Origin of the sequence: Pseudomonas nicosulfuronedens, from assembly GCF_005877905.1 — a bacterium.
GTDB classification, from domain to species: domain Bacteria; phylum Pseudomonadota; class Gammaproteobacteria; order Pseudomonadales; family Pseudomonadaceae; genus Pseudomonas; species Pseudomonas nicosulfuronedens.
This window is the reverse complement of sequence record NZ_SWDV01000010.1, coordinates 1-56,117: the sequence shown is the minus strand read 5'-3', so window position 1 is coordinate 56,117 and position 56,117 is coordinate 1. Positions and strand designations below refer to the sequence as shown.

Below are 56,117 nucleotides of genomic sequence, written 5' to 3'. Positions count from 1 at the left end.
ATACCCTGACCGTTCAGGCCGTCCGCGTGGATTCGCGTGCCGGGTTCGACTATCAGGGCGTTGCCCTGGCCATCGATGCGGACACCGACGGCGCCTGCTCCACGGGTGAGCAGGTCGGCCTGCTGGTAGATCAGGTTGTCGCTGCCGTAGACATGCAGGCCGATGCCGAGGGGCGTTTCGTTGTAGGCGCCCGTGAGGTACGCGGTGCCAGTCTCGTTGCGCTTGAAATAGCCGTTCTGGTTGTACAGCATCTGGCCGTTGCCGTAGACCGAATAGCCGAAGAAGTTGCGCCGATCGATCTGGTAGCCCATGTCCTGCAGCGCTGCCAGTTCGGCCTCCATGAAGGTGGTGTAGTTGCGGTAGTTCTGGTGGCTCATCAGGCTGTTCTTCAACTCGCTGTGAGACATGTAGTTGTCATCTACGTCGCCTTCCACGCCCAGGATTTTCACAGGAACGCCCGGCATGGCCCCGTCCAGTACTTCCGTCACATTGTCGCCGGTGAAGTAGCCCTGATCCTTGCGCAAATCGAATCCGTCTGGGTCATAGTCGTTATTGCAGCCGGTGCAGAGCACAACCTGGTTCGGGTGCGCCGGATTGCCGTTGTCGTCGCGAAGGTGCTGTTCCCAGCCAATGAGGGCTTCGTTGAAATAGGGTGTATCGCTGTTATCGCCTTTCTTGTTCGTGACATTGGTGTTGATGCCAAGCCCGTGGGCCAGCTCGTGCAGGGCCGTGGCATTGATATCAAATCCTTTGGAACCCAGGGGTTGTTGAGTTGGAGAGTAGGGCAAGGTGTCGTAGGTGAGTCCACTACCCATCTGGAACTGCGCGTGGGATCCGAAGGTGAGTGAGTCGATCAAGCTTCCCTGCCCGGTCAGGAAAGCCTGTAGTACAGTGGTGGCGGTTTTATCAGGCAATTCGATGGTGTCGCTGATGCCTCCAGCATTATCACCCTTATAGGTACCCACGTTCACAATGGCGGGGCTGGTTCCGGGGTTCGGCTGGATGACGGTCGCCCAGTAGTCGATCGCCTTCTGAATCTTGTTCTTCTGTTCGCTATCCAGGTTCCACGTCGAATATTCCGGCGCCTTCGGATCTCCCATGTAGGGACCGTCACCGATATCGAAGAAGTGGGTTTCGAATACGGCGGTTCCTTGCTGGTTATAGGAAGTGCGAATGTCCTGGGCATACAGAGAGGTGCTGGCGACCGCGAACGATATGGCCAGCGATATTTTGTTACGGCTGAATGCTTTTGATTGATGCATTTTTAAGATCCTGTCAGCAGATGTCTGCCGAAATGCGTTTCGGCAGGATTCCCATGGGTATCCATTTGCTAATCATTGATTTAAAAGGAATTTTCAAATGGTGGGCTGCAGGATTTTTTGGGGCAGTGAGTTTGAGGGCAATTGCGACTTTATGACTGGGTAAGTAGGTATTTTCCCGTAGGGCGAGAAGTGTGAATGGCGTCGGCTGAATGAAAGATGAGCTTGGGATTTATGCCTATTGTTTAGTAATGGAATGATGGGGCTTGTTGTTGTCGGCTGGTTCAGTTGTTATTCAATAGTCATCACGGTTTCTGAAAATAAATTGCCCGGCAACATGAGGCGTGCCGGGCAATATAGTGGTTTCCAGAAAAGCAACTACAGCAAAAGACTTCGAATCTCCCCCAGTACTTCACCCAGCCTTTTGGTAAAGCGAGCCGCCGCCGCGCCGTTGATTACGCGATGGTCGTAGGACAGTGACAGCGGCAGCATCAACCTCGGCTGGAACGCCTTGCCATCCCACACTGGCTGAATCGCTGCCTTGCTCACGCCCAGGATGGCCACCTCCGGTGCGTTGACGATGGGGGTGAAGCCGGTGCCGCCGATATGCCCCAGGCTGGAGATGGTGAAACAGGCGCCCTGCATGGCGTCGGCGCTGAGCTTCTTGGCGCGGGCTTTCTCCGCCAACTCAGCGGCTTCGGCGGCAAGTTGCAGCAGGCCTTTCTTGTCCACGTCGCGGATCACCGGTACCAGCAGACCGTCCGGTGTATCCACGGCGAAGCCGATGTGCACGTATTGCTTGCGGATCAGCGCCTTGCCACTGGAGGCCAGTGAGCTGTTGAAGTCGGGCAGTTCGCGCAGCAGGTGGGCACAGGCCTTGAGCAGAATCGGCAGGATGGTCAGCTTGGTCCCGGCTTTCTCCGCCACCGCCTTCTGCGCCACGCGGAAGGCTTCCACCTCGGTGATGTCGGCGGACTCGAACTGGGTCACGTGAGGCACGTTCAGCCAGCTGCGATGCAGGTTGGCAGCGCCGACTTGCATAAGGCGGGTCATCGCCACTTCTTCCACTTGGCCGAACTTGCTGAAGTCGACTTCCGGAATCGGCGGAATGCCCGTGCCTCCGCTGGCGCCTGTTGCCGCGCTGGACTTGCCGCGTTGCAACTGCTCCTTCACGAACAGCTGCACGTCCTCCTTGAGGATGCGGCCCTTGGGCCCGGTGCCGGTGACCTGCGCCAGGTCGACGCCGAACTCGCGGGCAACCATGCGCACGGCGGGCCCGGCGTGCACCCGGGTGCCGTCGCGGCTGGGCGCGCCCACGGGCGTGGCTTCCGAGCCCCTGGCAGGTTCGGCTTGCGCCACCGGGGCGGCTGCGGGTTTCTCGGCCGTGGCCTGCGGCGCAGCAGCACCACCGACGACCTCCAGCTCGAGGATGTCATCGCCTTCCTTGAGCGTGTCGCCGATCTTCACCTTGATGGCCTTCACCACGCCGGCCTTGGGCGCGGGAATCTCCATGCTGGCCTTGTCGGACTCGAGCGTCAGCAGGCTCTGGTCGGCTTCGATGCGGTCGCCCACCTTGACCATCAGCTCGATGATCTCACCCTGGCCGTTGCCAATGTCCGGCACCTTGATGGTTTCCACTCCGCCACTGCTTGGCGGTGCAGGTTGTGGCGCAGGCGCAGCGACCGGTGCGGGTTCTGCTGCGGCGGTCTTGGCAGGCGACTCGGCCTTTGCCTCAGTCTTGGTTTGCTCGGCGCCGCCTTCGGCCTCCAGTTCGAGGATGTCATCACCCTCCTTGAGGGTGTCGCCGACCTTCACCTTGATAGCCTTCACCACGCCGGCCCTGGGCGCAGGTATTTCCATGCTGGCCTTGTCGGACTCCAGCGTCAGCAGGCTCTGCTCGGCTTCGATGCGGTCGCCGACCTGCACCATCAGTTCGATGACTTCTCCCTGGCCGTTGCCGATGTCGGGTACGCGAATGGTTTCGCTCACGGTGCCTCTCCTCAGCAGTCCAGCGGGTTGGGTTTTTCCGGGTCGAGGCCGAACCGGGCGATGGCCTCGGCCACCACTTTCGGCTCGATGTCACCGCGATCGGCCAAAGCCTCCAGCGCGGCGAGCACCACCCACTGATGGTCCACCTCGAAGAAGTGGCGCAGTTTGGCGCGGGTATCGCTGCGGCCGAATCCATCGGTGCCCAGTACCTTGTATTCCTTGGTCGGCACCCACTGGCGAATCTGCTCGGCATAGACCTTCATGTAGTCGGTCGAGGCGATCACCGGCCCTTTGCGGCCGGACAGGCATTCCTCGACGTAACTTTGCCGGGGTTTCTGCCCCGGATGCAGGCGGTTCCAGCGCTCCACCGCCAGGCCGTCGCGGCGCAGTTCGTTGAAGCTGGGCACCGACCAGACGTCGGCGCCGATACCGAAGTCCTCGCGCAGGATCTTCGCCGCGGCCTCGACTTCGCGCAGGATGGTGCCCGAGCCGAGCAGCTGTACGTGGTGCGAGGCAGCGCGGCGGTCCTCGAAGAGCAGGTACATGCCCTTGATGATGCCGGCTTCGACACCCTGGGGCAGAGCAGGGTGCGGGTAGTTCTCGTTCATCACGGTGATGTAGTAGAAGACGTCCTGCTGCTCCTGCATCATCTGCCGGACACCCTCCTGGATGATCACCGCCAGCTCATAAGAGTAGGTGGGGTCGTAGGTGCGGCAATTGGGGATGACCGAGGCCAGCACATGGCTCTGGCCGTCCTCGTGTTGCAGGCCTTCGCCGTTGAGGGTGGTGCGCCCGGCGGTGCCGCCGAGCAGGAAGCCGCGGGTCAGGCTGTCGCCGGCCGCCCAGGCGAGGTCGCCGATGCGCTGGAAGCCGAACATCGAATAAAAGATGTAGAACGGCAGCATCGGCTGGCGGTAGTTGCTGTAGGCGGTACCGGCGGCGATGAAGGAGGACATCGCGCCCGCCTCGGTGATGCCTTCCTCGAGGATCTGGCCCTTCTTGTCCTCGCGATAGAACATCAGCTGTTCCTTGTCGACCGGCTCGTACAGCTGGCCCACCGAGGAGTAGATGCCGAGCTGGCGGAACATCCCCTCCATGCCGAAGGTGCGGGCCTCGTCGGGAATGATCGGCACGATGCGCTGGCCCAGTTCCTTGTCCTTCACCAGTTGCGAGATGATCCGCACGAAGGCCATGGTGGTGGAAATCTCGCGGTCTCCCGAGCCGTCCAGCAAGGCCTTCAGCGTCTCCAGCGGCGGAGCGGGAATGGCCTGGCTGTTGCCGTGGCGATGGGGCATGAAGCCGCCCAGGGAGGTGCGCCGCTCTTTCAGGTAGCGTGCCTCGGCGCTGCCTTCGTCAGGGCGGTAGAAGGGCAGTTTGGGCAGGTCCGCGTCCTTGATCGGGATGTCGAAGCGATCGCGGAAGGCGCGCAGGCTTTCGACGTCGATCTCGTGGATGTTGTGGGCGATGTTCTTCGCCTCGCCGGTGCCGGTGCCGTAGCCCTTGATGGTCTTGGCCAGCACCACGCTGGGCTGGCCCTTGTGGTTCACCGCTTCGTGGTAGGCGGCATAGACCTTGTACGGGTCATGCCCGCCTCGGTTGAGCTTCCAGATTTCTTCGTCGGAGAGGTCCTTGACCATCTCCAGCAACTCCGGTCGCGCGCCGAAGAAGTGCTCGCGGACGAAGGCGCCGTCCTTGGCCTTGTAGTTCTGGTAGTCGCCGTCCACCGCTTCGTCCATGCGCGCCTGCAGCAGGCCGGCGTGGTCCTTGGCGAACAGCGGGTCCCAGAAGCGCCCCCAGATCACCTTGATGACGTTCCAGTTGGCGCCGCGGAACACGCCTTCCAGCTCCTGGATGATCTTGCCGTTGCCGCGCACCGGACCGTCCAGGCGCTGCAGGTTGCAGTTGACCACGAAGATCAGGTTGTCGAGCTTCTCGCGCCCGGCCAGGGAGATGGCGCCGAGGGATTCGGGCTCATCGGTCTCGCCATCGCCGAGGAAGCACCAGACCTTCTGCTTGCCGGCGGGGATGAACCCACGGCTTTCCAGGTACTTCATGAAGCGCGCCTGGTAGATCGCCTGGATCGGCCCCAGGCCCATGGACACCGTGGGGAACTGCCAGAAGTGCGGCATCAGCCGTGGATGCGGGTAGGAGGAGATGCCCTTGCCATCCACCTCCTGGCGGAAGTTCTCCAGCTGCTGATCCGTGAGCAGCCCCTCGATGTAGGCGCGGGCGTAGATGCCGGGCGAGGCGTGGCCCTGGAAGTAGATCAGGTCCCCGGCGTGTTCCTCGGTGGGGCCGTTGAAGAAGTAGTTGAAGCCGATGTCATAGAGGGTTGCCGAGGAGGCGAAGGTGGAGATGTGCCCGCCCAGCGACGGGTCCTTGTGATTGGCGCGCATCACCATGGCCAGCGCATTCCAGCGCACCAGTGAGCGGATGCGTCGCTCCATGAACAGATCGCCCGGCATGCGGGCCTCGTGGCCTACCGGAATAGTGTTGCGGTAGGGCGTGGTGATGGCGTAGGGCAGCTGCGTGCCGGTACGACTGGCCAGCTCGCCGAGGCGAGTCATCAGGTAGTGGGCGCGCTCTTCGCCTTCTTTCTCCAGTACGGATTCCAGCGCGTCCAGCCATTCCTGGGTTTCGACGGGGTCGATATCGTGCATGGTCAGGGGTCCTGGTTACGGGGTCGGCTCTACGCAATGCCGGCTCCGGGCCAGGGGTTTCATGGAGTTGGCGCAGTGGGCGGCGACCCTCGTGAGGCCGCCGCGCTGCCGCCGGCACGCGCGTGTGGCTATAGAGCTTAGACAGCTCTGGCGCCGGTGCCCGTCGGGATATCGAGTCAGGACGTCGCAGTCGCCTCAGCGCACCGCATCACGCCGCAGGTCGTCACCACGGTTCCACTGTGCGGCCACCAGGCGGTCGCGCCCGGCCTGCTTGGCCTGGTAGAGCAGGCGGTCCACCGCCGCGACGAAGTCCAGCGGACGGTCGCTGGAGGAGGGCACGGCAGTGCCGACGCCCAGGCTGATGGTCAGCAACGACGAGACATTGGACTTTTCGTGGCTGATCTGTTGCTCGCGCAGCACGCTGCGGCAACGCTCGGCGATCTGCCGCGCGGCCTCGCTGTCGGTCTCCGGTAGCACCAGCACGAACTCCTCGCCACCGAAGCGGGCGATGAAGTCCCGCGGTCGGTGCAGCGCGCCGGCCAGCGCCTTGCCGACGGTGCGCAGGCAGTCGTCGCCCTGGATGTGCCCGTAGTGATCGTTGAATTGCTTGAAGTAGTCGATATCCAGCAGCACCAGGGACAACGGTTGGCCGCTGCGCTGGGCGCTGCCCCACTCGGTGTCCAGCACCGAGTCGAACATGCGCCGGTTGGCCACGCCGGTCAGGCCGTCCTTGTACGAGTACTCCTCCAGCTGGCGCTGCAGCATGATCAGCTGCTCTTCGGCGCGCTTGCGTTCGCTGATGTCGAACATGAAGCCGACCAGCGAGTCCACTTCGCCGTTCTCGTCACGCATCACGTGCACCACATCGCGGATCCACACGTAGTCACCGGAGGAGGTGAGGGCGCGGTAGTCCGCCTCGTGGTCGGTGCCCTCGCGCGACTGCGACACGCAGAAGTTCACCACGCGGTCGCGATCTTCCGGGTGCATGCGTTCGGCCCAGTCGTTGGCGCTGACCCAGCTGGCCTGGCTCCAGCCTAGAAGGTCTTCGATCTGCGGGCCGATGTAGGCGAAGGTCATGGATCGCCAGTCGATTTTCCACGGGATGGCGCGGGTGGATTCGAGGAGGGTCTGGTAGACGGGATTTTCCGGGGAGGCGTCGTACGGCATGGCGGCGGCTCTCTGATGGCACTGTGCCTTGTTCTACCACAGTGCGATGACCGAAAGCGGGCCAATCGCGCCAGTTAGCACCTCGAAGGCTGCGGGGCGACAGACGGTCGTTTCTGACGGATACGGTTTCTTCAGCAATTCATAACGGGTTCTTCACGAATGCGGCGATAGGGTTTGCCTGCCCGCCATCTGACAACCCGCAGTGCGATGGTCACCCCAGGGATGGGTCGGGCTTTCCCTTCTACCAGCAGTACGGCCGAGCCCATGCCCACCCCAAAGTTCTTCCGTTCCCTGTCTCGCGGCTGGCTGTCGTTGCTGGCGATCCTCCCTCTCATAGCCTTGCTCAGTGGCTTCCTGCCGCTGGACTTCTCTCGTCCCGCACCGCTGGTCGGTGATGCCAAGCGCCAGGCCGAGCTGCGTGAGCACTGGCAGAACGGCGACCTGATCGTGTTGGTGCGCCATGCCGAACGGTGTGACCGTTCCAGCGCCCCCTGCCTGGGCAACGTCGACGGCATCACCGTGCGTGGCGGACTGAGTGCCCACGCCATCGGGCAGGACTTCGCCGCCCTCGGCCTGGCCAATGCCGACATCCTCAGCAGTGAGCAGGTGCGTGCGGTACAGACCGCCACTTCGATGTTCGGGCAGGCGCCGCAAGAGCAGGAGTGGCTGTACAACTGTGAAGGATCGATGTTGCGCCAGGCGCTGCAACACAAGATCGCGCACCGCAACCTGATCCTGGTGACCCACAGCGAATGCATCGAGGACCTGGAGCACTCGGTGAGCGTGGACGACCCGGCGACCCCGGACTACGCCTCGACGCTGTTCGTGCTCAGCGAAACGGACAAGAGCCCGCGCCTGCTCGGCTACATCGATGCCGACCAGTGGCCGCTGAACGTCAGCGGGCGCTGATCTGGCTGGGCGTTGCGCCCAGGCGGTAGCGCTGCAGCTCCTCCGGCGTCAGCACACGCATGCGCTGCGGGTCGATGCTCTGCATGGTGTCGGCCAGTTCCAGCGGAATGTCCATGTCGCGGAAATAGGTGCGGGCGTTGTAGCTGCCCGCCGCCTGGGACGAATCGCCGGCGGGGTAGTAGGGGCGATGCAGGCCCACGTAGCCACGCACCGTACGGTGCTTGCCGGCAGCCAGCAGATAGACGCAGGAACCCTGGCAGACGCTGTTGGTCGGCACCAGCGTCTCGAAGCCGGACTCGCGCAGCAGACGACCCATCTTGATCGATTCGGCGGCGCTACCGCCGATGCTGTCCAGCAAGGCCACCTTGCGGGCGAACTTCCCCGGGTTGGCCAGCAGCCCCTTGAACAGGCGCTCGTAGTCGCCCGGAGCGATCTCCTCGCTGATCCGCACCGCCAGCACTTCGCCGACCTTGGAGTGCTGCACAGGCTTCACCTCGACCTGAGCAAGGGCCAGGCCGGAACTCATTGCCGTGGTGAACAGCGCGGTGGTGCAGAGCAGGGCAGCGCGAAGCATGGGGGAACGAATCCTGGAAGGGTGTTGTAGGAAGGCGCTGAAGATACCTTGATACGCGCCGTCCGTCAGCCCATCAACCAGCCTTCAGGCAGGTGCGCAGCAAGCGGCGAGCCGACTTGTTGACCCGGCGGCGCTCCAGCTCTTCGGGAGCGAACCAGCGGCAGTCGGCGATCTCGTTCAGCGGGGTGGGCTGTTGCGTCGGGTCGATCGGCGTCTCGAACACGTAGTGCAGCGTCTGGTATAGCTCCAGCGGCGCCACGTAGTTCATCTGCTCGATGGCCAGCCCGGTTTCCTCGATCAGCTCGCGGGTGGCCGCCTGGCCGGGGCGTTCGTCGGCCTCGATGCGGCCGCCGGGGAGGTTCCACTTCGACTTGGATTTGCGCACGAAGAGAATCTTGTCGTCGAGGCGGCAGATGACCGTTGCACGCTCTTTCAGGTTCTTAGCCATACCGGCTGCTCCTCGACATTCTTCCAACAGTTTTCAGCGTAGACATTAATCAAAGATTCCCAACCAGATGAACTGGTTACGGCGTTTTTGTCGACAAATGGTAAGGAATGGTCGCTGGAAAGGTATGTCAGAGCTTTCTGAAGAAAAGCTCGCCATATTCCCGAGCAGTATTTCCTTCAGGGTGGACCGGCGTCCGGGATTGAAGTGCGAACTTTCTCTCGGGCTTGCGGGACGCTTACTCAGGACATATCGCTCTTCTCAAATTCCTCACCGAGGAAATCAAGCAAGGTGCGTACCGACGGCAACAGCCCGCGCCGCGAAGGGAACACCGCGTGGACCACGCCGGTACGCGGCGCCCAGTCCGGCAGAAGGTTCACCAATCGGCCTTCGTTCAGATCCTCGCACACCACCACGGCCGGTATGTGCACGGCACCGGCGCCCGCCAGCGCGGCCTGGCGCAGCGCAACCAGGTCGTCGGTGACCATTCGCGGCCGGTAGCGCACCTGCGCGCTGGCCCCTTCGGGGCCGTCCAGTTGCCAGTGGTACTCCCGCTGTACCGCGCCCCAGTGCAGCGTCGGCAGGGCAGCCACATCGACGGGCGTCGGCCTGGCCGGCAGGCGCTCGCGCAGTGCCGGGGCGCCCACCACCCGCTGGCGGCTTTCGCCCAGCACTTTCATCACCAGGTCACTGCTTTCCAGCGGCGGGAAGCGCACCCGCAAGGCAATGTCGATGCCCTCCTGGATCAGGTCCACCTGCCGGTTGGTGCTCTGTACATGCAGCTCCACCAGTGGGTACTGCACCATGAAGCGCGCCAGCATCGGGCCGACCCAGAAGTTCAGCAGCGCCGTGGGACAGCTCAGGTTCACCACCCCGCGCGGTTCGGAACGGTGCTGTTCGACGGCCTCGGTGGCAGCCGCCGCTTCCACCAGCATCGCCAGGCAATGTCGGTAGAACACCTGGCCAATCTCGGTCACCGAGAAATGCCGCGTCGAACGCTGGATCAGCCGCACGCCCAGGCGTTCCTCCAGCGCGGCGATACGCCGGCTCAGCTTCGACTTGGGCTCGTCCAGGGCGCGGCCGGCAGGGGTGAATCCGCCGTGCTCCACCACTTGGGCGAAGTAGTAGAGGTCGTTGAGATCGTCCATTTCAGTGTTCCTGTGATGGAACACTGATAGTAGTTTTTGCCGTCTACTGGGGCAATTGTCCTGTCCGTATCGTGGCCTCCATGCACAACAGGAGGCACCCCATGAAACAGATTCTTGGCATCTACAGCGCCGCCCGCCCGCACTGGGTCGGCGACGGCTTCCCGGTTCGCACGCTGTTTTCCTACGACAGCCTCGGCGAGCACCTCAGTCCCTTCCTGCTGCTCGACCATGCCGGCCCTCACGCTTTCGGCCCCAGCGCGGTGCGCCGTGGCGTCGGCCAGCACCCACACCGAGGGTTCGAGACCGTGACCCTGGTCTACGAAGGTGAACTGGAACACCGCGACTCCAGCGGCGGTGGCGGCCGCATCGGCCCCGGCGACGTGCAGTGGATGACGGCGGGCGACGGCATCCTCCACGAGGAATATCACTCGCCGGACTTCACCCGCAGCGGCGGCAACCTGCACATGGTCCAGCTCTGGGTGAATTTACCGGCCCGCCACAAGCGCACCGCCCCGGCCTACCAGACGCTGCTGGCCAGCGACATCCCGCGCATGGACCTGGCTGATGGCGCCGGCAGCCTGCGGGTGATCGCGGGCGACTACGCCGGCCATGCGGGCCCGGCCCACACCTTCAGCCCGCTGGATGTCTGGGACCTGCGTCTGCAGCCCGGCTACCCGTTGGAACTGGCCGTCAAGGCCGGGCGCAACACGGCCGTGGTGGTGTTGCGCGGCAGCGTCCGCTTGGGCGGCGGCGAAGCGCTGCACGAAGGCCAGTTGGCGCTGCTTGACCGGCGCGGTGAGTACCTGCAACTGGAGGCCGAGAGCGATGCCCTGGTCCTGCTGCTCAGCGGCGAGCCGCTGGATGAGCCCATCGTCGGCTACGGCCCCTTCGTGATGAACAGCGAAAGCGAGATTCAGCAGGCTATTGCCGATGTCCAGAGCGGGCGTTTCGGACAGATGACCCGCTGATGTCATACCCCGGACTCAGGCGTCGCCTAGTCTGGATGAGCGCCCGCGCAGGATGCGCGGGCTTTATGGGCCGGATGCCCTTTGTGGAGACCCCGAAATGAGCCACTTCAACCAGATTGCCAACTTCAATGGCCAGCGCCCGGTGATCGACTCCGACGACACCGCCATGCTGCTCATCGATCACCAGAGCGGCCTGTTCCAGACGGTCAAGGACATGCCCATGACCGAGCTGCGCAACAACGCCATCACCCTGGCCCGCATCGCGACGCTGGCGAAGATTCCGGTGATCACCACCGCCTCGGTTCCGCAGGGCCCCAACGGCCCGCTGATCCCCGAGATCCATGAAGCCGCGCCCCATGCGCAGTACGTGGCACGCAAGGGCGAGATCAACGCCTGGGACAACCCCGAGTTCGTCGCCGCGGTGGCGGCCACCGGCAGGAAAACCCTGGTCATTGCCGGCACCATCACCAGCGTTTGCATGGCCTTCCCGGCAATCGCCGCCGTCAACGCCGGCTACAAGGTATTTGCCGTGATCGATGCCTCCGGCACCTATTCCAAGGCGGCGCAGGAAATCACCCTGTCCCGTGTCGTCCAGGCTGGTGTGGTGCCCATGGACACCGCCGCGGTGGCCTCGGAAATCCAGCGTACCTGGAACCGCCCGGATGCCGCGCAGTGGGCCGAGGCCTACAGCCTGATCTTCCCGCATTACCGCCTGCTGATCGAAAGCTACACCAAGGCCCAGCAGGTCGTGACCGAACACGAAGTGCTGGACTCCCAGCGCTGATTCAACCCTTGCCCGGCTCCGACCGGGTATCCACCGCAAAGAGGAAACGCCATGAGCAAGCCCTACGTCCGTCTCGACAAGACCCAGGCCGCCGTATTGCTGGTCGATCACCAGGCCGGTCTGCTTTCGCTGGTGCGAGACATCGAACCGGACAAGTTCAAGAACAACGTCCTCGCCCTGGCCGACCTGGCCAAGTACTTCAAGCTGCCGACCATCCTCACCACCAGCTTCGAGAGTGGCCCCAACGGCCCGCTGGTGCCCGAGCTGAAGGACCTGTTCCCTGACGCGCCCTACATCGCCCGCCCCGGCAACATCAACGCCTGGGACAACGAGGACTTCGTGAAAGCGGTGAAGGCCACCGGCAAGAAGCAGCTGATCATCGCCGGCGTTGTGACCGAGGTCTGCGTGGCCTTCCCGGCGTTGTCGGCGCTGGAAGAGGGATTCGACGTCTTCGTCGTCGCCGACGCCTCCGGCACCTTCAACGAAGTCACCCGTGACGCCGCCTGGCGCCGCATGGAAGCCGCCGGCGCGCAGATGATGACCTGGTTCGGCGTGGCCTGTGAGCTGCACCGCGACTGGCGCAACGATATCGAGGGCCTGGCTGCGCTGTTCTCCAACCACATCCCTGATTACCGCAACCTGATCACTGCCTACAGCACGCTGACTTCCAAGAAGTAAGTGGGTGCTCGCCGGGCCGGCGCTTCGGGGCCGGCCCGGTGGCGGTATTCAGCGCTCCATCGGCCCCGCCTGGTAGTCGGGGCGTTCCAGGGCCAGCTCGTAGAGCTGGCGGGCTTCGCTGACCAGCGGGGCCAAGGCGGAGGCGAAGCGGGCGGTGGCGCGGATGAGGCCACAGTCGCTGTCGTCTTCCATCAACTGCAGCAGGTCTTCGACCGCCGTGATGCGGCGCAGGGCGGCTTCGCGCAGGTGTTCGACCGGGGCGAGGGCGTTGATGAAGAGGACTTCTTCGCCGAACTGGCCGGTCAAGGCAACGGGGAGAAATTCACGCATGGGGCACCTCCGGGGGGAGGGCTGGGGTCTGGCGTGATGAGAGGTGGTGCACGAGGAAGAAAGGGGGATAGTGCATTAATGTCGCTCCTCAATGGATAGGGAGCCGCCAGTCAACCGTCCTACGGGTATGGAGGCGGCCCGTGTGGAGGTAGGAACCCGGGTCTGAGGAGCGAGAACCGGCTGGCCGAAGCCACACCACACGGACCGCCATAGAGCTCCGCATACAAGGGGCGGATTGCTCCCTTATTTGCAGCCACAGCGACACCGTATCTCGCTCGTTTTCCGGGGTCCTACACCCGACCGCGATGACGCTGCGGCGAACCAGAGGCTAGAGATGGCGCTTGTAGGCCCGCAAGGCTAATGGTTCGTGGGACTTTTCGGTTGATGACCACGATCCCGAGGCAGGACATTGCCGACAGAATGAATCGGCTCTCATTCCTTTCCCTAATACCCAGGACTGCAGCCGGTGAGTAGCAGGGCAGAGAACTGCTGTAGGGATATTCCTTTAATGCCGTGAGTGAACGACTGCCTCCCCTTCGCTTCGGTGAATGCCGCTGTATCTTTCCTGCCTTTTTCGAAGGGGCCGATGGCCTGGAAGAAACGAGGTGAGGCGTGGCGGGGACAGAGTTCCAGTGGATTGCGGTGGTAATAGGCATGTTGACGGGCCTGGGAGTCACCCGATTGCTGACCAGTGTGGTGGCGACCCTTAGATCGAGGGCGGTGGCTGCCATCGACTGGCTGCCAATGCTCTGGGCGGCTTCGATATTCCTGGCGCAGCTCGACTACTGGTGGGTTGTGCACGATCTCAAAAGCTTGGTGCCGCAATGGACCTATCCGCAGTTCCTGAAACTGCTGGTCTCGCCACTGCTGCTGTTCTTTGCTGCTGCGCTGATCCTGCCCCTCGGTGAGCTGAAACCGGGTGAGTCTCATCACGAGATATTCAATTCGCATGGGCACTGGGCTCTGATGGCCTTGGGCGCCTACCAGTTGCAGACGATCTGGGAGGAGGTCGATTACTGGCAGGTTTCACTTTTGAGCCGGACGAACCTGGTTCTCCTGGCGTTTGCTGTCGCGCCGATCCTCGCGTTCTTTGGCTCCCGTCGGTACAACTGGGTCATTGCAGGCACATTTCTGGCAGGCAGCGTGTACTTCATCTTCGTGAACGTGAACACTCTGGATTGACTGCAAACCGATCCGGCTCAATGCGCGCCGAAACGGCGCCGTTGCGGGTCTTCAGAACACCGAGAAGTTGTAGCTCGCGATCAACCGCACCTCATCCACGTCGCGCGCTGACTGTTCGTAGTTGGTGCGGTAGGTGGCATTGCGCAGGCGCAGGTTCAGGTCCTTGAAGGTGCCGGCCTGGACCACGTACTTGAACTCCACGTCGCGTTCCCATTCCTTGCCTTCGTCGCCGTTGGCCAGGGCGATGTGGTCGCCGTTGACGTAGCGGGTCATGAAGCTGAGGCCCGGCACCCCGACGCTGCGCAGGTCGAAGTCGTAGCGCAGTTGCCAGGAGCGCTCCTGGGCGTTGGCGAAGTCGTTTACCTGCACGTAGTTGGCGAGGTAGGGATTGCTGCCGTCGAGGTAGGGCATGGAGGTGTCGCCATTCATGCGCTGCCAGCCGGCGCTGAACACGTGGCCACCCTGGGCGTAGGACAACAACAGGCTCAAGGCGCGGTTGTCGATCTCGCCGGCACGGGCCGAACCGGCGTCGTCGCTGTCGAACCAGCGCAGGTCGGCAGTGACCTTGCCGGCGCCGACCGCCTGCTTGCCGACAATGCCGACGTAGCGCTGCCGGTAGACATTCTCCAGTCCGCCCTGGGCGTATTGCAGCAGGAGCTGATCATTGACCTGGTAGTCGGCCTGGTAGGAGTCGAAGCGGTTGCCAGTGGTGTCGCAGGCGTAGCGCTTGTTCTTGCAGTTCAGGCGCACGTCCTGGGCGTCGGTGGAGTCGCGGGCGGTGTAGCGCTCCAGGCGCGTGGCAGTGAGCTTGAGATGGGCGATTTCCTCGCTGGTCAGCTGCGCGCCATGGAACATGTTCGGCAGCAGGCGGCCGTCGTTGTACTTGAGCAGCGGCATGTCCGGCAGCATCGCGCCGTACTTGAACTGGGTATGGGAGACGCGCAGCTTGCCGGTGACGCCGGCCTTGGCGTACTGGTCTTCGGAGTGGCGCGGGTCGTGACCGCTGGAGGGCAGCAGGCCGCTGTTGCTGTCGGCGGGGCTGGAGTCGAGCTTCACGCCGAGCATGGCCAGGGCGTCGACGCCGATACCGACGGTGCCTTCGGTGTAGCCCGACTGCAGATTGAGGATGAAGCCCTGGGCGGTTTCCTCACGCTTGGATGCACCCTGCGGGTTGGACGAGCTGCCGTCGCGGAAGTCGCGGTTGAAGTAGAAGGTGCGCGATTCCAGGCGCGCGCTGCTGTCCTCCAGGAAGTCGGCGCTGGCCGGGGCGGCGATGCCACCGAGCAAGGCGAGGGCGCCCAGGCGGGTGAGCGGGCTGGAGGAGAGGGGCGAGGGCATGCGGTGACTCCGGGGGCACTAAAAAAGCGCGCGAAGGTGTCACAGATGGGCGGCGGGGTCTTTGCGACCATGGTCTAGATCGCGGGTTTCCCTGCTGCGGCGAGTGAGACCGGCCGGTTGTCGGCGCGGGGGGAACCCCGGGTGATCGCTGCGCGTAAACTGCCTTGTCACTACCAGAGACGCAGGAGGAGATCATGAAACGTCATGTCCCCCCGAGCGAGCATCCCGTGACCGCCAGCGAACGCTGGCTGTTCGCGTCGGGCCAGGCGCCCGGCGATGGCTCGCATCACGTAGACCCCGACCTGGGGTTCGATCCGGATTCGCCGGACCTGTCCGATCCGCAGGTCGACCCACCGCACCCGGCCCATGCTCCCGAGGAAGGGCCGGACCCAGGCCGCCAGCGGCGCGTGCCGGATGATCGTTATCCGCCGTATTCGGGGCAGTCTCAGGGCGGCTGAAGTGACCGCTTGCGGCAGATGGTGAGGCGTAGCCTCGCGCAAGGATGAGGCTTGCTCTGCGGGGCGGGGCGCGGGTTATCCTGCGGCCCCGTCGTTGTCACGAGGCTGTCATGTCGTCCGCTTACACGCCTGCCCTGCAGCGAGCCGACCGAGATTCGCGCAACTCCGCCCAGGTGCTCGGTCTGTGCCTGCCCGCCGACGTGCTGCTGTACCTGCTGCTGCCGATGTACGCGGCGGACTTTGGCGTGACCCTGGTGGAAGCGGGCATCCTGCTGGCGGCTAATCGTCTTGTGCGCATCGTGGGTTACGGCTGGGTGGTTCGTTTCTACGCCCGCCATGGCGATCGAGCTGCCTGCAGCCTCGCCGCGCTGGCGACGGCAGCCTGCGCGCTGGCCTCGGCGACGCTCTCCGGATTTGCCGTACTGCTGGTGTTCCGGCTGGTCTGGGGCCTGTGCTTCGCCACGTTCAACCTCAGTACCCAGACCCTCGCTACCGCCGAGGCGCAAGGCGCCGCGCGCCGCGCCGGGCGCTCGCGGGCGACCCTCTCCATCGGGCCGATGCTGGCGCTGCCGCTGGGGGCGGCGATGGCCCAGGCGTTCGGGCCGCGCAGCGTGTTCTTCGTGCTCTGTGTGGCGGCCCTTTGCGGCCTGTGGCGCGCCCGCGCTTTACCCGCAACGGGCCATGACATTCCGGTCAGCAGCGGCCGTCGCCTGCGCCTGCCGGACAGCATTGCTACCTGGTCCTTCATCGAAGGCGTGACCCTCGACGGGTTGTTCGTCTTCGGCCTTTCGCTCTACGCGCAGACCCACCTGGGTGCTACCGGCGTACTGGTGGCGGGCATCCTGATGGCGGTGCGTTATCTCAGCGAGATGCTCTTCAGCCCGTTCGGCGGGCGCCTGGCGGACCGCTTCGGCGCGCTGCGCATGCTGGTCGTGCTGTCGCTGGCCACCTCGCTGGCGCTGCTGATGTTCGGCAGCTACTGGCTGTTCATCGGCGCCTTCTTCGTGTTGGTGCTGCGCGCGCTGCAACTGCCGCTGGTGGTGACGCTGGTGGCGCAGCGCAACCCGCAGGCGCGCATCCAGGCACTGGCCGGCAATGCCGTGTGGCGCGATATCGGGGCAGGGCTCGGGCCTATTCTGGCCGGTGTGCTGCTGCCGCAGGTGCCGGCGCTCTGGGCTTATGCGGGGGCGGCGGCGATACTGGCGCTCAGCGCACTGGGGTGTGCCTGGCGGCGCTGACTGAATCAGGATTGATAGGCACGGCAAGGAAGCAGGAAAGTGAAAGCATTGTTCATCGCTCTGACCGGGGGGCTTTCGCTCGCACAGATGGCGCCAGCCCTGGCGGATAACCTTAACGGCAAGAACCTCTTTACCCAGCGCTGCGCGGTCTGCCACGGCGCGGACATCAAGGCGAGCGGGCCTCTGGCCCACAAGAGCAGCCCGCCCACGCCCGACCTCACGACGGCCGCTTTCAGGAAGCGCCTAAGCGATTATCCGGGCGTCATCGTGTCTTCGGTGGTGCTGCGCCCCAACGGCAGCCTGATCCCCCGGACCTTGCGCGAGAACGGCGTGAAAATCCCGCCGCACGCCTGGAGCATCGATGATCTGCGCGATCTGAACCAGTACATGGTCGGGGTGATTTCGAAGAGTCGCTGAGGCTGCCCTTGGGGCGCGGAAATCCGCACGCGATGGCGGCGCCGAATGCGCGGATTGTTCAAGCGCGGCTGACGGCCTGGCAGGAAAACTGGCGGCTCATCCTGAATTGGAGCTGCCCCATGCGCTATGTCTACGCCCCCGCGTTCTTCCTCGGCTTCATCGGCCTGGCCCTGTACCTGGTCGGTGAAGGCGTATCGCTGTTGTGCCTGCCGGCGCTGTTGCCGCTGGCGATCCTGCTGGCCTTCCTCGCCGAGCGACTCTGGCCCTATCGCGCGGGTTGGAACGAGAGCCATGGCGATGGCGTTCGCGACTTCACCCATGCGTTGGTCAACGAGTCGTTGAATGCCCTGGGCATTGCCGCGATTCCGTTGATGGCCCTGTGGCTGCCGCATTTCGACCTCTGGCCAATGGATTGGCCGCTGGCGCTGCAACTGCTGGTTGCGCTGCTGATCGCCGACTTCGGTATCACCCTGGTGCACTACGCCAGCCACCGGTCGCCGCTGTTGTGGCGCCTGCATGCGGTGCACCACAGCGTCACGCGCCTGTACGGTTTCAACGGGCTGATGAAGCACCCGCTGCACCAGATGCTCGAAGCCCTCGGCGGCACGCTGCCCTTGCTGTTGCTGGGTATTCCCGCGGAGGTTGCGGCGCTGCTGGCGTTCGCCATTGCCATCCAGTTGCTGCTGCAGCACAGCAATGTGGACATGCGCATCGGTGCGCTGCGCCATATCTTCGCCTGGGCACCGCTGCATCGCCTGCACCACCTGAAATACGGTACGGCGGGGGACGTGAATTTCGCGCTGTTCTTCAGCTTCTGGGATCGCCTGCTGGGCACCGCGCTGCACTTGCCGGACTACGCGCTGGCGGAAGATGACCTGGGCATAGGTGACCGCCCCGACTACCCGGTGGAGTACCTCGCGCAACTCGCCGAGCCGTTCCGTCGAGTTGATGTGGCGCATCCTCCGGCACCGTTGCCGGCTGAGCTGCGGCGTGCGGGAGTGAATGTGCGCTGAGAGAAAGGTTCGTGAGCAAGGCTCTGCGCTTGTGCGTCAGCAGAACGCCAGACGCAGGCTGTAGGAGCGAGCTTGCTCGCGAAAGCATTGCACCCTGAGTATCCGGTGTGAGGCGGGTTCGCGAGCAAGCTCGCTCCTACGAAAGCTCCCGCAACCTGCCAGTCGCTGACGTCCAGCCTCATCTGTTGGAACGCCCCTTGTCCGCGATATTCAGCTCAGCACGCGAAACTTCAATTGGCGCAGCGTCAGGTCGGCGCGAATGCCGAACTGGCTGCGCACGCTGCGGGAGAAATGCGCGGAATCGGCGAATCCTGCGGCGATGGCCGCGGTGGTCAGGCTGTCGCCGGCCATGGCAAGGCGCAGCGCCCGGCGCAGCCGTTGCCAGAGCACCAGGCGGCGCACTGAGAGGCCCAGCGTGCCGCTGAACAGCCGTTCCAGTTGGCTCAGCGAAAGCGACGCTTCCTCGGCCAGCGCCTGGGCGGGCAGGGCGTTGTCGTCCAGCGCACGGATGCGCTGCAGGGCTTTCTCCAGGCGCGGGTCGAGCTGTCGGCGCGGCAGTTCGCGCAGGCCTGATGCGAGCTCTCGCAGGTCTGGCCCGACCTGCCGGCAGAGGTGTTCGAGACCGGCCAGCTCGAAGGCCAGCGGCTCGGCGAACAGGGTGACGGCGCGCTGATCGCTGTCGAGGATCGCATGACGCTGGTTGGAGGCGATGACCAGCAGCGGAGCCTGCTGCGGCTGATCGTCGATCAGTGCGTTCACCTTGCCCTCGCGAGCCATCAGCAGCTGGTGCGCGTAGTGAGCGTGGGCGCGCGCGTGGCCGGTGGTACCGGCGACGAGGCAGTAGTCTGCTCCCAGCCAGAGTTCACCGTGCCAGGCCTGCTCAGTCGTCTGCATGGCGTGCCAGCCACTCTTCCCGCGTCAGCTCCCAGGTTTCCCGCGGCAGCACGCCGCTGACGAAGTGTCCTTCGTCGCGGCCCACCAGACGCATTCCCTCGCGTTCGGAGATGCGCCGCGAACCTTCGTTGGGGATCGCCTTGGGCACCTGCATCAGCGGCCGGCCCAGCGTCAGGAACCAGAAGCGGCTGATCGCTTCGCAGGCCTCGCTCATGTAGCCCTGGCCCTGCCAGGCGGGCGCCAGCCAGAAACCTCGGTGATTGCCCGGCTGATCGAACAGCGAGATGTTGCCGATGGCGTCGTCCGGCTGGGTGGCGAGGCGGATCATCCAGTGCCATTCCTCGCCACGGGCCATGGCCGGCAGCACCACGTCGCGTACATAGACCAGTGCGCCATCGGCCGGGTAGGGCCAGGGTACGCGACGGTCCAGGTAGCGCACGACTTCCCAGTGCGGGAACAGGCGCTGGATGGTCGGTGCGTCGGTCAGTTGCACCGGCGTGAGCAGCAGGCGTTCGGTGCGCAGGATGGGTGGGCTTTGGCTATCCATGGTGGCTCCTGATTCTTCAGGGACAGTCTGCCGTTTCCCGGCGGCCGCTGGCCAGCTTTGCGCAAGGCTGACCTGCACTCATTGGCCGATCTCAGGCCGGGCGACCGAAGGCGGCGATGGCGAAGTCGAGGAAGCTGCGCAGCTTGGGCGTGAGGCGTCGGTCTGGGGCGTAGAGCATGTGCATGGGCGAGGTCGGCACCGGGTATTGCGGCAGCAGTTGCACCAGGGTGCCGTTACGCAACGCATCGCCGACCAGCTCCTGCGGCTGCAGCACCACGCCCAGCCCGGCCACGGCAGCCGCCAGCAGCGGGTCGCCCTGATTGATCGTCAAACGGCTTGTAATCGGCACCTCGATGCGCCCGTCCGGACCGTCGAAGGTCCAGCTGGAACGACCATCGGAAAAGGTGAAGCCCAGGCATTCGTGCTGGCTCAGTTCTTCGGGCGTACGGATCGCGGGTCGTCGCGCGAGGTAGGCCGGCGCGGCGCACAGTACGAGCCGGTAGGGCGTCAGCGGCACGGCCTTCAGACCGCTGTCGGCCAGTTCGCCGATGCGGAACACCACGTCATAGCCGTCGTTGACCAGGTCCACCAGTTCGTTGGACAGCGTCAGGTCCACCGACACCTGCGGGTAGCGCACCATGTACTCCAGCAGGCGTGGCGACAGGGTGCGTATGCCGAAGGTTACCGGCGCGTTGATCCGCAGCCGGCCGCTGGGTGTGCCGCGGGTGACGGCAGCCAGGTTTTCCGCCGCCTCCATGTCCGCGAGGATCAGCTTGGCGCGCTGGTAGAACGCCTGGCCGAAGTCGGTGAGGCTCTGCCGCCGTGTGGTGCGGTTGAGCAGCGACAGGCCCAGGTGCTGCTCCAGCAGTTTTACCTGCTTGCCCAGCAACTGGGAGGACAGCTGCAGGTCCTCCGCCGCCGCGCTGAAGGAGCCCAGCTCCACGGCCCTGACGAAGCAGGTCATCTGTTCGAGGCGGTCCATTGAAAACCCTGTGTTTCAAGTGTGTGGCCATCCTAGGCCTTTATCCGGCCCCGGCCAACGCCTAGATTCTCCCCATGTCGCGGACGGTCGAGCACCGTCGCGGGGACTTTCTACACTCCCATTCCGGCCGGCGCTTTCGTCCCGGCCCCGATCGAGAAGAGGTTTGCCATGGCTCGCATTGTCAGAATCCACCAATACGGTGACGCCAGCGTCCTGAAGCTGGAGGCGGTGGACGTACCCGCCCCGGCGGCGGCGGAGGTGCAGATCGCCGTCAAGGCCATCGGCCTGAACCGCGCCGAAATGATGTTCCGCAACCACGCTTACCTGCAGGAAGCCGAGTTCCCCAGCCGCCTGGGCTACGAGGCTGCCGGCGTGGTGAGCGCGGTGGGCAGTACGGTGAAGGACGTCGCGGTGGGCGATGCGGTGAGCCTGATCCCACCGCTGGATATCGCCCGCTGGGGCACCTATGGCGAAGTGGCCAACGTGCCGGCGCACCTGGTGGTGAAGCACCCGCGGACCCTCAGCTTCGAGCAGGCCGCCGCGTCCTGGATGCAGTACGTCACCGCCTGGGGCGCGCTGGTGGAACAGGCGAAGCTGTCGAAGGGCGAATTCGTGCTGGTCACGGCGGCGTCCAGCAGCGTGGGGCTCGCGGCCTTCCAGATTGCCCGGATGGTCGGCGCCACGTCCATCGCCGTAACCCGCACCCAGGCGAAGAAACAGGCGTTGCTGGAGGCCGGTGCCGATCACGTGATTGTCAGCGACGATGAAGACATCGTCGAGAAGGTGATGGCGCTGACCGGTGGACAGGGCGCCCGCGTGGTGTTCGATCCCATCGGTGGCCCAGGATTCGAGGTGCTGACACAGGCCATGGCGCGGGGCGGCATCCTGCTGGAGTACGGTGCGCTGAGCCCTGAGCCGACGCCTTTCCCGCTGTTCACCGTGCTGGGCAAGAGCCTGACGCTGAAGGGGTATCTCTACGCCGAGATCGTCGCCGACCCGGCGGCGCTGGAGCGCGCCAAGGCGTTCATCGTCAAGGGGCTGGAGTCCGGCGCGCTGAGCCCGGTCATCGCGCGGACCTTCCCGCTGGAGCAGATCCAGGACGCGCACCGTTTCCTTGAAGCCAACCAGCAGGTCGGCAAGATAGTCGTCACGGTCTGAGGCCAAGATAATGGGCGCCCGGTATTTCGCTGCCGTGCGCCCGTTCTTGCGTCCGGCCGTTCAGATTGGTGGCTGCTCCCAAGGCGCGCCGCCGGCGAACTGCTCCTCGATCCAGGTCTTGAACACTTCGCTGGTGGCCGAGCTGTAGCGCGCCGAAGGGCGCACGAAGTAGATGCCGGCGGAAGCGTCCAGTTGCCAACCCGGCAGCACCTGCACCAGGCGGCCGGCGTCGAGGTCGTGCTTCATCAGCCATTCGCCGCCCGCGAGGATGCCCACGCCCAGGCGTGCCGCCGAAAGCAGGGCCTCATTGTCGTTGCTGTGCAGGTTGCCGCTGACGCGGACGGTCTGCTGGCGGTTGCCGTTGGCCAGCTTCCAGTCCGGCCAGGAGTGCAGGCCGGTGAAGCCCAGGCAGTTGTGGCTGGCCAGTTCCGCCGGGGCTCGTGGCGTGCCGTGGCTCTCCAGATAGTCGGGTGCCGCGCAGAGGATGCGCCGCAGGTCGCAGAGCCGGCGGGCCAGCAAGCGGCTGTCGGCCAGCTCGCCGATGCGTATGGCGGCGTCGAAGCCTTCGGCGACGATGTCGACGAAGCGTTCCGAGTACTCCACTTCCAGTGTCACCTGCGGGTGATCGAGGACGAAGCGCGAGAGAATCGGGCTCAGCCACAGCCGGCCCATGGCGGCAGGCACGGCGATCTTCAGGCGGCCCTGGACCCGGGCCGCGCTGCGACTGGCCTGGTCCTGGGCCTCGGCGATCAGGCTGGCGGCCTGGCGCAGGCGCTCCACCAGGCGCAGGCCTTCGTCGGTGAAGCGCAGTTGCCGGGTGGTGCGCTCCACCAGCCGCACGCCCAGGCGCTGCTCCAGCGCGCCGAGGCGCTTCGACAGCACCGATGGGTGGCGTTGCAGGGCGCGGCCGGCGGCGGCGAAGGAGCCGTGCTCGGCCAGCGCCAGCAGGGTGGCGAGCTCGTCGGCCTGGCGACTATCGAACAGATCCATAAGGCTCCCAATTCGGCGAATCCACTCGCCCGGCGGTGGTTCATGGTGTGAGGATGATGGCCCCTTCAGAGCGGCCTTCCTGCAGGTCGGCGTGGGCTTGGGCAACTTCCGCCAGGGGATAGCGACGCCATACCCGCGGCAGGATGATACCGTCCGTGACGGCCTGCAGGACGTCCTTCGCGCGCTGCTGGTATTCCTCGGCCGTGGCGGTGTGCGCGGCGAGCGAGGGCCGGGTTAGGAACAGCGAGCCCTTGGCGTTCAGCGTGGCGACCTCCACCGCTGGTGGTGCGCCGGAGGCCATGCCGAAGCTCACCAGCAGGCCGCGCGGGCGCAGGCAGTCCAGTGAGGCTTCGAAGGTGGCGCGACCGATGGGGTCGTAGACCACATCGGCCTTGTGCCCGCCGGTGATCTCGCGGACCTGATCGGCCAGCGTCGCAGCATCGAATACCAGCACTTCGTTACAGCCGGCGGCGCGGGCGCGTTCGACGCTCTGTGGCTTCGACACCACGCCGATGACGAAGGCGCCCAGGTGCCTGGCCCAGGGCACCATCAGTTGCCCCAGCGCGCCGGCGGCGCCATAGATCAGCACGCGCGAGCCGGGACCGACCGGCCAGGTGGACTTGAGCAGGTAGTGCGCGGTGATGCCCTTGAACAGTATAGCGGCAGCATCTTCAAAGCTGACGGAGTCCGGCAGCTTCACCAGGCGCTCTGCCGGGTACAGGCGGCCGCTGGCGTAAGCGCCGAGCGGCCCGGTGGCGTAGGCGACACGGTCGCCAACCTGAACGCTGCTCACGCCTTCGCCGATGACGGCCACGGTGCCCGCGCCCTCCAGGCCGAGCGAGGAGGGCAGCGGCACCTTCACCGCACCGGAGCGCTGGCTCAGGTCCAGCGGGTTGACGCCGATGGCGGCCTGTTCCAGCCACACTTCTCCGGGGCCGGGTTGTTGTGCCTGGGTTTGTACGAGACGGAGGACTTCCGGGCCGCCGAAGGCTTGCAGTACTGCGCGGGTGAGCATGTTCTTCCCCTGACTGGTGATGGTGCTCGCCAGTCTAGGGATGTGACGCTAATGCACCAGACAGGGCTGGTGCAGGACATGGCTGCACGCCGTGCAGCAATCCGAATGACCTGCTCAGGCCCTGGTGTGCTGAGCGAAGGCCAGGTGGTAGCCGTTGCAATCGCGCACGCCGAACTCCCGCGAGCCATAGGGCATGTCCTGCAGGGGCCAGGCGATCTGCGCCCGGTCCTTTACGGCGGCGAAGTAGCGCGCGACGTCGGCGAGCTGCAGGTAGACCGTGCCCGAGCAACCCACCTCGCGGCCCCACAGGTCCTGGGCCGTGAACAGCAGGCGGCAATCCTCCAGTTGCACGGTGAGCGTTCCCTCGGCGGAATCGGTCACGGCAAAACCCAGCGTGTCGCGGTAGTGCTCGCGGGTGAGGTCGAGGTCGTGGCAGCGCAGCAGCAGGGACAGCGGCATGGGAGCTCCGGAGATAGATGCGGAGCCTCGATCATGTCACAGGCTTCAGCGCAGAATCACCCGCAAGAGCGAAACCAGCGCCGCGCCGAACACCGGCGAAATCCAGATGCCGAAGGTCTGCAGAACGAATTGCCGGGCGTACGGCAGCAGCTCCATGTCGGGCGACGGGATGCCGAGGCTGTGCCGGCAATAGCCCAGGACGGCCACGATGAAGCAGGTGCCAGCCAGTACCCCGAGCGCTCGCCACGCCGGCCCTCGCTCACTGGTATAGGACAGCAGGGCGCCGCAGAGCGCGCCGCTGAGTGCCACCAGAATCTCGAAGGTGAACTCGGGCTCGGCAAACCATCGGTTGCCGTTCAATCCGATTACATTGCCGATCTGCCAGCCGGCGAGACTGCCTACGAGCAGTGCCATGGCGATCCATGGGAAATCGCGTAATACCGTGCTGTTCTGCATTGGGGTGGCCCCCTTGAGAAACTTCGGTGGTGGCAAAGTAGCAGTATAGTGACCACCCGGCCGTTCGCTGGCTCGGCGACGGGCGGTGAAAACGATTATTTACGCAGGATGTAGACCCGCACCCCGTCCACGCCGGGGATCACGTTGTAATGGCGAATCTGCGAAAAGCCCAGGCGCCGGAACTCACGCTCCAGGGCCTGGGTGCTGCCGAAGCCCGGGCCGCTGGGATGGGGATCGGAGCCGCAAGGGCAGGAGACAGGGGCTTCAGGCGCGGGGCTCGAATGGTCCACGCGGGTGAAGAGAATCACACTGTCGCGGGTCACCGGAATCCATTGGTTCAGCAGGTTGATGTTCTTCCGGTTGCAGGCAGTGCGCGGGATTTCCGGTAGTAGCAGGCAATCGACCGCACCTTTGCGCAGTTCTGCGAGCTCCTGTGGTGCGGGAAGGTCCCTGATCCGTCGCTGCATCGCTTCGGGCAGCTTGCGATGGGCTTCGGCCAGCGAGTCGGCGGATGGGCAGGTCGCTACGATGATGCGGTTGCTGTGTTCCAGCAGGACCGGCCAGGCGTCACCGGGAGACTGCGAAACCTCCAGCATCAGGATCGGCTCTTCGGCCATGCGCAGGGCCAGGCGCAGCAGACGCTTCTGCCGCCACTGCCGAAGCCGCTGGCAAAGACCCGCGCCGAGCGAGCGGCCAGGGTGGGCGGCGCGGTCGTGGTGGGCGGCGGAGGCGAACAGTCGTTGGGGGTCGTTCATGGGCGCGGACTCGTCAGTTACCGCCATTGTCGAGTCTCGCGATCAAGGTCTCGTCAAGGACATGTGAAAAAGACGTGGAGCCCGGTGCTTCGTGCGTGGATGTATGGGCAGTAACGTGATCGGTTCCGAATCATGGGCAATTCACGAATACAGCAGCCTATTTTGACGATTTCTTTTCCTTTCACCTTGTAGTTTCCCGCCCCTGCTGCCGGCAACGGCATTGAGCTGCGCTGCACCGTGCCGCGCAGGAAGGACTTCTACAAGGGACACCCCATGCAATTTTTCCGCTCGGCTCCAACGCGCTTCCTGGCGCTGGTCGCCTTGCTTTGGCTGATCGTCTTCTTCCTGACCCGCCTGGTCCTTCTGGTGAGCCACCTGCCCGAGGTGGGCGCGGGCCACGTGGGCGTCTTTGCCATCGGCCTGTTGTATGACCTGAGCTTCCTGGTCTATGCCCTGCTGCCGATGGGCGTGGTCCTGTTGCTGATGCCGGCGCGGGTCTGGCGCAGTGCGACCTGGCGCTGGTTGCTGGCGGCAACGCTGTTCGTCAGCGTCTACGTGATGCTCTTCACCGCGGTGGCCGAATGGCTGTTCTGGGACGAGTTCGGCGTGCGCTTCAACTTCATCGCGGTCGACTACCTGGTCTACTCGGACGAGGTGCTGAACAACATCCTCGAGTCTTACCCGATCGGCTTGCTGCTGAGCAGCCTGGCGGCCATTTCGCTGGTCGTGACCCTGGCACTGTCCAAGGTTGTTGGCCGCCTGCGCGACGCCGAGGTGGCGCCCCTGCCTCGCCGTCTGCTGGGCTGCGTGGGTCTGCTGGCGCTGGCACTGCTGGCCGGGTTGCTGGTGGATCAGGACTCCCCGCGCGGCCAGGACGGCAACACCTATGCCCGCGAGCTGGCAAGCAATGGGCCCTACCAGTTCTTCGCAGCCTTCCGAAACAACGAACTGGACTACCCGCAGTTCTACGTCACCCTGCCGGCGCAACAGGTGACTCGGCAGATTCGTGCCGAACTGGCCGAACCCGGCGCCCGCTTCACCAGTGATGATCCGATGGACATTCGCCGCAGCATCGCCAGCGAAGGGACGCCCAAGCGCTACAACATCGTCCTGGTGACCATCGAGAGCCTGAGCGCCAAGTACCTGGGCAGCAATGGCGACGGCCGCAACCTCACCCCCAACCTCGATGAGCTGCGCCGCAACAGCCTCTACTTCAACAACTTCTACGCCACCGGCACCCGCACCGACCGTGGCCTGGAAGCCATCACCCTGTCGATCCCGCCGACGCCGGGCCGCTCCATCGTCAAGCGTGTTGGCCGCGAGAGCGGTTTCGCCAGCCTCGGCCAGCAACTGAAGAACGTCGGCTACGATGCCGTGTTCCTGTACGGCGGCCGCGGCTACTTCGACAACATGAACGCCTTCTTCGGCGGCAACGGCTACCGCATCGTCGACCAGTCCAGCGTCCAGGAGTCGGATATCCACTTCAAGAACGCCTGGGGCATGAGCGACGAAGACCTCTACGCCCAGGCCATCAAGCTGGCGGACGAAGACCATGCACGCCAGCAGCCGTTCCTGTTGCAGCTGATGACGACTTCGAACCACCGCCCGTACACCTACCCGGACGGCCGCATCGACATTCCCTCCGGCGAGGGGCGCGATGGCGCGGTGAAGTACACCGACTACGCCATCGGTCAGTTCCTCAAGGCAGCGAAGGGCAAGCCCTGGTTCGACAACACCCTGTTCGTGTTCGTCGCCGACCACACGGCAGGCAGCGCCGGCAAGGAAGACCTGCCGGTGGCGAACTACCAGATTCCGCTGTTCATCTATGCGCCCAAGCTGCTGCCGGCCGGTGAGCGCGGCGAGCTGGCGAGCCAGCTGGACCTGGCCCCGAGCCTGCTGTCGATCCTCAACCTGAACTACACCTCTACCTTCTATGGGCGCAACCTGATGGTGCCGAACGCACTGCCTCCGCGTGTGGTGATCGGCAACTACCAGCACCTGGGCCTGTTCGATGGCCAGGACCTGGCGATCCTCAGCCCGCGTGGCGAACTGCGCCGGCATAACCAGGCGCTGGGTGCGAGCACGGAGGTGACGGCAAAGTCCGACGACCCGCTGGTGGACCGGGCGATCAGCTACTACCAGTCGGCGAGCTACGGCTTCACCCACCACCTGCTGGACTGGAAATAGGAGGCCGGGCAACGAAGCCGGCGCTGTCGCAGCGGCCCTGAGCGCTTCACGCCTGTCCCTTGGTTTGTGCGCTGCCGTGCAGTTCGCAGCGCCTGCCAGCCGTGGGCTGAGCGACCCTTTGTCGCCTCGCGTCGAGCGGCGCCCTGCAGCGTCTTTACTGGCACAGAGAACCTGTTGTTCAGCGAGGCCTGCTTGATGAACAGCGTAGAGGTGGCCCCCGAGACCCGGGGTGTAACGGTGGAGCTGTTGTCCTCGGTCGACCTCGGCCCGGAGATCGATGGCATGGCGGGCCGCCAGCTGCGCATGCGACGGGTGACCCTCCAGCCAGGCGGCGTCTTCGGGCCGGTGCATGACCACGTGGATCGCCCTGGCACGGTGTTCATCCTGCAGGGCACCATCACCGACCATCGCAACGGAATCGCTACCGACTATGGGCCGGGCGTCGGCTGGCCCGAGGACCACACCACCACACACTGGCTGGAGAACCGCGGCAGCGTCACCGCCGTGGAGATTTCGGTCGATATCGTCCGGCTGGGCTAGGCCCGGCGTGAGGTGTTGCCTCGATCACCACCTGCAAGCGCTCACTCAATGGCATACACGAGGGACGACGAGCCACGCTCGCCGATCGGGAGGGGTGCGATGGACAAAGCCGAGAAGGGCACCTGGCAGCGGGTGCTGGAGCCGATCGACCGCATCACCGAAGTGATTTTCGGCCTGCTGATGGCCATGACCTTCATCGGCTCGCTGAGCGTGGCGACCTCGGGGCGGGAGGAGGTCCGCACGATGCTGATCGCCGCCCTGGGCTGCAACCTCGCGTGGGGGCTGGCCGACGCCGTGATCTTCCTGATGCGCACCTGGACCGAGCGCACCCGCAGCCGAACCCTGCTGGATCAACTACAACGCAGCACCGACCCGCGCCAGGGGCAGGCGCTGGTCGCCGCCGAACTGCCACCCCGCATAGCCACGGCAGTCAGCACGGACGGGTTGGAAATGCTGCGCCTGCACTTGCTGCGAGAAACCGTTGGAACTCCGCCTCTGGCGCGGATCGGCTGGGAAGATATCAAGGGGGCGCTGGCGACCTTCCTGCTGGTGGTGCTGGCGACCTTCCCACTGGTCATTCCCTTCCTGCTGATCGAGCAGACCGGCCCGGCCATTCGAGCCTCAAACGCAGTGGCCCTGGTGATGCTGTTCCTCTCCGGCTGGATGCTCGCTCGCTACTCCGGCGGCTCACCCTGGGCGGGCGGAATGGCGTTGACGGTGGTGGGTACCGCGCTGCTGTTCGCCATCATCGCGCTGGGTGGCTGACACCCGGCGGCCGGATGCCAGTTCAGGTCGGCCTGGCTCCCAGTTCGGTAACCACCTGATCGACGAAACGGCGCAGCTTCGGTGGCATGCGGCGGTCGCTGGCATAGAGCAGATGGACCTGCCGCGCCGGCGCCTGAAGATCGGGAAACAGCTGCACCAGGCGACCCTGGCGAAGGTCTTCGGCAAGCATCATCTCGGCGCCCAGAATGATGCCCAGGCCATCGCACGCGGCGGCACGCTGTGCACGGGCGTCGTTGACCTGAAGCCGGCTGCTCTGGGCAAGCAATTGCAGGCTTTCACCCCCCAGCATCTGCCATCCCCCGGAGACTGACGGAGGCCAGGCGGTAAGCCCCAGACAATGGTGCCCTTGCAGATCATCGGGCGTCTGCGGAGTGCCGTGCTCGGCCAGGTAGGCAGGTGCTGCGCAGGCGATCAGTCGATAGGCCGTCAAGGGTCGGGCGACCAGGCTGGAGTCGTCCAGGGGGCCGATGCGGATCACCGCTTCGAAGTTCTCGTCGATCAGGTCCACCAGACGATCATTGAGCGACAACTCGATCTTCACGTCCGGGTGCTGGCGCAGGTAGCGGCCCAGCAGTGGCATCAGGCAGTAGGTTCCGTAGGTCACCGGGGCGCTGATCCGCAACCGTCCGCGAGGTACCGCGAGATGATCCAGGGCCAGGGCATCCGCGGCTTCTGCTTCGGCCAGCACGCGCTTGCAGCTTTCATAGTAGTGCTGGCCGATCTCGGTCAGGCTCTGTCGGCGAGTGGTGCGGTTGAGCAGCTTGACGCCCAGGCGCTCCTCCAGTGCGCTGACATGCTTGCCGGCCATCTGCGAGGACATGCCCAGCTCCGCCCCGGCAGCCGAGAAGGAGCCGCTGTCGGCAGCCCTGACGAACACCGCCATGCTTTGCAGTCGATCCATGATTCGCTACCTGTGGTTTCGACACTTCCAAATGAAGGACGATATTTCAGTCATCTGATTTCAAATAGCATCCTGGCTTCCGGTCTGGCTGGCAAGCGCGGGCCGGTTCCCACTGCACTGGAAGCAAAGGAGTCAGGCGATGCGTATCGGAATCATCGGGGCGGGGTTCATTGGCCGCGCCATGGCGGCTCTCGCTGGGAGGAACGGTTGCGAGGTCATGCTCAGCAACTCTCGCGGGCCCCTCACGCTGGCCAGCAGCGCAGCTTCCCTGGGCTGCCGGGTCGGCACCGTGGAGCAGGCGGCGAGCTTCGGTGACCTGGTGCTGCTGGCCATTCCCTTCGGTCGTTACCCGGAATTACCGGTGGCAGCATTCGCCGGCAAGGTCGTGCTGGATGCCGGCAATTACTACCCGCAGCGCGACGGCCAGGTCGCCGCGCTGGACAGTCGGCAAACCACCACCAGCGAGCTGCTGGCGCAACACCTGGTCGGAGCCAGGGTGGTCAAGGCGTTCAATGCCATCCTCGAGCGGGATCTGCTTGGCGATGCTCGTCCGGCCGGCGCCATCGACCGCCGTGCATTACCCATTGCGGGCGACGACTCGCAGGCCAAGCAGGCGGTCAGCGATCTGCATGAGCGCCTGGGCTACGACGTGGTCGATGCCGGCGCCCTGGCCGAGGGACGGCGCTTCGAGCGTGCGCGCCCGGCTTATTGCAGACGCCTGGATAGCGTTGGCCTGCGCGCCGCGCTGGCCGATGAGGGGCCCGATCAGGTTGAAGGCAGCTGGCGTGAATGAACACGGGACGCGGCTCCGGCAGGGAGCCGCCTCCTCAAGGACACAATCGATCGTCAGCAGGACAAGGGAGTGCCATACCGTGACAACGACTGACCGGAACCTGTTGCGCCTGGGCCTGTTGATCCCGCTCTGGCTTTTCGCGGGGGTGACGCTGACCTCGCTGGGCTATCCCGGCTACAGCCACCTCGACCAGGCGCTGAGTCAGCTGGGGGCGGCAGGTGCACCCACGCAAGGCTATTCCGCCTGGGTGAACAACTTCCCGCTGGGGCTGTTGTTCGTGCTTTTCGCCGTGGGGGTGGCGCGACGTTTCGCGGGTTCCCGCCTGGCCCTGTGCAGCGCCGCCTTGATAGCGCTGCACGGCGTGGCGAGTTTCGCGACCGGCTACTTCTCCTGCGATCAGGGTTGCGCACCGCTACAGCCTTCGGCGTCCCAGCAGATCCATAACCTGGCGGGACTGGTAATGTTTCTCTCACTGACACTGGCCAGCGCACTTTGGACGCTGCTGGGCAGCAGGTTGCTGTCCACGACGGCTTTCGGCTGGTTCTCGCTGCTGTGCGTGATGCTGGCTGTCGTGACCGTGGTGATGATGGCGAGGGCCTTCGTCGATGGGCACGGATTCGGGTTGTTTCAGCGACTCAACTACGCCGTTTCCGTCATCTGGGTCGCCGACCTGGCAGGGGTTGTTCTTCGCGATGAATCGCGAAGACCGGTGATCCGGCCAGGAGCGGCGTGACGGCACGGGCAATCCTCTGACGCGCACCGTCAGCGGGATTGCCGCTCCGACCTCACCTCAGAATTCGGCCTTCAGGGTAACGGTGTAGTTGCGTGGGTCGCCATACTGGTTGCTCGCGTTCAGCCAGCCGATGGAGGAGTAGTACTTCTTGTCGAACAGGTTGTTGCCGTTCAGGGCGACGCTGAAGTTCTTGTTGATCTGGTAGCCCAGGCGGGCGTTCCAGATGGCGTAGCCGGACTGCTTGATATCGCCGACGCCACCGGTGCCGCCGAAGTTGGTGTTGTAGTTTTCACTCTGGATGCTGGCGCCCGCGCCGGCGCTCCACTGGTTCAGCTCGCCCGGCAGGTTGTAGTCACCCCAGAAGCGCAGCAGATGGCGCGGCGTGTAGCTGTTGAAGGTGGAGCCGGATGACGAGGTGCCGTCGCCCGGATCGTTGAGGAACTTGGTCGAGGTGTAGGTGTAGCCGGCGAACAGCTGCAGGCCCCTGAGCACTTCGCCGCTGATCTCCGCGTCGAAACCTTCGGCGCGAACCTTGCCGCCGGCTACGTAGCAGTTGTCTTCGCCGTTCTGCCCGCACTCCGAGGCGTAGTCGTACTGCGCACGGTTCTCCTGGTCCACGCGGAAGATCGCGAAGCTGGTGTTCACCCGGCCATCCATCAGCTCGCCCTTCAGGCCGACCTCGTAGTTCGAACCTTCGATGGGCTTGAGCGCGGTGCTGTCCTGGGTCAGTTCGGTCTGCGGCTTGAAGATGTCCGTGTAGCTGACGTAGGCCGACCACTGGTTGTTCAGCTCGTAGATGAGGCCGCCGTAGGGGGTGAACTCACCGGTTTCCTTCGAATGCGCAGGGGCGGGCGAGGAGGTGGTGAAGCGGTTGAGCTCGTAGTCGTACTGGTAGTTGCTGGTGCGTCCGCCCAGGACCAGGGTCAGTGGCTCGGTCAGCTTGTAGCGCACCACGCCGTAGAGGCCGTTCTGGCGGATATGGCCTTTGGAGGCGCCGGCGTAGGTGGTGCTCAGCATCTCTTCTTCGCTCGGTTTTCGCGGAGAAACCGGATCGTAGATATTGATCGGCCCGAGGTTGAGCAGACCTCCCTGCACATCATCAGTCTTCAGGTCGCTGGCGTTGGCGCCGACCACCACCTGGTGCTCCAGGTCGAAGGCCCGCCACTTGCCGGCGAGGTTGATGTCGGCGCCCTGGTTGATGTTCTCGAAGTCATAGAGATAGGCGCGCGACTGCATGCCGTCACCGCTGGCCGGGTCGACCGCGCCCCGGCCGAAGCTGTAGAGGATGTCGTTGGTCTCGCGCATGTAGCTGCCCGAGGCGTTCAGGCGCCAGTCAGCGTTGAAGTCGTGGGTGACGTCGGCGAAGTAGGTGGTCTGCTTGTTGTTCCACTTGTTCCAGTCCGCGCCGGTGAAGGTGGAGCGCCCCGCATTGACCGCGCTGCCGTCCTTGTTGCGCGGCAGGCCGCCGAAGGACGGTGTCGAATGCAGGTCTTCAACGCTCGCGCCGGCGGCAACCCGCGTGTCATCGGTCAGGTCGTATTCGAGGATGCCGTAGAGCACGTTCTTGCGGCTTTCCGCGGTGTCGTAGAAATAGTCCCGGTCCTCGTGGGCGGCCACTACCCGGCCGCGCAGCCTGCCGTCTTCGGTGAGCGGAGCGCTGCCATCAAGGGTCTGCCGGTAGGTGTCCCAGGAACCGGCGCTGGCGGTGAGCGAGAGCGACGGTTCGGCCTTCGGGCGTTTGCGCACGAGGTTGATGGCCGCACCGGGGTTGCCGCTGCCCTGCAGCAGCCCGTTGGCGCCGCGCAGCACCTCCACGCGGTCGTAGAGCAGCGTGTCGGAGGTGAAGCTGCTGCCGATGGCGTAGTAGCGGCGATCGAGGGGGACGCCGTCGTACTGGATGGTCTCCACCTCGAAGCCGCGCGAGTAGATGTACTTGCCGCCGGATGGGCTCTGGTAGGTGGTGATGCCGGTGGTGTTTTCCAGCGCCTGGTCCAGGGTGTCGAGGCGCTGGTCGTCCATCGCCTTGCGCGTGATGACGGTGACCGACTGCGGGATGTCCCTGAGGCGCTGGGTGGATTTGCCGATGGTGGCTTCGCTGGAGGTGTAGGAGCCGGAGTCTTCGGTCGTCGGCCCCAGGCCCTGTCCGGTGATGACCGTGTCGCTCATCGCCAGGGCTGCCGGAACTTCCTCCAGGACATAGCTGCCGCCCTGGTCCATCGCTCGCAGCCCGGTGCCAGAGAGCAGGGCGGCAAAGCCTGCCTCTGGCGAATAGCTGCCGTGCAGGCCGGCCGACTGGAGATGGGCGGTCTTGCTGGCATCGAAGGAGAGCGCGACGCCCGCTTCGCTGGCAAAGCGGCTGAGCACTTCGGTCAGCGAACCTGCGGCGATGTCGTACTGCCGAATGCTCTGTACCGCGCCGGGTGCCATGAGTTCTGCACTCTCAGCGACGGGAACGCCCACGACGGCGACACTGAAGAGGGCAGCCTGCACGTGAATGGCAAGCCGATGGCGAACGAATGGATACAGCATGATCTCTCCCCGGTGGTGGTGACCAAGTGGGTCACTGATGCCGGAGTAGCCGAACCAGGGACGAAGAAAGTGCACGTTGATTGGAAAAATCTTTTCCCACCCCCACGCAGGCTTCAGCCGCGCGGAACCACGGTCACCCAATACCCCGTGCGATACACCACTGCGACAGGGAAGCTGCGTTCCAGGGCCCTGAGCGCGAGGTCGGTGTCGTCCAACGGGAAGGCGCCGGAAATGCGCAGGCCACTGATGCGCGGGTCGCACCTCAGCCAGCCGTGGCGGTAGCGCCCCAGCTCTTCCAGCAGCTCACCCAGTGGGCGGTCGATGGCAATCAGGCTGCCTTGTGCCCAGGCCCCCACCGCAGCGCTGTTGGCCTGCACGGGGGCGATATTCCCGGATGAAATACGGGTGTGCTGGCCGGCCTCCAGGCGCAAGGGGGCAGCCTGCCCCGGTACCGATATCTCGACCGCCTTTTCCAGCACCGCCACCTCGGTTCCGTTGCCCCAGCTGCTCACGCTGAAGCGCGTGCCCAGCGCCCGCACGGTGGCGTCGGCGCTGCGCACGCGGAAGGGTCTGCCGAGCCCATCGCTCGCGGTGCTCACCAGTACTTCGCCGGCACGCAGGAGAATCAGGCGCTGGTTGGCATCGAAGAGCACATCCACCGCACTGTCGGTGCCCAGTTGCATCTGGCTGCCGTCTGCCAGGGTGAAGTGGCGGCGCTCGCCAACGGCTGTCTTGTAGCCGGCGGTGTAGCGCTGGCGTGCGTCACTGTGCCAGCCCAGGGTGGCCAGGCCGCCCAGCGAGGCGAGTACGACTAAGCTGCGCAGCACCTGGCGCCGTGACTGCCCGGCCGAGGCCAGAGTGGCCGCCGCCAGGCGACCTGGCACACGGGCCATCTGCAGGTTTACCAATTCGATGCGCTGCCAGGCGAGCTGGTTGATCGGGTCGGCCGCCAACCAGCGCTGCCAGGCACGCTGATCACCGTCGCCCGGCGCCGCATTGGCCAGGCGTGCATACCAGCGGGCCGCTTCGCTGATGGCTTCTCGTTCATTGGGTTGCAGGGTGTCGCTCACAGGACGCCCGCCATGACCAGGCAGCAGTGCTCCATGGCCTTGGCCATGTACTTGTTCACCGTGCGTAGTGAGATTCCCAGTCGCTCGGCGATCTGCTGGTAGGTCAGCCCTTCGAGCTGGGAAAGGATGAAGGCCTGCCGGACCTTCTGTCCCAGTCCATCGAGCATCCGGTCGATTTCCAGCAGCGCTTCGAGCAGCAGGGCCTGTTCCTCGAGGGACGGCTGGACGGCTTCGGGAAGCAGCGCCAGCGCCTCCAGATAGGCGCGCTCCAGCGTGCGGCGGCGATACAGGTCGATGACCAGGCCTCGGGCGATGGTCTGCAGGTAGTGCCTGGGCTCGCGAATCGCCTCGGCGCTTCTGGCCATCAGTACACGCACGAAGGTGTCCTGCGCCAGGTCGGCCGCATCGGCGGAATCGTTGAGGCGCTTGCGCAGCCAGCCGCGCAACCAGCCATGATGGTCGCGGTAAAGCATCCCTACCGCCTGCAGCGACGAATCCCCCTGCATTGCAATCCCCTAAGAACAATTTGCAAACGACAATCGTTATCAAATATACGGGATGTGGGATTGCTTGAAAACTGCGGGTTGGCGATCGTCCTTTTCTGCCTGAAAGCGGCCTGATGCGAAGGGTTGCTTCAGGTCCCAAGCGGACCGGGCGCCCATGGACTCAGCCCGGGGACCGCCAATGCGAGTGCCGGCGCGCCATGGTCTGCATGGCCCGAGTCTCGCTCAGGGTTTGTCGCCCAGCCTGGCGAGCACGTTGGACGCCAGCACGACCACGCCTTCAGCCACAGGTACGGTCCCGACCAGCGCCAGCGCGACTGCCTGCGCATGAACGGGACGATACTTTCCGGGCATCAGCGGCGCCAGGAGCTTCGCGATGGGGATCGCGATCTGTTCACCCAGGCGCGGCGGTTGCTGCAGGCCTTCGCGGTAGTCCAGTAACAGCGAGGGTTGTGCGATCACCAGCGCTGCCAGTTCCATCGTCTTGAGGGCGTCCTCCAGCTCCCCCTTGATACGGTTGTAGAACACGGAGGACTTCCCGTCGGCCCCCACCGCGCTGACCAGCCCCACGCGCCGGGCGCCCGCCGCACATGCGGCCTTGGCCACGGCGAGATTGGCGTCCAGGTCGACAGCGCGGAATGCTGCCTGGCTGCCGGCGACCTTGATCGTGGTACCGAGCGCCAGATAGACCTCGTCAGTCTGTGGCAGCGCTGGCAAGCGGCTGAAATCGACGATGTGAACCTGAAGCTTGGGGTGGCTGAGGCTCAAGGGTCGACGACTCAGGGCATGCACCTCGCAGACAGAGCTGTCCGCCAGCAGCGCCTGGAGTATCTGGCCTCCCACCAGCCCCGTGGCGCCGGCCAGCAGCGCTTTGCGTTGATTGTCAGGTATGGACACGTTTGTGGTTCCTCAGCTCAGGCGCAGGGCATGTCGGGTGCTGTCGGGTGTCTGCCCGGTCCAGTCCTGATATGCACGGTAGAAGGAAATGGGATCTTCGACGAAGAGCAGGAGGGCTATCTCCCCCGCCCGACAAGGCGGCTTCCACAAATAGTGGCGCGCGAGACTTTCGCGAGCGGCATAGGCCAGGGCTCGAAAGCACTTACCTTCGCCCTCGGGATACCCCCGCAGAGTACGCTTGCTCATACCAAGTCGCACGGAGGTTTTTCGATGGTCGCGGTGTTGCCTGGCAATAACTCCAGCAGTACGACACGCACCTGCTCTGCCTGACAAGGTTGGAGCAGTGGCCGCACTGCTCAGCGGGCAGAGCGGTGCCTTCATCACCGGCAACGATTTCCCCATGGAAGGCGACGTCACTTCCTCCCACTGGTTCGGCGACCTGGCCCTCCAGTGATGGAGCCGGTCAGCCTGCCAGCTGTTTGGTCGAAAGCGGAGAGTCCGATGCTCCGCTGAGTCGTCGGGTGAGCGTGGAAGATTTGCGCTACCGCGTGCTTGCCTCTCTGCCTACCCATGAAGCCGAATGATCTGCGAGTGTCTTTTGTACGACTGTACAGAAACTTCTTGCGCACCTCGTGGCTCGCTGCTAATAATCTGTACGACTGTCCAAGTGCGCTCTGCGGAGAATGTCTTGGCGGCCACGTTGAGGTCAGAACAACTAACAGAAGACCGCAGGAGCAACTTCGCTTCAGGCCTGTACGGTCGTACAAAAATAAAGTGTCTTGCGAGGTGTGGGATGAAGGAAAAGCAACCTGGGGAGCCATCCTCCGGCGTGACTCGTCGTGACCTGGTGAAGGGAACGATGGGGTTGTTGTGGGCGGGCGTAATGCTTGGCGGCCTGCCGCTGCCGGCCTTCGCCGAGCCGAAGAAGGGTGGGCGGCTGGTGTTCGGCCTGGCGGGTGCATCGACCACCGACAGCCTCGATCCGGGCCTGGCCGAAGACGACTTCATGATGCTGCTGAGCCAGGCGCTGCGCGGCAACCTGGTGGAGATCGACAGCAGCGGCAACGCCATCCCCGAGCTGGCCGAGTCCTGGGAGTCCTCGCCGGACGCCAGAATCTGGACCTTCAAGCTGCGCAGCGGCGTGCAGTTCCACAACGGCAAATCCTTCGTCGCCGACGATGTGGTGGCGACGCTGGACTACCACCGCAAGGACGGCTCCAAGTCGCTCTCCAAGTCGATCGTTTCGCAGATCGATGAAGTGAAGGCAGTCGATGATTCGACGGTGCGCGTCAGCCTCAAGGGTGGCAATGCCGACTTCCCGGTGCTGATGAGCGACTACCACCTGAGCATCCTGCCGCGCGGCGCCGACGGTCAGGTGGACTGGCGCTCCGGCGTGGGTACCGGCGGCTACATGCTCAAGGAGTACAACCCCGGCGTACGTGCCTACGTGGTGCGCAATCCCAACTACTGGAAGCCCGGCCGGGCGCATGTCGAGGAAGCGGAGCTGATCGCCATCGCCGACTCCGTGGCGCGGCAGAACGCGTTGCTCACCGGCAAGGTCAACGTGATCAACCGCGTGGAGATCAAGACCCTGTCGATGCTGCAGCGCAGCAACAAGGTGAAGGTCGCCGAGGTCACCGGGCTCAACCACGCCACCATGCCGATGATCGCCAAGATCAGCCCGTTCCAGGACAACAACGTACGCCTGGCGCTCAAGTACGCAGTGGACCGTGAGCAGTGGGTGAAGTCGATCCTGCGCGGCCACGGCAGTGTCGGCAACGACCACCCCATCGGTCGCCAGCAGAAGTACTTCAACAGCGAGCTCGCCCAGCGCCAGTACGACCCGGACAAGGCGCGCTTCTACCTCAAGCAGGCGGGGCTGGACAGCCTGGACATCAGCATCAGCGCCGCCGACGCGGCCTTCGCCGGGGCGGTGGATGCCGGCGTGCTGTTCGAGGAAAGCGCGCGCAAGGCCGGCATCAACCTCAAGGTGGTGCGTGAATCCAACGACGGGTACTGGATCAACGTCTGGTCGAAGAAGCCGATGTGCATGTGCTACTGGACCGGTCGCGCCACCCCGGACTGGATCTTCAGCCAGATCTACGCCAGCGGTGCGTCCTGGGGCGACACCCAGTGGAACAACGAGCGTTTCGACAAGCTGATGTTGCAGGCCCGTTCCGAGCTCGATGAGTCCCGGCGCAAGGCCATCTACTGGGACATGCAGGCGATGCTGCGCGATGAGGGTTCCACCGTGGTACCGATGTTCATGAACCACATCATGGGCATGGGCAACGACGTGGTCACTTCCCCCACCGTCGCCGGCGACATGGCGCTGGACGGCATGCGCGCCATCGAGCGCTGGTCGCTGGCGTGAAGCGGGAGAACGGGATGAGCAACCTCGACTGGCACTCGGTATGCGCCGACGACACGCGCAGCCTGCGCAACGTCTTCGGCACCTTCATGACCGGCGTCACCATTGTCACCACTCGCGAGGCCGACGGCACGCCGCGCGGCTTCACCGCCAACTCCTTCACCTCGGTGTCGTTGAGCCCGGCGCTGGTGCTGGTGTGCATTGCGAAAAGCGCCGGCAGCGTGGCGGTGTTCAGCGCGGCCGAACGCTTCGCCATCAACATTCTCGGCGACTGGCAGCGCGAGCTGTCCAACCGTTTCGCCGGGCGCTCTGCAGACAAGTTCGACGGGGTCGAACTGTTGTCCAGCGAGGCCGATGTGCCGTGCCTGGCCGACAGCCTCAGCGTACTCAGTTGCCGGCGCCACAGCCTGGTGGAGGCGGGCGACCATGTGATCCTGATCGGCGAGGTGCAGCGCTACCGCAGCAGCGTGGGTAGCCCGCTGGGCTACTTTCGCGGCAGCTACATCGACTTCGCCGAAGGCGCCAAGGCCATCCAGGTCGAGCGCGGCAGTGCACTCAAGGTCGGTTGCCTGATCGCCCGCGACAACGGCGTGCTGCTGATCCGCGAGCCAGGCCAGGAGCACTGGAGCATCCCCGAGGTGTTCTGGCACGCCGGAGTGAGCCAGAAGGCGGTGATCGACGAAGTGTTCCGCCGGGTCGGCCTGGTGGGCGAGGTGTCGTTCATCTACTCGATGTTCGAGGAGGCGGGAGATGACTTTACCCGCCTGATTTTCCGCGCGGACGCCAGCGGCGAGCTGGCTCCGACCGCCAGCGCGGGGCGCGACGTACGTGTCTTCCGTGCTGAAGACGAGCCCTGGTTGCTGGTCCGCGGCGACTACTGCATCAGCATGCTTCACCGCTTCTTCAGCGAGCGGCAGGCCGACAGCTTCGGCATCTATTGCGACACCGCCGATGGCGGACGAATCGCCGGCATCGCGGGCAAGCCCGTGCATTGGCTGGACTGGAAACACTAAGACCACTGAGTGGACAACAACATGGAATTCAACCATTTCCTCAGCTCCTACCTGCCCGATCCGGACGCCTCCGGCAAACAGCTCTACGAGCACATGGTCGAGCAGGCCGTGGTGGCGGAAGAGGTCGGCTACGCCGGCATCTCCATCCCCGAACACCACCTGATCAATATCCTGCTGGTGCCGTCGCCGCTGCAGATGGCGGTGAAGATCGCTGCGGTTACCCGGCACATCGAACTGGTCACCTCCATCGCCGTGCTGCCGATTCGCGACATGCGGGTATTCGCCGGCGAAGTGGTGCAGGCCGATGCCCTGTGCGACGGGCGCCTGGTGCTGGGCGTGGGACGTGGCGCTTTCAAGTACGAGATAGAGATGCTCGGCGTGCCGATGAGCGAGACCCGCGAGCGCTTCGACGAATCCCTGGCGGTGCTGCAGGCCCTGCTGACGCGCAAGGAAGTGAGCTGGGACGGCAAGTACTACCAATTCGGCCCGCTGACCGTGATGCCGCGTCCTGAAAGGGAAATCCCGTTGGTGGTGGCGAGCATGGCACCCGACGGCATCCAGGCCTGCGCACGTGAGGGCTTCTCTGTGCAGACCACGCCACTGAGTGGCGATCACCAGATGCTGCTGGACCAGGTCAACGCCTTCCGCCGTGGCAATGCCGAGGCGAAAGTAAGATCCGCCCGGCGCGCACGGCTCTCGCTGCAGCGTGCGACCTATCTCGCCCGCGATGAAGCCGACGCCCGCGAGAAGCTGCAACTGGCCTACGAGTACTACCGCCGCTTCGACAACGTGTTCACCGGGCCGGGCATCGTCCATGGCGGCGGCATCGAAGCGCTACCGCGCCAGCAGTCCATCGAGGAGCTGGGCAAGAACCTGCTGATCTGCACCCGCGAGCAGATGATCGACCAGCTCTCCGCCTATGCCGAGGCCGGTATCGACGAAGTGATCATGACCGCCAACTTCGGCCAGTCCCAGGCGGACAGCCTCGACATGATGCGGCGCTTTGGCGAGCAGATCATTCCGCACTTCAGTTCCCGCACCACTCAACCCGCCATGACCAAGAGGACCGGCTGATGCCACTGCTGACCGTAGAACTCTTCCCCGGACGCACCCCCGAAAAGAAACGCGAGCTGATCCAGGCGCTGACCGATACCTACCTCCAGGTATGCGGCGGAAAGGCCCAGGCGGTCACCATCCTGCTCAAGGAGGTGGATCCGGCCGACTGGGGGGTAGGTGGTCGCAGCTATGCAGACATCATCGCTGAAAACAAAGCACAGAACTGAGGAGGCGAACGATGAGCAAGGCAATCGATTGCGCCTATGTGGTGGACGGGCAGGGGCCCGCCCTGGTGATGGTGCACGGCATCGGCGCGCGCAAGACCGGTTGGGACAAGGTCACCGAGGCGTTGAAGAACAGCTTCACCTGCATCCGCTATGACCTGCGCGGCCACGGCGACTCGCCGCTGCCCACTGAAGACTTCGGCCTGGACGAGCTGGTCGAGGATCTGGAAGCCCTGCGGGCACGGCTGGGCATCGAGCAGATGCACATCATCGGTCATTCCCTTGGCGGGATGATCGGGCCGGCCTATGCGCACAGGTATCCGCAGCACGTGCTGAGCATCGGGCTGCTGTCCACTGCGGCGTTCCGCTCGCCGCAGGACAGCGAGAACGTGCGCAAGGTCGTCCGTGCCATGGAAGAGAAAGGCATCGGCCCGGTGCTCGATACCTTGACCCAGCGCTGGTTCACCGAAGCCTTCTGCGAGGCGCATCCGGAAGTGATCGAGTGGCGCAAGCAGCAGGTAATGGCCACGCCGGCCAAGGTGTTCCTCAACGTCTTCCACATCTATGCGGAGACCGAGATGGCGCCCTGGCTGCATGAAGTCCGGCAGCCGTGCCTGGTGCTCACCGGTGAGTTCGATGGTGGCTGCAATCCCGGGCTCAACCAGCAGATCGCCGACGCCCTGCCGCACTCCGAACTGGTGGTACTGGCGGACCTCAAGCACGCCATCCTGATCGAAGCGAGCGACAAGGTGGTTCCGCACCTGAAAGCCTTCCTGACGAAAGCCTCGCAGTAACGCCTGCCGGTACGCGGAGGAGGGTGGGCACGACCCAACCCTCCCTGCAACTGCCCCAAAAACAGAAAAACAACAATGCCCAACCGATCAGCAGGTCGACGACATGGCTCTGATTTATCCCATTCTCTTGCGGCGCATCCTTCTCGGAGTCCTGACCCTGTTGGGCGTCTCCGCACTCATCTTCGCGGCAGTCCAGCTGCTGCCCGGCGACATGGCGCAAAAGCTGCTCGGCCAGTCTGCCACCCCCGAGGCACTGCACGCCCTGCGCCACGAGCTGGGGCTCGATCAGCCGGCGCTGACCCGCTACCTGAACTGGCTGCTGGGTAGCCTGAAGGGCGACTTCGGCACCTCGCTGTCCAACGGGCGGGCCGTGTCCGAACTGATCGGTCAGCGCCTGCTCAACACCCTGTTCCTGGCCGGCTACACGGCGCTGATCGCAGTGCCCCTGGCGCTGCTGTTGGGGCTGTTCGCGGCGCTCTACAAGGATTCGATCTACGACCGCGTGGTGAACATCATCTCGCTGGCGGCGGTGTCGCTGCCGGAGTTCTTCATCGGCTACATCCTGATCCTCTGGCTGGCGGTGAAGCACCCGCTGTTCCCTTCCATCGCGGACGTGCCGGCCTCGGCGAGCCTGCTGGAGCATCTGCAGGCGGCCTTCCTGCCGGCGCTGACGCTGACCCTGGTGATTACGGCGCACATGATGCGTATGACCCGTATCGCGGTGCTCGACCTGCTGCAGCTGCCCTATATCGAAATGGCCCGGCTCAAGGGCCTGTCGCGGCTGAAGATCGTCCTGCGCCACGCGCTGCCCAATGCCTGGGCGCCCATCGTCAATGTCATCGCGGTGAACCTGGCATACCTGATCACCGGCGTCGTGGTGGTCGAGGTGGTGTTCGTCTACCCCGGCCTCGGGCAGTTGATGGTGGACTCGGTGATCAAGCGCGACGTCATGGTCGTCCAGGCCTGCTGCTGCATCTTCGCGGTGGTCTACATCGGCATCAACCTGCTTGCCGACGTGCTGTCCATCGTCACCAACCCGCGCCTGCTGCACCGCAAGTGAGAACGACCCGATGAATGCCCTGACCGCAACCTTCAAACAGATGACCTGGACCGCCCGCATCGGCCTGCTGGTCATCCTTTTCTACACTTTCCTCGCGCTGTTCGGCCCGCTGGTGGCGCCCTTCGGCGAGACGGAAATCGTCGGCGGTGAATACGACCCCTGGGGTGCGCAGCACTGGCTGGGTACCGACGCCCTGGGGCGCGACATGCTCTCACGGGTGATCTTCGCCGCGCGCAACACCATCGGTATTGCACTGCTGTCCACCGCGCTGGCGTTCTTCATCGGCGGCACCCTGGGGCTGGTCGCCGCAGCGCTCGGTGGCTGGGTCGACAGCGCCCTGTCGCGCCTGGTCGATGTGCTGATGGCGGTGCCGCAGCTGATCTGCGCGCTGCTGTTGCTGACCATCTTCGGCACCAGCATCGCCAACCTGGTGTTCGTCATCGCCCTGGTCGATGCCACGCGGATCTTTCGCCTGGCCCGCTCGGTGTCGCTCAACGTGGTGGTCACCGACTACATGGAAGTCGCCCGCCTGCGCGGCGAGGGGCTGTTCTGGCTGGTCGCGGTGGAGCTCCTGCCCAACGTCCGCGCGCCACTGGTGGCGGAGTTCGGCCTGCGCTTCTGCTTCGTCTTCCTGACCATTTCCTCGCTGTCCTTCCTCGGCCTGGGCCTGCAACCGCCGCTGGCCGACTGGGGCAGCATGGTGCGCGAGAACGCCTCGCTGATCTCCTTCGGCGACCTCACCCCGCTGATTCCCGCCGCCGCCATCGGCGTGCTGGCGATCGCCGTCAACTTCGTCGCCGACTGGTTCCTCGCCCAACGGCGATGAACGTCCGCCCCGTACTGTTCGAGGAAACGCAACATGAGCGAACCCTTGCTGAAGATCACCGGCCTGCGCATTGAGGCCGGCGGCACTGACGGCTGGAGCGAGATCGTCCACGGTATAGACCTGCAGCTGCAGCGCGGCAAGATACTCGGCCTGGTCGGCGAGTCCGGCGCTGGCAAATCGACCATCGGCCTTGCTGCCATGGGTTATACGCGTGACGGCTGCCGCATCAGCGGCGGCGAGATCCTCTTCGACGGCATCGATATGCGGCAGGTGCCCGAGGCGCAGCACCGCGAGCTGCTCGGCGCGCGCATCGCCTATGTCGCGCAGTCCGCGGCGGCGAGCTTCAACCCGGCGCACCGGCTGATCGACCAGCACTGCGAGAGCGCCCTGGAACATGGCCTGGTCGCCCGCGAGCAGGCACGTCGGGATGCGGTGGAGCTGTACCGCAAGATTTCCCTGCCTGAGCCCGAGGCCATCGGCGAGCGTTACCCGCACCAGGTCTCCGGTGGCCAGCTGCAGCGAATCATGACGGCCATGGCGATGTCCTGCCGACCGGATCTGATCATCTTCGACGAGCCGACCACGGCGCTGGACGTCACCACGCAGATCGATGTGCTGCTGACCATCCGCGAGTTGGTCCGTGAGTTCCAGGTGGCTGCGATCTACATCTCCCACGACCTCGCCGTGGTGGCTCAGATGGCCGACGAGGTAATGGTGCTCAAGGACGGCCACATGGTGGAGCGCGGTGATAAGCGCCAGGTGATTGCCCAGCCGCAGGCGGACTACACCCGATCGCTGTGGGCGGTGCGCAACCTGGCGTGCGAGGCGCGCCCGCCGGTGGCCGACGACCAGCAGCCGCTGCTGGAGCTGCGCGGCATTCGCGCCGGTTATGGCAACAAGCAGGTGCTGGACGATGTATCGCTGACAGTCTTCCCTGGACGCACGCTGGCCATAGTCGGCGAGTCCGGTTCGGGCAAGTCGACCCTCGGGCGTTGCATCACCGGAGCCTTGCCCAGCCGCGAGGGCAGCATCCTGTTCCGCGGCGCGCCGCTTGCCGGTCACTACGCCAAGCGCAGCCGCGACGAACTGCGTGCGATCCAGATGATCTACCAGATGGCCGACACGGCACTCAATCCCCGGCACCGCGTCGGCGACATCGTCGGCCGGCCACTGCAGTTCTATGGTGGCCTGAGCGCTGCGCGGCGCGACGAGCGCACCCGTGAACTGCTTTCCGCCGTAGGGCTCGAGCCGGGCCGCTTCATGGCACGGCGCCCGGGAGAACTGTCCGGCGGACAGAAGCAGCGTGTCGGTATCGCCCGTGCCCTCGCGGCGGACCCGGCGGTGATCGTCTGCGACGAGATCACCAGTGCTCTCGACCAGCTGGTGGCAGAAGGCATCCTGCGCCTGATCGACGACCTCAAGCAGAGCCTGGGCGTCACCTACCTGTTCATCACCCACGACCTGTCGGTGGTGAAGTCCATCGCCGACGACGTACTGGTGCTCAAGGCCGGTCGCGTCGTCGATTTCGGCGAAAAACAGCGGGTGTTCACACCACCCTGCGACAGCTACGTCACGCGCCTGCTCGACAGCATGCCGCAGATGGACCCGGACTGGCTCGACGGCCTGTCCCAACGGGGAGTGGCCTGAACTTATTTTCGCTCAAGGAGCAAACCCATGACCGCAACAACACGACAGGACTGGAGCGAGCGCGCCGCCGCGCTCGCCATCGAGGGCCGTTGCTTTATCGATGGCAGCTACTGCGCCGCGCGGGACCTGCGCAGCTTCGACAAGAACAGCCCGCTGGACGGCCGTAAGCTGGCAGCTATCGCCCGTGGCAGCGCGGATGACATTGACCGTGCGGTAGCCGCCGCGCGCCGCGTATTCAGCGCCGGGCACTGGTCGCGCATGGCACCAGTACAGCGCAAACGTATCCTGATCCGCTTCGCCGATTTGCTGGAAAGCCATGCGCAGGAGTTGGCCCTGCTGGAAACCCTCGACATGGGCAAACCAATCGCCCATGCCCTGGCCACCGACGTGCCCGGCGCGGCCAACGCCATCCGCTGGTCCGCTGAAGCCATCGACAAGGTCTATGGCGAGGTTGCCGCCACCGCCGAGGACCAGCTGGGGCTGGTCACCCGCGAAGCGGTGGGTGTGGTCGGGGTGATTGTGCCCTGGAACTTCCCGCTGCTGATGGCTAGCTGGAAGCTCGGTCCTGCGCTGGCCTGCGGCAACTCGGTAGTGCTCAAGCCGTCCGAGCGTTCGCCGCTGACAGCCATCCGCATCGCTGCGCTGGCCTGTGAGGCTGGCATTCCCGAGGGCGTGCTGAACGTGGTGCCTGGCTTCGGCGCCGAGGCCGGTGATGCGCTGTCGCGGCACATGGATGTGGATGCCATCGCCTTCACCGGCTCGACCGGTGTGGCCAAGCGGCTGATGGTCGCATCCGGGCAGTCCAACCTCAAGCGCGTATGGACCGAGGCCGGCGGCAAGAGCCCGAATATCGTCTTCGCCGACGCCCCCGACCTGAGCGCCGCTGCCACCAGCGCCGCCTCCGCCATCGCCTACAACCAGGGCCAGGTCTGCACCGCCGGCTCGCGGTTACTGGTGCAGGAGTCGGTGCGCGAAGAGTTCCTCGAGCACCTGCGCGTGGCCCTCGCCACCTGGGCGCCGAACGATGCGCTGGACCCGGCCAGCCGTTATGGCGCGATGGTCGATGCGCAGCATCTGGAATCAGTGCAGGGCTATATCGCCAGCGGCCTGGAGGAGGGTGCCCGGCTGGTGGCCGGCACTGGCGAAGGCAAGGGTTGCTACCTGGCGCCGGTGGTCTTCGATGGCGTACGCAACGACATGCGCATTGCCCGCGAGGAAATCTTCGGTGCCGTGCTCTCGGTGATTTCCTTCGGGAATACCGAAGAGGCGGTGGCCATCGCCAACGACACACCCTATGGCCTGGCGGCGGCCCTGTGGACATCCAGCCTGTCGCGTGCTCATCAGGTCGCTCGTGCATTGCGGGCCGGCTCGGTATGGGTCAACCAGTACTCTGGCGGCGACATGACGGCGCCTTTCGGCGGCTTCAAGCAATCAGGCAACGGGCGAGATCGCTCGCTGCACGCTTTCGACAAGTACACTGAGCTCAAGGCGACCTGGATAAGGCTCTGAGCGAACTAACTTTTGACCATCACGGACGCGGGGCGGAATAATCCGCCCCGAATTGCCAAATCTGGAATCGGCACGCCATGGCGCAAGAGAAAGCGGCGCAACAGAAAGCGAAGAAAATCTACGACCCTGAACTGCGCCGCGAGGAAATCATCAAGGCGGCCTTTCTCTGCCTGAGCGAGGAGGGCTACGCCAAGCTTTCCGCGCGCAAGGTCGCGGCGCGCGCCGAGATGGCGCTGGGGCACATCAGCTACCACTTCAAGGACATGAACGAGCTGCTCGTGGAGGCCTACAAATACGCCTCGCATCAGCTCTACGAGGCCACCCGCGCGGGGTTGGTGGCCGAGCCTCGCACCTCGATGGTTCAGCTCGAAGTGTTCCTGCGCAGCGGCTTCACCGCCACCTTCCTGGATCGCAGCTACCTGTCGGTGCGTATCGACCTGTGGTCCGCGTCGCTGTTCCAGGAAGACATTGCCGACACCGAGCGCAAGCTTTACGCCATCTACCGTGAACGCCTGGTGGAGATCCTGCGCAGGATCGCCGAAGAGCGCGAGGTGGGCGCCGAGCGCATCGAAAAGGCTGCCGACGCCATCATGGCCATGCTCGACGGCCTCTGGCTGGACTGGCAGCGCCGACGGAACATGAAGGCCATCGAGCACGGCATCAGCGCCTGTCTCGACCTGGTCGCGTTCTACATGCCCGATAGTGCTCGGTAATCCTGGCCTAACGGTACCGAATCGTCTCACTCCAGTGGTGCTCCACTTTTAATCCGCTTCGGCGGGTTTTTTGGACCTACGCAAATCATTGAAGGTCAGCTTTCAACTGTTGAGTCAATCGGTCGACGCCAGCCCGATCTAATTTCGCGGAGAGGAAACCTTTTCTGCGGCCATGGGCTGATAAAGAGCTGCGAGAGACTTGGCTTCGGCGCTCATGTGACCGGCGATATCGAGAAAGCGATAGGCCAGGTCGCAAGCCGGCGCGTGTCGCCCCAGTTCCAGCAGCAGTTCGGAGGCCATTTCGTCATTGAAGGAGGCGCTGCGGATGATGCGCAGCATTTCCTGATAGTTGAAGTTCATGGTGAGCTTCCTCCAAGGAGATGAGTCGCCGGGGCCGAAGCCCCGGCGTGGGTTTCAGAAAAGCTTGAGGAAGTTGATGTAGAACCTGGGGGCTTTTCCGTTATCGTCATCGAGCTCTTTCGCCGAGACCGAGCGGGTGAGCGGGAAGGCGATTTCCGGCGAGACATAGGTGTCCTTGAAGACGTTCAGGTGCGCACCAATGCCGGTGGAGGAAAGGCTTTCCGTACTCACCCAGCTGGGGTCTTCGCTCCAGACCTTGCCGAAGTCCCAGAAGGCGTAGTACTGGGTCGGCACTGCGTAGTCCTTGAAGGTGTGGATGTGGTTGTACTGCAGCTCGGTCTTTACGGCGAAGCCGCTGTCACCGGTGATCTCGGATGGGTCATAACTGCGCCCGAACTCGCTGCCGCCCACCCCGAACTGTTCGGGACTGAGCAACGCCTGGCCGAAGGAGGTCTGTGCCGTGGCAGCGACGTAGAGGTTCAGGCCGTCCATCACCTTCGACAGGTCCTGCAGGCGCTGGGCGTCCAGCTGGAGCTTGGTGAAATCGGTCTGGCCATCTTCGCGCGAGGGGTTGAGCCGGCTCTCGCTGCTCGCTCCCATGATCGCCAGCCCCTTGCTGATCTCGCCCTTGACCAGGTTCTTGCCGCCGTAGGCATCGAACCAGTCGTAGCTGGCCCCCAGCCGCAGCGCCCGGATACGGTCCTCGCTGGAGGGCGGCAGATCCTTGTCGTCCAGGTACTCGGAGGTGCCGTTGTAGTAGGTGAAGGCCGCGGAGGTCTTGAATGTCTCATCGCGCTGGCGAATCCACGGACGGGTAATGCGCACCGCGAAGGTATCGCCGGAGCTGTTGGCATTGAGGAAGGAATAGGTGTCGGCGTGGCCATCGTTGTGCTGGGCCAGGAAGCTGACGACATCGCCCCGGCTGCCGACCGGCAGCTCGTACTGGCCTTCGAAGAAGGTCATCTTGTTGCCTTCGATCGACTTGCCGGCGCGGACGCCCAGATGGTCCCCGTGCCCGGTGAGATCATTCACGCCGACGCCACCGTATACCTGCCACGGGCCGAAGTAGCGGCTGTCACGGTTGTCGAAGCCGAAGAAGCCTTCGTATTTGCGCAGGGCATTCTCGACGATCAGATCGGTGCCACTTTCTACAGGCGATGCCTGCAGGGTGCCGCGGCTATCGTTGCCGGACACATCATTCATCAGCAGCAGATTGCGCTCGATGGTCTTGCTGGTGGGGGGAATCTCCTGGCGAATATTGTCCGCATAGCGCTCCAGCGCCTTGTTGCTGGGTCCGCTGAAGGTGACCTGATTGACCTTGCCTTCGAAGACCTGGAGTACCAGGTTGCCGCCTTCCAGTCGTTGCGCCGGCACGATGGTCTTGGCCAGCAGGAAGCCTGCCTGGCGATAGCGGGCGGTGATGGTATCGGCAACGGCATGGACTTCGGCCAGGTTGACCGAGTGACCTTCCAGGCGTTTGAGCACCGCATCGAAGGTGCCGGGAGGATAGCTGCTGGCCCCAACCAGGGTCACTTTGCTCACTGGGAACCGGGCACTGGGAAACGCTTGGAGCTCCTGCGGTTCGGGTTCGGGAGTAACCACGGTGTCTGGTAATTCAAGGGTGCCAGGCATCTCGGTAGGCGAGGTACGCACGCCGGCCTTGTCGGGCATTTCTACCCGGCCGGGATTGAGTTGGCCCAAGGGGGCAGCTTGTAGCTGGGAGGCCAGCAGGAAGGCGGAGACGACGGCGATGGCCAGGCGGCTGAGCGAAGCAGGATGCGATTTCATGATCATTTACCTCCCTTGCCGGGAGCCTGCAGGTCATGCGGGATCACACTGCGGTTCCAGTCGGGAACGATGAGCTTGCCGTCCTTGAACAGGCTGTTGGCGTAGGTGAGGACGTCGCGCAGGTCCGGCGTGGTGCTCTGCTTGTCGCCATAGGAGCGGGGCTTGCAGATCAGCTGGACGGAATAGGTGCGGGCGACGGCCGGCGAGACGGTGTAGTTGGCAGAGACGGCACTGGGGGATTCCAGGGCGTCGCAGCGCGTGTTGCCGGGGGACTGAGCGGTGATCGGCAAAGCGATCGGGGCCGCATCGGGCACCGGCGGCGGATCAACCGGAGCCAGCGGACCGCTGATGGTCAGGGTGCCGTCGCGGAATACCACGGTGTAGTTGCTGCCGGCCTCGAACGCGGTGCCCTGGCCAATGGCATAGCCGCCCACCACTTCGCCGGGGGCTCGGCTCAAAGTGCCTTTGGCGATATCGGCGCTGTCACCATTCTTCAGGCCGCTGATCTGATGGGTCAGTTGCGGATCGGCCTGCCCCTGCGTCTTCGACTTGTCGTCCGCACTGACCACCAGCTGCGCCGGAGTTATCTGCAGATTGCCGTCCGTGAACACCAGGGTGTAGTTGCCGCTGGACAGCGCCAGGTTGCCCTGGCCGATGGCGTAGCCCTGCGGACGGACGTTCTCACCGGACTCGCGCAGCAGGGCACCGCCGTTGAGCACGCCATTGGCGTTATCACCGTTCTTCAGGCCACTTACGGAGTAAGAGAGGGCTGGGTCGGCATCGCCATAGACCTTGCTCTGGTCGTGTGCCGTTACCTCCAGTTGGGCCGGGGTGATGTGCAGCAGATTGCCTTCGTAGCTGATCCGGTAGTTGCTCGACCGGCTGCTGACGCCACCCTGATGAATGTCGTAACTGCCAACATTCTTGCCCGTGGTGCGGGCCAGGTTTCCGCTGACCAGGTCGGATGCGTTCTCGCCGAGCTTCTGGCCGCTGACCTGGTAGGACAAGGCAGGGTCCTGGTCGCCGTAGACCTTGGACTTCTCGTCAGCCTTGACCTTGAGCTCCGCCTGCTCGACGGTCAGCTTGCCCTGGTTGTCTTCGATCTTGTAGCGCCCCTGGGAGCGCTCATCGGCAGCGATCTTGTTGATGATGTCGTAACCACCGGGTGTCACGTCGCTGGTGGCGGTGGCTGTTGTGGTCGGATCACTGACCTGGATGCCGCTGCGGCCCAGTTGCTGGCTCACGTAGTCGTCGACGCCCTTGATCGCCTGGGCGTTGCTGTCGTGTGTGGTGGTCTGGGTCAGCGCCGGATTGGCGTCGCCGTACTCGCGGGACTTGTCGTCGGCGGTGACGCTGACCGTGGCTTGGGCGGCGTTATTGAGGATCACTCCTGGCTCAGCGGTCTTGTCGACCGTTTCGTAGAAGTGGACGCGGCCGCGTTCGAGTGCCTGTTCGCCCGGAGCGAGCGAAGGGCCGTTGCCGTCGGCCTTCTGCAGCCAGGGCGTGTCGTTGATCAGGTTGGAGATCAGCGCATCGAGGGAGTCGACCTTGGTGCCGAGGTTGACCACCAGTTGTTGGCTCCTGCCATCCTGGGTGTTGTGCTGGATTTCCTTCGGATCGGTAGCGCCCTGGATCACCGAGTACGACTCGACGCCCCAGCCGTGATCGTGCAGCGTGGAGACCACCTGCAGGCCACCATTGGCGCCGAAGGCAAAACCGACTGGCAGCGAGGCGGTGCTCTGGCTGCCATCGGTATCGATGCGGATGACATGAGTCAGCGTGGCGTCAGCGGCATCGGGTGTGAGTTTCCAGGTGACACCGGCGGGGTCCTTGAAGGTCAGGCCGCTGACCAGGTAGTCGGAGCTGTCGAGGTAGTTCAGTAGCACGGCCGGGTCGATTTCCCGATAGCCACCCTGGCCGTCGGGCGTGACATAGCCGGTGGCTTCGAAGACCAGGTAGTCGAAGGACGAGCCGTCCTGGGTCTTCAACGTCACCGAGCGAGTACTGGCGCCCCAGCTCTGCGAGGGGTCGGCGACGACATCCTGGTAGCCGCGGTACACCAGTTGCTGGGCCGTCACGCCGGTCAGGGTTTCGCCGGAGTAGGGGGCGGTGACGCTACCGGTGGTGGTGGTGCCGCTGGCATTGGTCTGGTTGAAGCGGAACAGACCGTTGCTGGCTTTGCCCGCCAGGGTGCCGGCGTAGTTGAGGTTGCTCTCCATGCGGACGCTGGCGCCCTCCAGGGCGACCTGTTTGCCCATCAACGCGGTGCCTTCCTGCTGGATGATCGAGGCGACGTTGGAAGTGCGCAGCCAGGCGATGCCGTTGCCCACATCGATGATGGCGCGCTGGCTGTAATCCGCCCCGGTGTTGTTCAGGCGGATGTCGCCGGTGGCAGCGATGAACAGGTTGCCGTCCTTGAGCAGGATCGGCGCATTGATGTAGACCGAGCCGCTGTCGCTGCTCAGGTCGGCGCCTTCGTAGGATTTGCCCTGCACCGGGTTGCCGGTGGCGATCAGCGCCAGTGTGCTGGACTGGCCGTTGCCGTCCTGGCCGATGTTGGTGGCGACGATGGCGCTGTTGACGTTGATGCGCTGGCTCGCCGAGACCTCGACATTGCCGCTGGCCAGGCCGTTGACGATGGCGCTGGCGGCGACGTTCCACAGGTCTGCGGTGCTGGGACCGCTGGCCGCACCATTGGTCACGCCCGTACCGGAGTCGGCCTGGGCGTCGCTGACGATATTCACCGTCTCCGGATCGAGCAGCCAGGTGCCTTTGCTGGCGCCGCTGGTATCGACCCTGGCATCGCTGGTTACTCGCAGCTGCTTGCCTGAGGTTTCCACCACGCCGCCCTGGCGCTGGCCTTTGGCGCTGGCGTTTCCGGCGAAGTGGGTGTTGCCGTCGCTCCAGACCACGACCTGGCCACCTGCCGTGTGGCCGTCAGCACTCAGTTGGGCTCCCTTTGCGACGGTGGTGTTCTGCGCGCGTTGTTCGTTGCCCTTGCCCTGGTAGCTGCCGCCGACCAGAACCTTGCCGCCAGCGCCATCGTTACCGGAGGCGTCGATCTTCGCGGTGCCGGCGACATTCACTTCATCGCCCTGCGCCTTCACGGTGCCGCCATTGGCCCCTCTGGCACTGAGGGAACCGCTGACGTTGGTTTGTGCCGCATTGCCCAGAACGATGGTGCCGCCGTCGCTGCTCACCGAGTTGGCGGCGACACTGCCGGAGACGTTGATGACCGAGTCCAGGTGTTGGGCCGCACGCGCGGCGCTCATGGCGACGACGCCATTGCCGACGTCGATCTCGCCGCTATGAGTGATGCCACCGGTGACATCGCCATTGACGCTGGAAGCGTCTCCAGGCTCGCCATGGATGCCGATGCTCAGCAGCCCATCGCCGTGGAAGTCCAGCGTGGCCTTGGGCCCGGTAGCCAATTGCACGGTGCCTTTCTTCGCCTGAATGACACCCGCATTGTTCACCTGGGCGCCGAGCAGGGCGACCATGCCGTTGTCATGGACGGTGATCCGCCCCTGGTTGGTGACGTTGCCGGTCAGCTGGATATCCAGCTTGCCGGTCTGGGCAAATTGCTTGGCCTGCTCCTCGGTGAGGAAGCCGGCGCTGGCCACCAGCGCGCTAGATGAAATGCGCGCGTTGGGACCGATCATCACGCCATGGGGGTTGACCAGGATCAGTTGGCCATTGGAGGTGACCGCACCGTAGATCTTCGACGGATCGGCGCCGACGACGCGGTTGAGGGTGACGGACTTGCCGTCGGGCTGGTTGAAGGTGATGCGCTGGTCGGGGCCAACGTTGAAGCTCTGCCAATTAATCGCAGTTCGGGCGCTGGACGTGTTCACGTCCATGCTGTTGCCCCGTTGGGTGATGGTCGCCTGGCCGCCTATTACCTGGCCTCCTTGAGGTAGGTTATCGGCAAAAGCCAGCAATGGAGCAGTAGCGTTCCCCGTCGTAAGCGCGATGGCAATTACGATGCTCTTCAGTCGAAGGGACGGATGAGGACTCCCGTGTACCGGCAGTGTGGTCATGGCAAAACTCCCAGGAAAAAGGCTCTGGGAGAAATGATTCGCCTATGAGGCGCCGGGCATAAGCGTGCGTTTCTGAATTGCCTTGTAGTGCGAACCTGATTTTCAGCGTTGCGCAGACACCGTTGCGAACGTCATGCAGGCAAGCGCATTGAAGTCGTTAGCTTCAGAAGCTTCGACTTCGAAGGTTCCATTGAATCTTAGGCAAAGCTCGGTCGCTAAGGTCAGGTAAATGACGGGGTGGGGATTGATCGATGGCTCTAGCGTGGCTCTAAAGTTCAGACGCCATTGCAATGTTGCCGGGTGGGGTTCAAAAAAAACTGCAGTGATTTTCACGTTGGTGGCATTGGTTTTGAACAGGTGCAGAAGGACCGCCTTGAGCAGAGCCGCATAGCGATCGCTATCGACCCAGGCCATCGGCTCACCAGGTGCAGCACGGAATTGATAGCCGAGTGCTGCGCTGGCTGAATTCCTCGATAGCATCTCCATCGTCAGCGTATTCAGGTTTTGAGGATAGGGGTTCAAAACCACGCCATCCTCTTCAAAGCGTGTCATTTCGCCGACCAGAGTGACGTGCTCGACGATGGATTGGAGTAGAGGGCTGACTACCTCTCTGAGGCTGTCAGAACCTTCATGTTTAATCACTTTTAACGCCAGGCCTGCCTCATTGCTGACTAGCGTTTGCTGCTCAAGCAGATAGGCGCCCCGACGCTTTCTCACCGTTTTGAGGGACGAAACCTCATCTCGCAGTGATTGGATGATCATGTCTTCTTCTTCCAAGTCGATGGAAGAACACAACATGCCTATCAAAGTTCCTGAGGAGTCCAGGACAGGGCATCCGCTGTGTCGGAGCACCTTTCGGCGCCCATTCACATAGATCGTCACCACCATCATGTAGGGTGCCTTGTTGGTCACGGCGGACTCGAAGGTGGTTCGGTAGTAGTCCAGATGCTCGGTATCGATCACGCCCAAATCACGTTGTAGCGAATTGAGCGCTGTGTGCTTGGCGATTCCCAGCAGTTCCATGAATGCACTATTCGCCGCCTGGATCCGACCATCCGGTGCACGCATGCAAATGGGATGAGGCACTGCATCGAGAAGTGCGTTGAATTGAAGATCCAGCGTCGACGCCATCCCATCGAATGTCGGGTCAGCATCCTTTCGTTCAATAAGCCCTCGTTTGCCTGCTACTTGAAGCAGCTCGACCAGCGACTTGGCACCTATTTTCTCCAGCAGCCGACTCTTATAGGTACTTACCGTTCGATCGCTGAGCGCCATCTCATCGGCAATCTGCTTAACCCGATACCCATCTGCCAGGTAGTGGAGCACCATGATCTCGCGAGAGGTGAGCTGATCCAGAGGAGAAACTGCTGCCGCTGTCTCGATATGAAGAACCCTGGTCCTGAAATAGCTGCGACCGGCCAGAACGTTGGTTACAGCGTCGAGCAGAGTCGCAATTGAATCAGAGGCCGAGACAAAGCCAGCGGCGCCCGCAGCAAGGCAGAGATGCTCATAGACGCTTGAAGGTAGCGAAGTGAAAACCAGCGCGCGCGAGGGAGCCTTGCTCGCTTGCAGGCGTTTTATGACATCCAGGCCGCCGAGGCGAGGCACATCGATTTCAGTGATCAATAGATCGGGAGAAGATCCCCGGGCAAGCTCCAGCCCCTCCAAACCGTTTTTCGCGATTGAAAGGACGTCATGGCCCGCCTTCTGCAGCACCGCTTCTATCCCGTGGGCAGTTATCGGGTGAGAATGAATAATCAGTACGGTAGACATTATTAAGCCGCTCGCAGCTCATAAAGAGTCTTGGAAGAGTAGACCCGGAGCACGAGGGAGCCAGACGCTAGCCTGATTGAGTAGACAGTCCGCTTCCGACCTATAGCGGACGTCTAGTGCCTACTTTTCAGATCAATTCGATTCGGTGCAAGTAACGCAAGCCTCTAAACACAACGCCGTACGATATGATT

51 protein-coding genes (1 of these 51 running past the window's edge) are annotated in these 56,117 nt (G+C 64.2%); 25 read left to right on the top strand and 26 right to left on the bottom strand.

Translation table 11 applies throughout. The annotated features are described in order from the left end of the window. The 4 genes from FAS41_RS09655 to FAS41_RS09640 form a co-directional block, all read right to left on the bottom strand. Window positions 1-1,262: the start of an autotransporter outer membrane beta-barrel domain-containing protein gene (locus tag FAS41_RS09655; RefSeq protein WP_138521631.1), read on the bottom strand. It extends 2,086 nt beyond the left edge of the window; the window shows 1,262 of its 3,348 coding nt (coding positions 1-1,262); its start codon is at window positions 1,260-1,262; its stop codon lies off the left edge, out of view. Between the two features lie 375 nt (window positions 1,263-1,637). Further along, a complete protein-coding gene (gene aceF / locus FAS41_RS09650) occupies window positions 1,638-3,248 on the bottom strand; it encodes a dihydrolipoyllysine-residue acetyltransferase (RefSeq protein ID WP_138521629.1) in 1,611 nt (536 codons plus the stop codon). Between the two features lie 11 nt (window positions 3,249-3,259). Further along, window positions 3,260-5,908 (bottom strand): pyruvate dehydrogenase (acetyl-transferring), homodimeric type, encoded by a 2,649-nt coding sequence (gene aceE, locus FAS41_RS09645; protein ID WP_138521627.1) that lies wholly within the window; start codon window positions 5,906-5,908, stop codon window positions 3,260-3,262. 195 nt (window positions 5,909-6,103) lie between these two features. Beyond that, window positions 6,104-7,075, bottom strand: coding sequence for a sensor domain-containing diguanylate cyclase (locus tag FAS41_RS09640; RefSeq protein ID WP_138521625.1), 972 nt, complete (start codon window positions 7,073-7,075; stop codon window positions 6,104-6,106). A gap of 264 nt (window positions 7,076-7,339) precedes the next feature. Between FAS41_RS09640 and pmrG the strand changes: the two genes are divergently transcribed. After that, entirely contained in the window at window positions 7,340-7,984 is a 645-nt protein-coding gene (gene pmrG, locus FAS41_RS09635; protein ID WP_246084853.1) for a lipopolysaccharide core heptose(II)-phosphate phosphatase PmrG, read from the top strand. Here the strand turns inward: pmrG and FAS41_RS09630 are convergent. From FAS41_RS09630 to FAS41_RS09620, 3 genes are all read right to left on the bottom strand, one after another. After that, window positions 7,971-8,558 (bottom strand): COG3904 family protein, encoded by a 588-nt coding sequence (locus FAS41_RS09630; RefSeq protein ID WP_138521621.1) that lies wholly within the window; start codon window positions 8,556-8,558, stop codon window positions 7,971-7,973. The two genes, pmrG and FAS41_RS09630, sit on opposite strands and share 14 nt — an antisense overlap. 73 nt (window positions 8,559-8,631) lie before the next feature. After that, a complete protein-coding gene (locus tag FAS41_RS09625) occupies window positions 8,632-9,006 on the bottom strand; it encodes an NUDIX hydrolase (protein ID WP_138521619.1) in 375 nt (124 codons plus the stop codon). A gap of 239 nt (window positions 9,007-9,245) precedes the next feature. After that, on the bottom strand, window positions 9,246-10,151 hold the full coding sequence (locus tag FAS41_RS09620; RefSeq protein ID WP_138521617.1) for a LysR family transcriptional regulator: 906 nt from the start codon (window positions 10,149-10,151) through the stop codon (window positions 9,246-9,248). A gap of 101 nt (window positions 10,152-10,252) precedes the next feature. Here FAS41_RS09620 and FAS41_RS09615 point away from each other — a divergent pair, with 101 nt between their 5' ends. From FAS41_RS09615 to ycaC, 3 genes are all read left to right on the top strand, one after another. Next, window positions 10,253-11,119, top strand: coding sequence for a pirin family protein (locus FAS41_RS09615; protein WP_138521615.1), 867 nt, complete (start codon window positions 10,253-10,255; stop codon window positions 11,117-11,119). A 97-nt stretch (window positions 11,120-11,216) separates the two neighbouring features. Then, the gene (locus tag FAS41_RS09610; protein WP_138521613.1) at window positions 11,217-11,903 is read left to right on the top strand and encodes a hydrolase; all 687 of its coding nucleotides are present in this window, start codon (window positions 11,217-11,219) and stop codon (window positions 11,901-11,903) included. A gap of 51 nt (window positions 11,904-11,954) precedes the next feature. After that, the gene (ycaC, locus tag FAS41_RS09605) at window positions 11,955-12,581 is read left to right on the top strand and encodes an isochorismate family cysteine hydrolase YcaC (protein ID WP_138521611.1); all 627 of its coding nucleotides are present in this window, start codon (window positions 11,955-11,957) and stop codon (window positions 12,579-12,581) included. A gap of 48 nt (window positions 12,582-12,629) precedes the next feature. Here ycaC and FAS41_RS09600 read toward each other — a convergent pair whose 3' ends face one another. Next, a complete protein-coding gene (locus FAS41_RS09600; protein WP_138521609.1) occupies window positions 12,630-12,911 on the bottom strand; it encodes a hypothetical protein in 282 nt (93 codons plus the stop codon). Between the two features lie 654 nt (window positions 12,912-13,565). Between FAS41_RS09600 and FAS41_RS09595 the strand changes: the two genes are divergently transcribed. Beyond that, complete coding sequence (locus FAS41_RS09595; RefSeq protein WP_138521607.1) at window positions 13,566-14,093, top strand: hypothetical protein; 528 nt, start codon at window positions 13,566-13,568, stop codon at window positions 14,091-14,093. A gap of 51 nt (window positions 14,094-14,144) precedes the next feature. On the opposite strand, the gene FAS41_RS09590 is transcribed toward FAS41_RS09595, so the two are convergent. Then, a complete protein-coding gene (locus FAS41_RS09590) occupies window positions 14,145-15,431 on the bottom strand; it encodes an OprD family porin (RefSeq protein WP_138521605.1) in 1,287 nt (428 codons plus the stop codon). A gap of 194 nt (window positions 15,432-15,625) precedes the next feature. Here FAS41_RS09590 and FAS41_RS09585 point away from each other — a divergent pair, with 194 nt between their 5' ends. The 4 genes from FAS41_RS09585 to FAS41_RS09570 all read left to right on the top strand — a co-directional run bounded on the left by FAS41_RS09585 (window position 15,626) and on the right by FAS41_RS09570 (window position 18,557). Further along, window positions 15,626-15,889, top strand: a complete 264-nt coding sequence (locus FAS41_RS09585) for a DUF6021 family protein (protein ID WP_138521603.1) — start codon at window positions 15,626-15,628, stop codon at window positions 15,887-15,889. A 110-nt stretch (window positions 15,890-15,999) separates the two neighbouring features. Next, window positions 16,000-17,127, top strand: a complete 1,128-nt coding sequence (locus tag FAS41_RS09580) for an MFS transporter (protein WP_138521601.1) — start codon at window positions 16,000-16,002, stop codon at window positions 17,125-17,127. Between the two features lie 87 nt (window positions 17,128-17,214). Further along, complete coding sequence (locus FAS41_RS09575) at window positions 17,215-17,544, top strand: c-type cytochrome (RefSeq protein WP_425049016.1); 330 nt, start codon at window positions 17,215-17,217, stop codon at window positions 17,542-17,544. A 119-nt stretch (window positions 17,545-17,663) separates the two neighbouring features. After that, window positions 17,664-18,557, top strand: coding sequence for a sterol desaturase family protein (locus FAS41_RS09570; protein ID WP_138521597.1), 894 nt, complete (start codon window positions 17,664-17,666; stop codon window positions 18,555-18,557). Window positions 18,558-18,767: 210 nt separating this feature from the next. Here the strand turns inward: FAS41_RS09570 and FAS41_RS09565 are convergent, their stop codons facing one another. The 3 genes from FAS41_RS09565 to FAS41_RS09555 form a co-directional block, all read right to left on the bottom strand. Beyond that, window positions 18,768-19,451: an AraC family transcriptional regulator gene (locus FAS41_RS09565; RefSeq protein ID WP_138521595.1), complete on the bottom strand. Its 684-nt coding sequence runs from the start codon at window positions 19,449-19,451 to the stop codon at window positions 18,768-18,770. Beyond that, complete coding sequence (locus tag FAS41_RS09560; protein WP_138521593.1) at window positions 19,438-19,998, bottom strand: GNAT family N-acetyltransferase; 561 nt, start codon at window positions 19,996-19,998, stop codon at window positions 19,438-19,440. The genes FAS41_RS09565 and FAS41_RS09560 overlap by 14 nt, the downstream gene beginning before the upstream one ends. Before the next feature lie 91 nt (window positions 19,999-20,089). Next, entirely contained in the window at window positions 20,090-20,980 is an 891-nt protein-coding gene (locus FAS41_RS09555; protein WP_138521591.1) for a LysR family transcriptional regulator, read from the bottom strand. Between the two features lie 168 nt (window positions 20,981-21,148). On the opposite strand from FAS41_RS09555, the gene FAS41_RS09550 reads away from it, so the two are divergent. After that, window positions 21,149-22,138: a zinc-dependent alcohol dehydrogenase family protein gene (locus FAS41_RS09550; protein WP_138521589.1), complete on the top strand. Its 990-nt coding sequence runs from the start codon at window positions 21,149-21,151 to the stop codon at window positions 22,136-22,138. A 60-nt stretch (window positions 22,139-22,198) separates the two neighbouring features. Here FAS41_RS09550 and FAS41_RS09545 read toward each other — a convergent pair whose 3' ends face one another. The 5 genes from FAS41_RS09545 to FAS41_RS09525 form a co-directional block, all read right to left on the bottom strand. Further along, window positions 22,199-23,128, bottom strand: coding sequence for a LysR family transcriptional regulator (locus FAS41_RS09545; RefSeq protein WP_138521587.1), 930 nt, complete (start codon window positions 23,126-23,128; stop codon window positions 22,199-22,201). A gap of 40 nt (window positions 23,129-23,168) precedes the next feature. After that, complete coding sequence (locus tag FAS41_RS09540) at window positions 23,169-24,143, bottom strand: quinone oxidoreductase family protein (protein WP_138521585.1); 975 nt, start codon at window positions 24,141-24,143, stop codon at window positions 23,169-23,171. A gap of 114 nt (window positions 24,144-24,257) precedes the next feature. Next, the gene (locus FAS41_RS09535) at window positions 24,258-24,602 is read right to left on the bottom strand and encodes a VOC family protein (RefSeq protein ID WP_138521583.1); all 345 of its coding nucleotides are present in this window, start codon (window positions 24,600-24,602) and stop codon (window positions 24,258-24,260) included. 45 nt (window positions 24,603-24,647) lie between these two features. Beyond that, a complete protein-coding gene (locus FAS41_RS09530; protein WP_138521581.1) occupies window positions 24,648-25,058 on the bottom strand; it encodes a hypothetical protein in 411 nt (136 codons plus the stop codon). Between the two features lie 95 nt (window positions 25,059-25,153). Continuing rightward, window positions 25,154-25,813 carry a hypothetical protein gene (locus FAS41_RS09525; RefSeq protein WP_138521579.1) on the bottom strand — a complete coding sequence of 220 codons (660 nt, stop codon included), beginning with the start codon at window positions 25,811-25,813 and terminating at the stop codon, window positions 25,154-25,156. A 273-nt stretch (window positions 25,814-26,086) separates the two neighbouring features. On the opposite strand from FAS41_RS09525, the gene FAS41_RS09520 reads away from it, so the two are divergent. From FAS41_RS09520 to FAS41_RS09510, 3 genes are all read left to right on the top strand, one after another. Beyond that, the gene (locus FAS41_RS09520; protein ID WP_138521577.1) at window positions 26,087-28,000 is read left to right on the top strand and encodes an LTA synthase family protein; all 1,914 of its coding nucleotides are present in this window, start codon (window positions 26,087-26,089) and stop codon (window positions 27,998-28,000) included. Window positions 28,001-28,195: 195 nt separating this feature from the next. Next, complete coding sequence (locus tag FAS41_RS09515; RefSeq protein WP_138521575.1) at window positions 28,196-28,540, top strand: cupin domain-containing protein; 345 nt, start codon at window positions 28,196-28,198, stop codon at window positions 28,538-28,540. Window positions 28,541-28,639: 99 nt separating this feature from the next. Next, the gene (locus tag FAS41_RS09510) at window positions 28,640-29,305 is read left to right on the top strand and encodes a VIT1/CCC1 transporter family protein (RefSeq protein ID WP_138521574.1); all 666 of its coding nucleotides are present in this window, start codon (window positions 28,640-28,642) and stop codon (window positions 29,303-29,305) included. A 22-nt stretch (window positions 29,306-29,327) separates the two neighbouring features. Here the strand turns inward: FAS41_RS09510 and FAS41_RS09505 are convergent, their stop codons facing one another. Next, window positions 29,328-30,227, bottom strand: a complete 900-nt coding sequence (locus FAS41_RS09505; protein WP_138521572.1) for a LysR family transcriptional regulator — start codon at window positions 30,225-30,227, stop codon at window positions 29,328-29,330. 139 nt (window positions 30,228-30,366) lie between these two features. On the opposite strand from FAS41_RS09505, the gene FAS41_RS09500 reads away from it, so the two are divergent. Further along, window positions 30,367-31,020 carry an NADPH-dependent F420 reductase gene (locus FAS41_RS09500; RefSeq protein ID WP_138521570.1) on the top strand — a complete coding sequence of 218 codons (654 nt, stop codon included), beginning with the start codon at window positions 30,367-30,369 and terminating at the stop codon, window positions 31,018-31,020. Window positions 31,021-31,099: 79 nt separating this feature from the next. Then, window positions 31,100-31,753: a DUF998 domain-containing protein gene (locus FAS41_RS09495; RefSeq protein WP_138521568.1), complete on the top strand. Its 654-nt coding sequence runs from the start codon at window positions 31,100-31,102 to the stop codon at window positions 31,751-31,753. 57 nt (window positions 31,754-31,810) lie between these two features. Here FAS41_RS09495 and FAS41_RS09490 read toward each other — a convergent pair whose 3' ends face one another. The 4 genes from FAS41_RS09490 to FAS41_RS09475 all read right to left on the bottom strand — a co-directional run bounded on the left by FAS41_RS09490 (window position 31,811) and on the right by FAS41_RS09475 (window position 36,746). Further along, window positions 31,811-34,282, bottom strand: coding sequence for a TonB-dependent siderophore receptor (locus FAS41_RS09490; RefSeq protein WP_138521566.1), 2,472 nt, complete (start codon window positions 34,280-34,282; stop codon window positions 31,811-31,813). A gap of 113 nt (window positions 34,283-34,395) precedes the next feature. Continuing rightward, window positions 34,396-35,352, bottom strand: a complete 957-nt coding sequence (locus tag FAS41_RS09485) for a FecR domain-containing protein (protein ID WP_246084852.1) — start codon at window positions 35,350-35,352, stop codon at window positions 34,396-34,398. Next, on the bottom strand, window positions 35,349-35,858 hold the full coding sequence (locus FAS41_RS09480; RefSeq protein ID WP_138521564.1) for a sigma-70 family RNA polymerase sigma factor: 510 nt from the start codon (window positions 35,856-35,858) through the stop codon (window positions 35,349-35,351). Before FAS41_RS09480 ends, FAS41_RS09485 begins: the two co-directional genes overlap by 4 nt. A gap of 222 nt (window positions 35,859-36,080) precedes the next feature. Beyond that, window positions 36,081-36,746 (bottom strand): NAD(P)H-binding protein, encoded by a 666-nt coding sequence (locus FAS41_RS09475; protein ID WP_218939109.1) that lies wholly within the window; start codon window positions 36,744-36,746, stop codon window positions 36,081-36,083. 835 nt (window positions 36,747-37,581) lie between these two features. Here FAS41_RS09475 and FAS41_RS09465 point away from each other — a divergent pair. The 10 genes from FAS41_RS09465 to FAS41_RS09420 all read left to right on the top strand — a co-directional run bounded on the left by FAS41_RS09465 (window position 37,582) and on the right by FAS41_RS09420 (window position 47,965). After that, window positions 37,582-39,126: an ABC transporter substrate-binding protein gene (locus FAS41_RS09465; protein ID WP_246084851.1), complete on the top strand. Its 1,545-nt coding sequence runs from the start codon at window positions 37,582-37,584 to the stop codon at window positions 39,124-39,126. 14 nt (window positions 39,127-39,140) lie between these two features. Then, on the top strand, window positions 39,141-40,136 hold the full coding sequence (locus FAS41_RS09460) for a flavin reductase (RefSeq protein ID WP_138521558.1): 996 nt from the start codon (window positions 39,141-39,143) through the stop codon (window positions 40,134-40,136). A gap of 21 nt (window positions 40,137-40,157) precedes the next feature. Next, the gene (locus FAS41_RS09455) at window positions 40,158-41,210 is read left to right on the top strand and encodes an LLM class flavin-dependent oxidoreductase (protein ID WP_138521556.1); all 1,053 of its coding nucleotides are present in this window, start codon (window positions 40,158-40,160) and stop codon (window positions 41,208-41,210) included. Then, complete coding sequence (locus tag FAS41_RS09450) at window positions 41,210-41,419, top strand: tautomerase family protein (protein ID WP_138521554.1); 210 nt, start codon at window positions 41,210-41,212, stop codon at window positions 41,417-41,419. Before FAS41_RS09455 ends, FAS41_RS09450 begins: the two co-directional genes overlap by 1 nt. A gap of 11 nt (window positions 41,420-41,430) precedes the next feature. Next, entirely contained in the window at window positions 41,431-42,210 is a 780-nt protein-coding gene (locus tag FAS41_RS09445; RefSeq protein ID WP_138521552.1) for an alpha/beta fold hydrolase, read from the top strand. 103 nt (window positions 42,211-42,313) lie between these two features. Next, on the top strand, window positions 42,314-43,270 hold the full coding sequence (locus FAS41_RS09440) for an ABC transporter permease (protein ID WP_138521550.1): 957 nt from the start codon (window positions 42,314-42,316) through the stop codon (window positions 43,268-43,270). A 10-nt stretch (window positions 43,271-43,280) separates the two neighbouring features. Then, window positions 43,281-44,096 carry an ABC transporter permease gene (locus FAS41_RS09435; RefSeq protein WP_138521548.1) on the top strand — a complete coding sequence of 272 codons (816 nt, stop codon included), beginning with the start codon at window positions 43,281-43,283 and terminating at the stop codon, window positions 44,094-44,096. A 33-nt stretch (window positions 44,097-44,129) separates the two neighbouring features. Next, window positions 44,130-45,743 carry an ABC transporter ATP-binding protein gene (locus FAS41_RS09430; protein WP_138521546.1) on the top strand — a complete coding sequence of 538 codons (1,614 nt, stop codon included), beginning with the start codon at window positions 44,130-44,132 and terminating at the stop codon, window positions 45,741-45,743. A 27-nt stretch (window positions 45,744-45,770) separates the two neighbouring features. Continuing rightward, window positions 45,771-47,252, top strand: a complete 1,482-nt coding sequence (locus tag FAS41_RS09425; RefSeq protein WP_138521544.1) for an aldehyde dehydrogenase — start codon at window positions 45,771-45,773, stop codon at window positions 47,250-47,252. A 77-nt stretch (window positions 47,253-47,329) separates the two neighbouring features. Then, window positions 47,330-47,965: a TetR/AcrR family transcriptional regulator gene (locus FAS41_RS09420; RefSeq protein WP_138521542.1), complete on the top strand. Its 636-nt coding sequence runs from the start codon at window positions 47,330-47,332 to the stop codon at window positions 47,963-47,965. Window positions 47,966-48,103: 138 nt separating this feature from the next. Here the strand turns inward: FAS41_RS09420 and FAS41_RS09415 are convergent, their stop codons facing one another. The 4 genes from FAS41_RS09415 to FAS41_RS09400 form a co-directional block, all read right to left on the bottom strand. After that, entirely contained in the window at window positions 48,104-48,325 is a 222-nt protein-coding gene (locus FAS41_RS09415; protein ID WP_138521540.1) for a hypothetical protein, read from the bottom strand. 54 nt (window positions 48,326-48,379) lie between these two features. Then, window positions 48,380-50,113 (bottom strand): ShlB/FhaC/HecB family hemolysin secretion/activation protein, encoded by a 1,734-nt coding sequence (locus FAS41_RS09410; protein WP_138521538.1) that lies wholly within the window; start codon window positions 50,111-50,113, stop codon window positions 48,380-48,382. Between the two features lie 2 nt (window positions 50,114-50,115). Further along, complete coding sequence (locus FAS41_RS09405; protein ID WP_138521536.1) at window positions 50,116-54,153, bottom strand: MBG domain-containing protein; 4,038 nt, start codon at window positions 54,151-54,153, stop codon at window positions 50,116-50,118. A 102-nt stretch (window positions 54,154-54,255) separates the two neighbouring features. After that, a complete protein-coding gene (locus tag FAS41_RS09400) occupies window positions 54,256-55,926 on the bottom strand; it encodes a LuxR C-terminal-related transcriptional regulator (protein ID WP_138521534.1) in 1,671 nt (556 codons plus the stop codon). Between the last annotated feature and the right edge of the window lie 191 nt (window positions 55,927-56,117).

Excerpts from the sequence above, each read along its gene's own strand:
- aceE (WP_138521627.1), bottom strand. The coding sequence starts at position 5,908 with ATGCACGATATCGACCCCGTCGAAACCCAGGAATGGCTGGACGCGCTG.
- FAS41_RS09640 (WP_138521625.1), bottom strand. The coding sequence starts at position 7,075 with ATGCCGTACGACGCCTCCCCGGAAAATCCCGTCTACCAGACCCTCCTC.
- pmrG (WP_246084853.1), top strand. The coding sequence starts at position 7,340 with ATGCCCACCCCAAAGTTCTTCCGTTCCCTGTCTCGCGGCTGGCTGTCG.
- FAS41_RS09630 (WP_138521621.1), bottom strand. The coding sequence starts at position 8,558 with ATGCTTCGCGCTGCCCTGCTCTGCACCACCGCGCTGTTCACCACGGCA.
- FAS41_RS09625 (WP_138521619.1), bottom strand. The coding sequence starts at position 9,006 with ATGGCTAAGAACCTGAAAGAGCGTGCAACGGTCATCTGCCGCCTCGAC.
- FAS41_RS09620 (WP_138521617.1), bottom strand. The coding sequence starts at position 10,151 with ATGGACGATCTCAACGACCTCTACTACTTCGCCCAAGTGGTGGAGCAC.
- FAS41_RS09615 (WP_138521615.1), top strand. The coding sequence starts at position 10,253 with ATGAAACAGATTCTTGGCATCTACAGCGCCGCCCGCCCGCACTGGGTC.
- FAS41_RS09610 (WP_138521613.1), top strand. The coding sequence starts at position 11,217 with ATGAGCCACTTCAACCAGATTGCCAACTTCAATGGCCAGCGCCCGGTG.
- ycaC (WP_138521611.1), top strand. The coding sequence starts at position 11,955 with ATGAGCAAGCCCTACGTCCGTCTCGACAAGACCCAGGCCGCCGTATTG.
- FAS41_RS09600 (WP_138521609.1), bottom strand. The coding sequence starts at position 12,911 with ATGCGTGAATTTCTCCCCGTTGCCTTGACCGGCCAGTTCGGCGAAGAA.
- FAS41_RS09595 (WP_138521607.1), top strand. The coding sequence starts at position 13,566 with ATGTTGACGGGCCTGGGAGTCACCCGATTGCTGACCAGTGTGGTGGCG.
- FAS41_RS09590 (WP_138521605.1), bottom strand. The coding sequence starts at position 15,431 with ATGCCCTCGCCCCTCTCCTCCAGCCCGCTCACCCGCCTGGGCGCCCTC.
- FAS41_RS09585 (WP_138521603.1), top strand. The coding sequence starts at position 15,626 with ATGAAACGTCATGTCCCCCCGAGCGAGCATCCCGTGACCGCCAGCGAA.
- FAS41_RS09580 (WP_138521601.1), top strand. The coding sequence starts at position 16,000 with ATGTCGTCCGCTTACACGCCTGCCCTGCAGCGAGCCGACCGAGATTCG.
- FAS41_RS09575 (WP_425049016.1), top strand. The coding sequence starts at position 17,215 with ATGGCGCCAGCCCTGGCGGATAACCTTAACGGCAAGAACCTCTTTACC.
- FAS41_RS09570 (WP_138521597.1), top strand. The coding sequence starts at position 17,664 with ATGCGCTATGTCTACGCCCCCGCGTTCTTCCTCGGCTTCATCGGCCTG.
- FAS41_RS09565 (WP_138521595.1), bottom strand. The coding sequence starts at position 19,451 with ATGCAGACGACTGAGCAGGCCTGGCACGGTGAACTCTGGCTGGGAGCA.
- FAS41_RS09560 (WP_138521593.1), bottom strand. The coding sequence starts at position 19,998 with ATGGATAGCCAAAGCCCACCCATCCTGCGCACCGAACGCCTGCTGCTC.
- FAS41_RS09555 (WP_138521591.1), bottom strand. The coding sequence starts at position 20,980 with ATGGACCGCCTCGAACAGATGACCTGCTTCGTCAGGGCCGTGGAGCTG.
- FAS41_RS09550 (WP_138521589.1), top strand. The coding sequence starts at position 21,149 with ATGGCTCGCATTGTCAGAATCCACCAATACGGTGACGCCAGCGTCCTG.
- FAS41_RS09545 (WP_138521587.1), bottom strand. The coding sequence starts at position 23,128 with ATGGATCTGTTCGATAGTCGCCAGGCCGACGAGCTCGCCACCCTGCTG.
- FAS41_RS09540 (WP_138521585.1), bottom strand. The coding sequence starts at position 24,143 with ATGCTCACCCGCGCAGTACTGCAAGCCTTCGGCGGCCCGGAAGTCCTC.
- FAS41_RS09535 (WP_138521583.1), bottom strand. The coding sequence starts at position 24,602 with ATGCCGCTGTCCCTGCTGCTGCGCTGCCACGACCTCGACCTCACCCGC.
- FAS41_RS09530 (WP_138521581.1), bottom strand. The coding sequence starts at position 25,058 with ATGCAGAACAGCACGGTATTACGCGATTTCCCATGGATCGCCATGGCA.
- FAS41_RS09525 (WP_138521579.1), bottom strand. The coding sequence starts at position 25,813 with ATGAACGACCCCCAACGACTGTTCGCCTCCGCCGCCCACCACGACCGC.
- FAS41_RS09520 (WP_138521577.1), top strand. The coding sequence starts at position 26,087 with ATGCAATTTTTCCGCTCGGCTCCAACGCGCTTCCTGGCGCTGGTCGCC.
- FAS41_RS09515 (WP_138521575.1), top strand. The coding sequence starts at position 28,196 with ATGAACAGCGTAGAGGTGGCCCCCGAGACCCGGGGTGTAACGGTGGAG.
- FAS41_RS09510 (WP_138521574.1), top strand. The coding sequence starts at position 28,640 with ATGGACAAAGCCGAGAAGGGCACCTGGCAGCGGGTGCTGGAGCCGATC.
- FAS41_RS09505 (WP_138521572.1), bottom strand. The coding sequence starts at position 30,227 with ATGGATCGACTGCAAAGCATGGCGGTGTTCGTCAGGGCTGCCGACAGC.
- FAS41_RS09500 (WP_138521570.1), top strand. The coding sequence starts at position 30,367 with ATGCGTATCGGAATCATCGGGGCGGGGTTCATTGGCCGCGCCATGGCG.
- FAS41_RS09490 (WP_138521566.1), bottom strand. The coding sequence starts at position 34,282 with ATGCTGTATCCATTCGTTCGCCATCGGCTTGCCATTCACGTGCAGGCT.
- FAS41_RS09480 (WP_138521564.1), bottom strand. The coding sequence starts at position 35,858 with ATGCAGGGGGATTCGTCGCTGCAGGCGGTAGGGATGCTTTACCGCGAC.
- FAS41_RS09460 (WP_138521558.1), top strand. The coding sequence starts at position 39,141 with ATGAGCAACCTCGACTGGCACTCGGTATGCGCCGACGACACGCGCAGC.
- FAS41_RS09455 (WP_138521556.1), top strand. The coding sequence starts at position 40,158 with ATGGAATTCAACCATTTCCTCAGCTCCTACCTGCCCGATCCGGACGCC.
- FAS41_RS09450 (WP_138521554.1), top strand. The coding sequence starts at position 41,210 with ATGCCACTGCTGACCGTAGAACTCTTCCCCGGACGCACCCCCGAAAAG.
- FAS41_RS09445 (WP_138521552.1), top strand. The coding sequence starts at position 41,431 with ATGAGCAAGGCAATCGATTGCGCCTATGTGGTGGACGGGCAGGGGCCC.
- FAS41_RS09440 (WP_138521550.1), top strand. The coding sequence starts at position 42,314 with ATGGCTCTGATTTATCCCATTCTCTTGCGGCGCATCCTTCTCGGAGTC.
- FAS41_RS09435 (WP_138521548.1), top strand. The coding sequence starts at position 43,281 with ATGAATGCCCTGACCGCAACCTTCAAACAGATGACCTGGACCGCCCGC.
- FAS41_RS09430 (WP_138521546.1), top strand. The coding sequence starts at position 44,130 with ATGAGCGAACCCTTGCTGAAGATCACCGGCCTGCGCATTGAGGCCGGC.
- FAS41_RS09425 (WP_138521544.1), top strand. The coding sequence starts at position 45,771 with ATGACCGCAACAACACGACAGGACTGGAGCGAGCGCGCCGCCGCGCTC.
- FAS41_RS09420 (WP_138521542.1), top strand. The coding sequence starts at position 47,330 with ATGGCGCAAGAGAAAGCGGCGCAACAGAAAGCGAAGAAAATCTACGAC.
- FAS41_RS09415 (WP_138521540.1), bottom strand. The coding sequence starts at position 48,325 with ATGAACTTCAACTATCAGGAAATGCTGCGCATCATCCGCAGCGCCTCC.
- FAS41_RS09410 (WP_138521538.1), bottom strand. The coding sequence starts at position 50,113 with ATGAAATCGCATCCTGCTTCGCTCAGCCGCCTGGCCATCGCCGTCGTC.
- FAS41_RS09405 (WP_138521536.1), bottom strand. The coding sequence starts at position 54,153 with ATGACCACACTGCCGGTACACGGGAGTCCTCATCCGTCCCTTCGACTG.
- FAS41_RS09400 (WP_138521534.1), bottom strand. The coding sequence starts at position 55,926 with ATGTCTACCGTACTGATTATTCATTCTCACCCGATAACTGCCCACGGG.